Here is a 57,671-nt window from a genome sequence, read left to right as displayed (position 1 = left end):
TGTGATGGGGGGTTAGACCCCTCGCCTACGTTGCTTTTGAGGCTTTAAACCTACTAAGGAAATTTACCATTAAATAGGTTGATAATCAATCGTTTGATAATAAAAAATGAGGCTAATGAGAATGTTAAAACATTTCTATATTAATATAAAAATGATAGTGATTAATTTGGCAGTTTATACGGATATAAATTTGTACTATAGTTAGGATGTAGGAAATATGGCTGCAATCACATATCCGGATGGTTCTCTGTCAGAAGTCCAAAATTTTTGTACAGAATTAGCAAAGTCTGCTTAAAAATTTTGTGTAGCTGACGATTGTATATTGTGGCAATAATATTTATGATTTTTAATATTAATTTTTTGATAAACTATAGTAGGGGACAAGTGATAGGTGTTAAATCTACCTGTTTTCTCACAAGTCAATTCGGATTGCTATATATCTCTACAGTTACACAGCAAACAACTGTTTTGGTATAGTAAGATGCAATTTTCAGTTCTGCAAATATGCTATGCGAACACAAGATACAAAATCTCATACAGTGCAGAATAGGTAATTGGCAATGGTAGAAAGCAATTACCTATTTACTATTACCCATTACCGAGCAAACCAACCATATCGTAAGTTACAGCATATTTTGGGTAAATGAGGTACAAGCGTAAAACCCAAAACCATGTAGAGACGTTACATGTAACGTCTCTACAGTATTTCACTAATAGCGAAACTGCTGTATTAGCCGAACTTGATATTATGTAGCAATAGCCAAGACAGTTAGGACATGAGGAAATGAAAAAACTTTTAAGTCTGTAACCTGTCACCTGTCACCTGTCACCTGCTATAGAACTACAATCCTGAAAGCTTTTCTAACCTGTCCCCTATAGTTGCAGTTGCGCTAGGTGATGGTAAAGACCTGCGATCGCCATTAGTTCCTGATGCGTACCATGTTCAATTACCATCCCCTGGTCTAATACTATAATATGATCGGCATAGCGCACAGTCGAGAGGCGATGCGAGATAATAAAAGTAGTCCTCTCTTGGCTAATTTGGGCTAAATTCTGTTGAAAGCGGCGTTCTGATTCCGCATCTAAACCGCTAGTGGCTTCATCTAAGATTAATATTTTGGGATTTCTAATCAAAGCGCGGGCGATCGCAATTCGTTGTCTTTGTCCCCCAGATAGCATAAAACCGCCTTCTCCTACTTGGGTGTCGTAACCTAGAGGTAAGGCTTGGATGAAATCATGTGCGCCGACTAACTTGGCGGCGGCGATCGCTTGCACTAAACTTAATTCTTGATCATATAATGTAATATTATCTAAAATCGTCCCCGAAAACAGAAAACTTTCTTGTCCCACCAACCCTACCTGACTCCGTAAAGATTGGGGCGATACGCCAGACATATCATTTCCATCAATCAAAATCCTCCCTGTATCAGGATAGTACAAACCAGCTAATAAATTAGCTAAAGTACTTTTACCCGAACCACTTTGTCCAATAATGCCAATGGTTTGATGAGGTTTCACCCCAAACGACACATTTTGTAAGGCGTTGCGTTCTTGAAACGAGTGATAACGAAACGATACATTCTCAAATCTTACCTCACCCCGAATCGGCGGCATTACTAGTAAGGTGGTTTGCGAATTTCCCTCTGGGACAGATGCGTAAATATCATTGAGTCTTTCTACGGAAATTAAAACTTCTTGAAACTCATCCCATAACCCGACTAATGCTAAAACTGGCTGAGTAACATTCCCAGTCAACATATTAAACGCGATAAACTGTCCCAAGGACATCTTTCCACCCATCACCAAAGTAGCCCCAAACCATAAAACCAAGGTGCTACCCACATGATTAATTAAATTTCGCGTCACCTGTAAACGATGGGCTAACTTTTGTCCCCGCAACCGCGCTTTCAACATTTTGATGAAACGTTCTTCCCAATACTTTTGTAAAGGACGTTCGGCGGTGGTGGTTTTCAGCGTCGCTACCCCAGCTATGATTTCTACCATTGAAGAATGTTGTTTAGCTGATTCTTGGTAAATTTCTCTTGATGCTTGCTTGAGATGGGGACTAGCAACTATGGTTAAGAATACTACAGGAATAATCCAACTTAAAACTAAGAGGGTGAGTTGCCAACTGTAATATGTCATCAACCCCAGGTAAGTTACTACCATTAAAACATCTACCGCCGCCGCGATCGCCCGACGACTGATAAAAACTTGAATTTTGCGGTTCTCTTGTACAAGGCTAATGATATCTTCGACTTGGCGGGAGGCGAAAAACTGTAAGGGTAATTGCAATGTATAGTTAATAAAACCGCCAATCAAATTCAAGTCGATGCGGTTAGCAAAATAATCTAGTAAATGTTGATGCTGTGCTGTTAATACAGTCCGCCAAATACCCAAACACAAAAAGCTGAACGCAAATATATGCAAAGTTGGCAAGTTTTTGACAGGAACTACTTCGTCGAGAATGACCTGAGTAAATATCGGAGTCGCTAACCCAAAGGCTTGTACCAACAAGCAGGCGAGAATTATCTGCCTAATTAATGTGCGATAATGCCACAATGTTTGTCCATAGCGACCCAGAGAAAATTTTTCACTTTTGAGGGCTTGAAAACGTTCCGTCGGGTCTAATAGTAGGGCGTATCCTGTCCAACCCGTTTCAAATTGTGGACGTGATAACCATTTGCGCCCAACTGCTGGGTCAGAAATCAGGACGCGATCGCCTTTTACCTGCCACACTACTATATAATGGTTGCCTTGCCAATGGGCAATCCAGGGGTTATAATGCCACTCTAATTTATGCAAACTTCCCCGCACTGGTAGCACATCATAACCCAAACTTTGGGCAGCTACAGATAAACTCTCCAAAGATGCGCCAGTCCGGTCTACCTGTGCCAAATTTCTGAGACTATATAAACTTAAACGCTTACCCCAATATTGGCTAATCATTGCCAAACAAGCCGCACCACAATCGGAAGAACTCTGTTGTTGAATAAATGGGTAAGAATAGGAGAACTTTGATTTTTGGGGCTTTTCTCCTTGGGGAAGTTCGATATCTTCGATGTTGGATGTAGCTATGGTTGGTGTTTCTGGCGATCGCCAAGTTTCTAACTGGGGTAAAGCAATTTGTGGTTTACTATCAGTAGGCGCGATATCAACCTCATCAACTGGTGGTTGTGGTGGTTGATAATCATTAGTAAAGAAATTAGGGGCGATCGCTCTTGCTGCTTCCCAATTTTCCGGCGATAGTTGATAAACTAGCAGATTTGTCTGTGCTGTTCCGTCTGGTAATGTGGACTCAGGATAACCCCAACTATCACCCAGCGATGGGATAAAGCTACCCACTGATATAGATTGTACTTGACCATTCGCTAACCAAAAGCGCCCTTTTTCTGGTGGAGTTGCTGCCGATAATAATGAGCCAGCCGGGATATATTTAGCTGTTAAATAAGGTAGTAATTCTTTAAGTTTTTTACTCTTAATTCTGTGTAATTTACTATAGCTTTTTAAGAATATTAATGCTTGTCGTTCACGAGTTAGGTGCTGGAGATAATTTTTCAGTTGTGGGAGGCGTTGTAACCAGGGTTTTAAGTCAGCAATTGTGATAGATATAACACAGCCATCACTAGCTGCGATCGCTCGATATGCTAACGCTTGATGACAGAAGAAATGATCAGCCCCAAAAGTTTGTTCAGCCAACAGCAATTGAGTAGAAACTTCCCGCCCCAACTTTTGATTAAAACCTAACAAACGGACTCGACCTTGACAAACTAAATAAATAACATTATTACTATCTGTATCTGCTTCATCGATCACATAATTTGTCAGTTCATCACCTAGTTGAAACTCTCGAACTACCCAACTTTGACTAAACTCGGAAACTAGACTAGTATCCCCTGCAACTAACCTCACCAGATTGAGGATAGCCGCTTCTGGAGTGGAAGATAGCTGCTTACGAGAGTCTTGTTGCAGCCCTCCCTGAACTCTTAACGACGAAGAGGGGTTCATAGTTTAATTTCTGCTTATTGTGTAAACTTTTGGCGATATGCTAGGCGAATAGATGGCAGTTTCCCAGGCAAATCAATATAACATCAGCAACATAATTCATTGCTAACGCATCTTTTAAAAAGCCAGAATTGCTGTGAAAAGCTATTACCTTATCTTATCAATTTCTACAAACTCTTTAACCAGTATTCATGAACTTGATTTTAAGTTGCTGTTGATTATTCATGAGTACATTCACTTAAATGTAAAAAATGGATAATTCTAGAATACTCTCACTATGCCTTGTTAAATCAGCTTCAGTTTATAACAACAGACATTTTCTGAAAAAATCAGGAAAGTTAGTTTTGAATAGGCAAAAAGTTCTTGATGAACATAATTTTCTGAACTCTCCTAATGTTGACATGGTTTGAGAGAATATGAGTAATATTGCCACCCACAGACAGTAGTTTTGATTTGTATAAATCCCATTTTTTAAACTTACTCACATCTTCCTTTAGTTGATTAATCTCCCGGAAAAGAAAGCCAAAATTGTCAAATGTATTTTTGAAATTCAGGCATAATCCTACCCAAGAGAGAGATACTAAAACAAATATAAATGGTATTGTGTGTCTCAGGCTACAAATTTTGTGTGTTAAAACGCTAATAATAAATTCACTTTTGGCAAGATAGCTGTCACCCCTCACAAGCGGATTAAATCTCGGAAATATAGATAAATAAAGCCACAAAAGCGAAAATATTTTTTGCCAAAAACCGACCTTCTTAATTGCAGAGGTCGGTTTTTTCATGATTGACGCAGAAAATTTAAGGAATATTTTATATTTTCATCAAGGGAGTGGGGGGAGATGGGGAAGCAGAGGAGCAGAGGAGCAGGGGAGCAGAGGAGCAGAGGAGCAGAGGAGCAGAGGAGCAGGGGAGATAGTCTTTTACCTTTCCCCCTTCCCCCTTCCCCAGTCCCCAGTCCCCAGTCAACTGACTAAATAAATTGCCCAAATAGCCATAGCGCGGAGGTAGGTACTAGCGCGGAAAGTTCCGGCGGCTGTAATGGCTTCAGGTGTGCGGAATTGTAGACCATTATTGTAGATTTGTTCTACTACTGCTTGCGTCAACCTTAAACCCTCATCTTTCATCCCCATCTGTACCAAAAATGCGGCTAACCCAAAGTTAATTCCTGTCCATACTTCCAAGGGGTGAGTAGCTTTCGGGTTTTCTGGTGAACCGTCAGGACGCACTCCATTAGCCGCACCAAATTGACCATGGAAAAACTTGAGGAAGCAAGCATCATACACAGTTTGTAGGGCAGACATGGCGCGATCGCTTGGTACAATATCCGGTAAATCCAGCAAGCTGGCGTAGAATTGTCCACATAATTGATCTGCCATCACCACATCAGAACCGCTTTCACTATCTAGTCGATAGTATTTACCATTCCAAAGTTTCTCCTGATAAATAGGCAGAGATTGATTTAACCAAGTTTCATAGGTGGATTTTTGGGAAAGTAGATTTTCCTTGGTGGCTGCATCTTGATGATTTTGTAGTAAAATATCGCTAATGGCGATCGCTGCCTCCAACGCCGCCAACCACAAACCACCACAATAGGCGCTAACCCCTTGTAAACGCCAGTCATCAAAGGTTTGGTCAGGCGCACCAGAATTTTCAGGAATACCATCCCCATCCAAATCAAAGGTTTTCACATAATCAAGGGTTTGCACAATAGCACTCCAGCAGTCTGCTAGGAATTGCACATCATCAGCACCCGTGAGCAGATAATCTCGGTAAACTTGTAAGACAAAATCACAGCCTAAATCCTTCCACAAGTTACAATCTTGATAGCTGGTGTAATTAGTTTTCTCCCATACCTGTTCATTGGGTGCGCCTAAATCATGGGGTGTTGCACCTGCGGCTTTACGCACAGCGAGCGGACTTTCAGCCCCAATGGTATAGTAATAACCAATCACACGGGGAGTATCATCACTTTGGGGAATTGCCCTGGCAAAAGCGCGGATGACTGATTTTTCTAGTTCTGGGAACAGTTGCAACAACCCAAAAGAACCATACAACCGCACATCCAAACTTTCATACCAACGATAATCTAAACATTCCAACACCGCAAACTGCCCGATGGGGTCGTTGGGTGTGGCTGCACTCCACAAAGTTCCGCCACTGGTGAGGTCGTAAAGTTCATTAAATAGCGCCATCTTGAACCAGTCGGGCAAATCTTCGCGGTTGAGGATGGGTTCTTGCCAGCTTTCGATTTGTTGTTGCCAAGCTTTATACTGTTCTAGAGCTAGAGTTGCGATCGCCCAAGCATGATCACCAGTTTTACCAAAGAAATCTGTATATCTGCGATAGTAATTAATGCCTGCGGCAAATTCTGTCACGGGGAAGTCCCAACTCAGAACAAAGGGAATTTCCAGAGTTTCCCCTGGTGGGAGAGTGAAACGAACAGCGATCGCTGCTCCTAATTGTTCATCCTCTGCCGCCGCAGTAGTATCTATATAATTGGGTAACGAACCATCTACGGCAAAACTCTGCCATACCTCCTCACCCGTACCCACAGGATTCCATCTTGTATGATGAAACACTTCCACTTGCGGGTGCTTGACCGTAGCAATACACCAACTCCCCTCACCTTCCTGTAGAGGTTCACCTATACCAACCCGACCCAAAAAGCAACCGAGATGTTGGGGACTCTCATCCAAATAATTGTAATTTCCCTGACTTTCCCCCAAACGCGGCTGATACTCATAAACTGGACTGCCATCATCCCGCACCCGCACATCAGGCGACTTCAGCGCATTCGTAAACCAACCCACCATATTTTGCCAAGTCAGCATGATACTGATTGTAATAGGTGCATTAGTTGGGTTATGCGCTTGCCATGCAAACACCGCTACAGGGTAACTAGTCTCTTGATAATTGTCAGCCCAAATAGGAGAAAACTGTTCACAACTTAACTCTGCTTGAAAAACATTCTCATACACATACCAACTGCGCGGATATAAAGCATGATATGTGCCTGTTTCCTGCGTTTCAGTAGATGCCGGATACCATCGCCAACTTTTCAGACTCCCATCATCCGGCGCTTGGGTAGACAAAGCATAGGCTTGGGAAGATGCGCCATTTGACTCAAACACAATAAACTGGCAAGCCGGAAAATTCTGGAAAATATGCTCACCCCCGTCAATGTGCCACAGGTTGAAATCTCCCCGCGAAGAACGCCCAATACAACCTGCACCAAAGCCGCCTAATGGCATCCCATGCCAAGGGCCATCATCAATATTACTAGCGTAGCGTACAGTGTAAGGTTTATCCCAACCTAATCCAATAGGACGTTTCCAAGCCGAGGAAGGAATTTGCGGGGAGGATTGATTTGTCATTACCTGATGTCACAATTGTGCAGTTACGCTAAGGAAGCTTAACGCGATGTGTCAATTTTCTCAAGGGGAGTTAATCAGTTATCAGTGAACAGTTAACAGTGAACAGTGAACACAACCTGATAACTGATAACTGATAACTGTTAACTGACATACCCAGTCCCCAATAATGTCTGCAAATCAGGTACTTCTAAATCAGCTTGAGCCGTTGCTGGTAAACTAGCACCAGACCCTTGTTGACCTGTTCTGCGGTTTACCCACACTGTTGATATACCTAAAGATTTTGCGGGAACAATGTCATGATAAATACTAGCTGCAATATGTAATATTTGCTCTTGAGGTAGACCAATTCTCTCTATTGCCTGTCTAAAGTTGTTGAGCGAGGGTTTATAACTTTTTACTTGTTCTGCGGTGATTATTTCATCAAATTCTACCTGGAGATGTTTTGCAGAAAAGGCAAATAAATCATTATCTACATTGGAAATAATTACTAGTTTATACCTCTGTTTGAGCAATTTCAAGGCTGCTACTGTATCAGGGAATGGCTGCCAATATTGCAGGGAATTAGCCAAGGAATTTAACTCATCATTTGTTGGGTGAAATTTGAAGCGATCGCCAAATTTCTGCACCACTCCTCTCAACACTTCTCGATAAGTGATGTATTCTCCTTGTTCTAGTTCCGATTCAAATTCGGCAAAATTTTCTAAAATTTGTTCTTCAGCTAAATTAACATTATGAGCTTGCAATATGGGCTTAATTGATGTTATAATTCCTTCCTCCCAGTTAATTAAAGTGCCGTAACAATCAAAAGTTACAGCTTTATATTTGTTTAATTCCAGCACAAATTTTACTCCATAATTTTCTTAAATCAATTATCAGTTATCAGTCCTGACGGCGTATGTTGGCGGATAAATAATGGACAAAATACGCCTTCCACCAATTAGTGTATTGTTTCACTTTCCTATTTATGGCGGTTTTCAAGTCAGTGAGGTACAGAAAAAATAATTGAACGCAGATGAACGCAGATGTTGGCGCAGCCTTTGCTACGCAACGCTACCGCGAACCCGCAGGGTACGCAGATGAATCTGTATTTTATCCGGTTGCAATCCGCTATAACTACGGGCGGGTTTAGCCGACATATCTGTTTTCTCCATGAATTTCTCAATCAACCCGCCCCTACTTGCTGTTTACTGTTCACTGTTAAAGATAATAGGAATCCCTCAGCATCCTTATTTTCCGCTCTACAGATATCAATGTCTTTTATTATGCAATAATTTAACGCTACTACTGAAGCAATGCTACCAAAATCAAATTTAACCTAAATTTGTACAAAACTTAACTGATTCTTTGCTTGCATTATATGCCTTCATAAGAAGATTATAGGGTGTTTCAAATAAAGTACGGTAATTCAATCGGCTTTTAGATGTATTTATTCCATACAAGCCCAAACGTAGGCAAAGAAGAGTAAAACTATTTGTCGGCGTTAACGGACTGAACTTCACTTTTTTGTGTGGTGTATTTTCATTGAATTTGAGGAGAACAAATGCTTGAGGCGATCGCTGTTGCTTGGCTGTTGTTAGTTATTGGCGATTTTTTATCTACATTCCTTTATCACGTACCTGAACACGTTTTTGGTAGCCTCCATTTAAAAACGCACCACTCATGGAAGAAAAACTTTCGTCACTATGCAATTTTGACCCTGAATATCCAAGTTCTCTTGGATGGTATTTTGGGAGCTTTACCTTATTTAATAGTGGCAGTAATTCTCTGGTCTTTCTCTCCCATTGGCGTAATTGTTGGACTATTGTTAGGACAATTTCATGTATGGTGGAGACACGTCACAGCACTGGGTTGGCAAACGCCCCAATTTATCAATATTCTATGTCAAATTCTGTTTATCACCACACCTGAAAGACACTGGTTACACCATCAAAAAACCAGCTTAGGTTTTGGCGATATTTTCACATTCTTTGAGCAACCTGCACAAATTTGGTTACGCTGGTTAAGACTATTAAGAATACGTTTCCGTTACTCCCGTATTTAATTTATAGTTCGTAGTCAGGACTTTAGTCCTCACTACAAACCGCATCATTTACACAGTTGCGTACAAATTACCATTCTGAAAAAGGACTTTAGTCCTCACTACAAACCACATCATTTACACAGTTGTGTACAAATCACCATTCCTCAAAAGGATGCTTAACTAAATAACTATTAAAATATCTGGGATCTCCCGTAACTTCTGTACCAATCCAATCAGGTATTTCAATTTGCTGTGCTTCATCAGTAAGCTCAACTTCTGCTAAAATTAAACCTTGATTAGCACCTGCAAACTCATCTACTTCCCAAACAAAACCAGCCCATTCGATTTTATATCTAGTTTTTTCGATTAGAGGGCGATCGCACAAAGTATCGAGCATTTCTTGAGCATCTGCAAGCGGAATAGGATACTCAAACTCAGATCGGGAAAAATTAACTGTGGGGCCTTTAATTGTTAAGTAACCTTGATTACCTGCTATGCGGACACGTACAGTAGCCCCTTGTGAAGGAATGTATCCTTGACGATATAGGCTACCCTCGCCTAACTGTCGCCAACTATCCCCATCCACTAAAAATTTGCGCTCAATTTCTTTTGCCATTGTTGCTGTGTAGATATTCTACTTGCTGGGAATGCTACCATCCCAACAAACTTAGTTCAACTATCTATGTATAGGCCAGGACTTACGCAACTAGCACTTGGGGTAGGGTGCGTCAGATTGGGAAAATCCTTGAATCTGTACGAAATTATTGGGTCTGACGCACCTTACAGTTAGTCAGGACTTACGCAAGTGTCACAATTGGTGGTTGGTGCGTGACGCTACAAGTCTCATAACTACGTTCAAATATTATCGCCAGTCACACACCCTACAGAAAAATATGCTTGGGGTAGGGTGCGTCAGATGTGGAAAATCCTTGAATTTGTACAAAATTATTGGGTCTGACGCACCTTACAGTTAGTTTGATGATCACACTTGCGTAAGTTCTATAGGCAATAGATAAAGTAGGCGGATTCAGCAAAAACTTCCGCCTATCACAACAAACAACAACACTATGAACTAATCCATCATGACAGTTATTGGATGTGTTTTGAGAAATATTGTGCAAAAACATCATAAAAATTATGAATAAATTGCATAAGTAGCCTTGATAACCCTTAGTACGTGATTTGGCGATCAGCTACACTGGGCGCTTGCGCCATCGCCCTACTCGACTCATGCGATGACCGGAAACATTCCTATAAATATTGGATCTATTAATGTCAAGAAAACCAAAACATTAATTCACAGGAGTGAATAATGGAAGTTAATTACAAGCGGATAGTAAGTCCGATATTGATGGGTTTGGTAGTAGTGGGAGCAATGTCTTATAAACCTGTGGCTGCTTTTTCCTTAGCTGCTAGAGAGGATGTGAGATTAGCAAAATCCACACCTAAAATAGTGGCACAAAACCAAGGCGTTTATCGGAGCGATCGCTATAAATTTCGGTTTACCTACCCCCAAGATTTTGTTATAGATAGAAATATCACTACACCGTCAAACGGTGTTGGTGCGCCCTTAGCTACTATTGATATCTGGACTAAACAGCACGCCCAAAAAATTCGCGCTGGAGCCTATGAAGGCGGAACAGAATACCCACCCAATGTTAACGTCAGAGTTTACAACAATCCTAAAAACTTGCCGTTGCAGAATTGGGTTAAACAAAGTAACCAATTTAGCCAAACCCGTGATTTCAGAACTGCAAGAATTGCCGGAGGAACCGGGATTAAATTCCAATCTGATGGTTTATATGCTAATGAAAACGTTGTTTTTGTCAACCCTAGAGACTCGCGTATCATTGTTATTGCCTTCTCCAAAATTGGTGGCAGTCATGATGTAATTTATCGCCGAGCTTATCAACAAGTTATCAACTCATTCGCTTTTGTCAATAGGTAGAAATTTTATATATTGGTGTTGTTAACTGTGTTTGATTATATTTAGTAAATTATAAATAATTAAAGTTTGTAGTAAGGACTTTAGTCCTCTAAAAAGCGGTAATACCAAATACCCCAAGGGAGTATGCTTCGATAAGCAAAGCTAATACCAACTCAAAAAATCTTTGCAACGCATCTATGAACTGTAGGGGCGCAAATCTGTGCGTCCCTACCCTGGTATCTGTCGCATTCTTTTTTCAAATTGGTATAACAATTAGATAAATGAATGAGCAAAATAAATACTTAGCGCTTCATCATTACACTTTTATTTACTTATTAAATAACTAACTAAAACACAATGATTATACTGATGTAACTGTCGATAAAAGCCTTCTACATATTGGACTGGTTACTTGCTTAAGAATAAATTCCTTATGTAAAGCCATCTCAGTATAAGTTGTCTTGCTGCCATCTATTTTAATAGAAATACTTCCTCCACAACAGCTATTACTATTAAGACCTCTGGCAGGAAGTGTACTTAAATGTGTCGGCGTTGAACTAGGAAGATTAGTAGTACATCGTTCGGATAATTGAGTGCATAAAATATGAGCATTTGGAACTGAAGAAATAATACCCTCTACTATTTCTATGCGGGGATTACTAAAACGATTCCGATCAATCGAGAATATGATTAACTTTGGTTGAACAACCATACAAAATTGCTCAGTAAATATTTTAGGATCTGCACTTCCTGGTTTTCCACCATGATGAGGAAAAACAAGTATATCAGCACTCAAGTTATTTTGCTCCTGAATCAAATTGTCAAAACCGACATGATCAATATCTGCTGCTAGTATAGCCACTCTGTGAGAATCGTGAACTATACCGACAACGGCTGATATTGAATTGGATGTTAATCGCCTTCTTTGTAAATCTGTTCCTCCAGCACCACCTAAAATTAATTCAGGTGTTGGTGCAAGAATTTCTATTTCAACCGAACCAATGTTTAAACTTCCTGTTTTTGTTGTTGTCAATTCTGATGAAACTTGAGTCCCAGAACGTTTACGCGCATCTTGTAAAGCAATACGTACATCTGTCCAAACCTCACTTTTCTTAATTGCATCAGGGTTGATATGTACATTGTGAATTTTGATATCTTCATTTGCAAGTATGTCAATTATACCTGCAATATGATCTGCATCAGAATGGGAGATGAGAATATGTAAAATTTCTTTAATAGATAGATGTTCAAGAGTTTCTGCCAAAGTTCCCCCTGGTGGACAGTCAATCACCATGACATTATTTGCATCTTTGATTAACGCACAATTCCCATGTCCAACATCTAAAATAATCAGTTCAGGCGAGTCCATCATCTTCATTTAATTTAGGGGCTAATTCAAATTTTTCAAAATACAGATCATCCGATTTTTCTGCTCCTGTGTTTACGTGAGCAAATAAACGGATATCTGGTGCTAATGTAACTCTAATATCTTCTGGGATCAGAGAAGCAGGAAAACGAACAGCTATATGAGGATTCCAAGCGGGAACAAAAGCATCTACAACCACTTCACCAGATTCTTCATCAATATTAGTAATCCTAACTATCGTTCTCCGAGGTTTTCTAGTAGGCGGTATTTTACCAGAAAGCTCTAAAGTACAATCCTCTATTCCCTTAGCAATACTAGAAGCATCAGCTTTATCTCGACTCAGTAGTACAGGTATTTTATGCCTCCATTTTCTAATTGAAAATGATGTATCCATTTCTGTAAACTGAGTTATTAATAATGATGGAATTTTCAAATCATATAAATTTGCAACTAATTCTGCCCCATAAAAATTAGCAAATCCAGACTTCATCAATCGGTGATCACACACAGCATATTGACTATTTTCTCTAATCAGAGATACCAAATCAGTGACTTGGTGAAAACGTCTATTGTCTTCTAATAAATATGGTTCATATCCTGCTGCTTCTACTTCCCAAGCCGTTAACTCTGCTAGGTCTTTATCGTCATCAATTATTGCTATTGTCATGCTCATAAAAATGACTCTCTAATAATTGTTAGTTCTACAATAAATTCTGCTCCACCTAATTCACCCTTGGAAATCGCATTTACGCTGCCTCCTAAATCAGTTACAGAATCTCTCACAATTGTCAATCCTAAGCCAGTACCACCTTCCCTAGTGGTTTTACCAGGTAGCCAAATTTCGTCTATTTTTATATTATGGATTCCTGAACCGTTATCTAAAACCTTAATTATTAAATTACTTCCTTGAATTTCAGTTCTAATAATGACTTGACGTTCTTCTATGCGTCCACCTGCAATGTCAAAAGCATTTATAGCATTGGTTAGAAGATTTGCAATAATTGCTTCTAACAAAGCATCGCTTCCATAGATGTAAGGTTGTGTATCTACTTTTTCTTTGATAACTTGAATATTGTATTCATCAAAGAAACTTTGAAAAAGTTCAACGATATCATCAATAATTTTATGAACATTCACAGCACCTTCACGACGTTTTTCTCGTTTCAACAGGTGTAATGGAAAATTAGAAAAGCGTAGCAATGACTTACTTACTTGATACAGCTTTTTAACTGGATCTTCTAAATATTGTTCATATTTTTCTCCCAAAAACTCTTTAGCCTTTGTTTCTATTCTCCTAGCTATTTTTTCAATTGCAGTCACTGGTTTGCCAGATTCATGAGCAAAAACTGCTGCGGTTGTTCCTGCGGTAGCTAGACTTCGATAAAGTTGAAGGTCTTCACGTAATACTTTAGTTTGACGTTCTGTTACATTTTCATATTGCTGAACAGCTTTTAAGACTGTAGGACGAGATGCAGGAGGAACTTCTGTTTTAATAACTTCTTGAAGGTTAGCTTTAGCTTCTAAAATATCATCAGGAACTTGTTCTTTAACCCTTTGTCTTTCGGCTTCAGTAACTTTCAGCCTTTCTTTCGCCATCCATTCCAACACATCAGTTGCGAAACGTTTTAACTCTACAAACGCTTCATTTTCAATAAAACCAAGCCGATCCGTTTTCTGAAGTAACATATCGTCAGGGTCATTAACAATTACTTTACCAATAACTGTTGTTGTGGAAGGACGAACTTCGGGATTTCTTGCTCGTGAATAATTTAAGTTCAACCAATCATCGTCGGTATCTCCATAGGGTTTTACTCGCAAACCTCGGTGGTAGAGACGAACATTTCCTACTTGCTTAAGCCATTCTCTAACTTGTGCGATACTAATAGAAGCTTTCCTTGCTGAGAAACTTTGAGGATTTAGCAAGAATACCCACATTTCAAATTCTGTTGGGGGTGTTTTGTAAAGCTCTTGAGAAATATCACTATGTTTTGCCTGAAAAACTACGTTATTGCGCCAATCCAGTAATTTTGCTTCAGCCATTCCTACTTCATTTATACTAGCTAGCAAATGAAATTCGGCATCATCAAAGTAAGCGTTATTTACCTGCTTTTCAATTTCAGCAAATTCTGGAGCAATAAGTTTCAGGCGAAAACCTGTATGATGGTCAAATGGATCTCCTAGCAATAAAAGTTCCCTAGCTAGTCTTTGGATATCACGTTTATTAAAAATATTTTTAAGATTGCTGACAACAATATCAGTACCATGCAGTTGATTTGTGGTAGTTGTTTGAACATCAAAAGCAACATCCTCTACTATATCAACCTTTTGAAAATCATCCCAATTAATGGTTAAAGAATGTTCAACTCCAGGCTCATGTTTAGGTCTGGTTTTTAAGACGACTTGAGAACCCATCTGTAGAGCTGCTAACCTACCTAATCCTTTATTCCCTACAGGTAAGCGACCTAATTGAGTCACTTCACGGTTAGCTTTTTTTGAGCGACCTAGCACCAGCCATCCCTCGCTAATGGCATCTTTATCCATACCAACACCGTTATCTGATATAATAATTCTGCCACCAATGGTACTAGTTTCGATAAGTTCTACGGTGCATTCAGTAGCATCTGCATCATAAGAATTTTTAACCAATTCGATGATTCCTTGGTCTGGATTCGGAACGAGTTCTTCTCCCAGCCTTTGCAGAATTTTTGGTGAAAACTTAAAGTGCATCATTATTTAGCTACAATACTAATAATTTCTACTTAATTAACTTAATTCGCTGTGATTTATAGATAAAATCTAGTTTTGTCTATGGCTAATAATTAGCAACGATAAAGAGTTGACATAGTACAGTGAGGCATAAGGGTTATTTAGTTAAATTTTAAATCTTTCGCTTAAGCCTAGCAAACAAGACACTATAAGTATTAATATAGTCGCTGCATTTAAATCTGTGGGGGAAATAAACGCATTTTCCCCACATTCAGACATTCAGCAAAGCTCAATTCTATGGAAACTTGTTTATTGTAGCGCCTGGAGAATGCGATCGCTCATTTGTTTTCGACTCTCTGGAAACCCCGAACTAGGATAAGGCAAGCCGTTTTGAATTTCTGATTTTATCACCTTGTAGTATGGGTCTTGCTTGACCTTGGGTGTTTGAAACGCACTGAGTGTAGCCGGAATTACGTATCTAGGAATAGCTTTTTTACCAGCATCTTGACTCATCAAAATCCATTCTTGAGTTTGCGGTGCATTTATATAAGTAACAAAACTGGTAGCAGCTTTTTTACAAGCTTGATTGCAATCTTTTTGTAAAACAAAAGCATCAACAAATAGGAGAGGGCGCTTTCCTTGACCAAGTGGCGCGGAAGCTATTTTCACATCTGTATTGCTTACTCCCTGTTTCAATATAAAATTTAGCCTTTCTGAATATCCAAAAAACGCATCCACTTTACCTTCAGCGAAATCTTTGGCACTCAAATCAGCATTATTATGATAAGTGTCATCCAAACAGGGATTTTTCCCATTAGTAACACATTCTTGAGAGAAAGCCTTAAATGGTTGTATGACATCTGGAGCAAGATTAGGTGATATAGCTGAAGCAACTTTATCTGCACCATAGGTATCAGCCCAAGCATCTAGATAAAGAGCAGGTAAATTCCAACTTCCTCTCAAATCTCCCGCTACATTTGGTGTATTGGGATTAACCTGATTAAGAGTAGAAAGAAGTTCTGTAATTGATTTTGCTTCTACAACTGATTTATCGCGGGAAAAAATAAAGTGACTACAAAGCCAATGGGGAATACCATATATTTGGTTATTTACAGTTACAGCCTTTTGTCCTGCTGGATGCCAATCTGGTTGATTTTTAGGTACATTCCATGCTTGAATCACGTTTGCTTTGACAATATCACCCAATAATAAAGTATCTACTTCTACAAGGTCATAGCCATTATTTGCTGGAGAATCAGTTAACCATTTTTTTAAAGTATCTAGCTCATAAAAACCCTCTTCATTAGGGTCTATAGGCTTGAGAACTAAATCAACTGAAGGGTTGTTCTTCTCAAACTCTGTCTCTATTCTTGTAATTAGTTTGTTGTATTTATCGTCAGCAGCATCAGGAATATATGGAAATAATGCAACACGTAGGGTAGTTTTATTAGGATTTGTTTGGGCTTTTCCAGCCAAAGAAAACTGACCGAAATTTTGCAGAGAAACGAATACAGTTGTTGAGGCAAGTCCTAAAGCAAACCAAGCACCTTTCTGAAAAACTTTCATATCTTTATTGCAAGAATTGATGGAATAATGAGAAAGCTGCAATATATTATTCATCAATTCAGCATTTATAGCGGTAATTTATTATAAAACTACGCATACTTTGACTAAAGGCAACAATGCTACCATTAGTGCCATTTTTCACTGTCAAAAATTATTTTACCTCACTATCTTATCTTCCTCATCTCCCCAGTCCCCAGTCCCCAATCCCCAATCCCTAAAAACTTTGTAAAACCGTCTTAGCAACCATGCGAGTCTTTTTCAAATCTGCATCAGAAAGCTTTTCCCCAGCTTGCAAACGGGTTGCAGAAGTTTGTAAAACCGTGGCTGCATTCTGATCGCCGATTTGTAAAGCTGTTTTCGCAGCAGTTTGTAACATTGTCGCCGCACCAGAGCGATCGCCTTGTTGTAACTTAGTCTCAGCTAGTTGCGTTTGCCGATACTTAGCCAAGGTCAAAATATATTTGTGTACTTCCGCGTCAAAATCTGCTTGATAAGCCTGCATCACATTTGCATACACAGGCCAAACCTGTGACAGCAAACCTTCCTCATCCAAAGCAGGATTATCATAGCGGACTTGCACATTCCCGATGATCTGCTGTCCTTCGGGTAACTTCCCCAGATAAAGATTCAGCAAAACCACCCGTTGGGAATTTTTCATCACATCTCCCAAGCGGACAATAAAACTACCATCGGCTTCAGGTTCCACGGGTAACTCAATAATATCAGGGGCAACTTGGGCAATGGGACGAAGTTCTGCCAACCGGACATGAGGCGCAAGCGACAGCATCAGATAAGCATTAGTTAACCCCACCGATTGCACCCGCGTAAATAGGCGGTTAAATTGATGCACAGCTTGTTCTGGGCGCTCAATATGAGCTAGAGTTCCCCCACCAGCATCAGCAATTTTTTCTAATAAATCCTGATTCCAACCGTAACCAAACCCCAAAGTATTGATAGTGAGGTTAATTTTCGCCGCCTTCTTAGCAAATTCTAGACAGCGCCGATGATCATCAGGGCCAATTTCCCACTTCCAAACCTTGATACCATTTTCACCATGACCATCTGTTAACAGGAAGGCTTGGGACACAGCACCTCTTGTTCCCTTCATCAGTTCTGTAATTCCCTGGTGCAAACCCTCAGCAATAACTGTACCACCGCTAGCCCTCAATCGCTTTCTAATTTGGGTTTTGATAGTTTCCGGGTCTTCGACGACTTGATTGGGGATAATGACTGTCGCAGAACCCGCAAAAGCCACAACTGAAATGCGATCGCCACTTTGTAACCGATCTACTAAATTTTCTACAGCTGCAATCACCGTGTTCAACGGCTTACCGTGCATGGAACCACTTTGATCCAAAATCAAGCATAAATTGAGCGGTAAATTTTGCTCAAACTGCTCGGCGATCGCAGAAATAGAAATAGCTAATTGACGCTGGCTGTTTAATTGGTTGGCATCAATATTTGTATCACTTAAGGCTGAGAGTAATTGAACTTTCATTTAGGGGGGATATCTTGCAAGACGGTTTTGGAGACAATCCGAGTTTTCTTGCGATCGCTTTCCGATAAATCTTGCCCAGCTTGGAGTTGAGTCGCAGAGGTTTGTAAAACTGTCGCCGCACCTGTATCACCCATTTGTAGGGCAGTTTTCGCAGCAGTTTGTAACATAGTAGCCGCACCCGCGCGATCGCCCTGTTGTAATTTCGCCTCTGCTAGCTGAGTTTGCCGATACTTAGCCAAAGCCAAAATCGACTGCTGCACCCTGGGGTTAACTTCTGGTTGGTACACCTTGACAACATTGGCATAAACGGGGATGTTGGGAGTGAATAACCCCAGTTGATCCTGTGCTGGATTATCATAACGCACTTGCACATTGGCAATTGGTTGTTTACCTTCTGGCAACTGTCCCAGATAAATATTAGTCAAAATCACCCTTTCTACATCCTTCATCAAATCACCCAAGCGAACAGCAAAACGTCCATCAGTTTCTTGCTGCACAGGTAACTCAATTGTGTCTGGCGCAACTTGGGCAATAGGTTTGAGTTCCGCTAGGCGGATATTAGGCGCGAGGGACACCATTAAATAAGCATTAGTTAGACTTACCGCTTGAATGCGGCTGAACAGACGACCAAATTCACCCACAGCTTGTTCGGGTTTCTGGATATAAGACAAAGTTCCCAAACCAGCGTCCGCAATTTTTTCCAAAACATCTTGGTTCCAGTTGTCGCCGAATCCCAGAGTGTTCAACGTCAAGTTATAACCAGCCGCCAACTGAGCGAATTTCAAGCAGCGATTATTATCGCCATGTTCATTTTCCCCATCCGTCAGCAAGAAAGCTTGAGAAATCGTTTCCTTCTTACCCTTAGCTAACTCCTCAATACCCAAGCGCAAACCCTCATCAATCGCCGTTCCCCCATCAGCCGCCAGCCGACTAATTTGTTTTTTGATTTGTTCTGGGTCTTTAATCGGTTGATTGGGTACTAAGACCTTAGCACGATGATCGAAAGCTACCACACTCAGGCGATCGCCCGGCTTCAGTCGGTCAACCAAACGCATCGCCGCCTGTTTGACAGTCTCCAACGGTCGCCCATTCATCGAACCGCTATGGTCAAGAATCAAGCATAAATTAAGCGGCACACTGCGGTCTTGTGGTTCAGCACCAGCAGAAATCGAAATTGCCAACTGACGCTGACTACTAGGCTGTAGCGCGTCCACATTAGCATCATTCAGGACAGGCTGCAAATTAACTTTCATTCGTCAAACTTCCTATGGGGAATCTACACATTCACAAATAACTCCAAAGCGCTACAGCAGCACTACGGAAAACTTAATTAAAGCCAATTCATCAATATATTTCTATATTCCATAACCTTAGCCATACAGATGAGGACATTTTGAAACCTCAATTGTCAGCAATAACAATGTCTACCTTCTGCCTCCTGCCTCCTGCCTCCTGCCTCCTGCTATATACTCAGAATATCCTAGAGGCCATTTCTTGGCAGAAGCTAAGTCAGTGTTGATTAGCGAGAAAACCGCACATCAACCGAGCAAGCATCACGCTAGGATGTATTACAGTTAACGGCTTAATTTTAGGCGATCAGTTGCTATGGAAAACTCCCCCATCAAGGCTGTTCAAGCCCCTTACTACGGCGATAACTTCTACCGGACACCGCCGCCAGATTTACCCTCTCTCCTCCTCAAGGAACGAATAGTCTATCTGGGGATGCCACTGGTTCCTGCTGTTACGGAATTGATAGTTGCTCAATTGTTGTATTTACAGTCAGACGACCCCGAAAAACCAATTAAAATTTATATCAACTCCACCGGCACATCTGGTTATAGTGGCGACCCTATCGGCTTTGAAACCGAAGCCTTCGCCATCTACGACACCATGAAGTACATCAAGCCCCCAATTCACACCATTTGCATCGGTTCCGCGATGGGTATGGCTGCGATGTTACTCAGTGCTGGCACAAAAGGTTGTCGCGCTAGTTTACCCAACTCCTCAATTATCCTGCACCAACCCAAGAGCTACGCCCAAGGTCAAGCAACGGATATTCAAATTCGGGCGAAGGAAGTTCTGGTAAACAAAGCGTCAATGGTTGATATTATCTCCCGCACCACCGGACAGCCGCCAGAAAAAATCACCAAAGACATGGATCGTCTTTTCTACATGACTCCTTACCAAGCCAGAGATTACGGCTTAATTGATCGAGTCTTTGAAAAAGAAGAACTCGCCAATCCTCCCCTACCTGCAAGTGTGCTTTAAAGAGTCAATAGTCAATAGTCAACAGTCAACAGTCAACAGTCAACCGCTCAAAATCAAGGTTATGGACTATGGACTATGGACTATGGACTATGGACTATGGACTAATAACTAAATTACAAACGGAGTCAAAAAAATGCCTATAGGAGTTCCTAAAGTTCCGTACCGGATGCCAGGCGGACAGTTTACCGATTGGATTAGCATTTACGATCGCCTCTACCGGGAAAGAATTATTTTCTTGGGACGTGATGTTGATGATGAAATTGCTAACCAAATCATCGCCGTCATGCTGTATCTAGATTCAGAAGACCCAGGTAAAGACATTTACTTATACATCAACTCCCCTGGTGGGATGGTAACATCCGGCTTGGCGATTTATGACACAATGCAGCACATCAAATCAGATGTGGTCACAATTTGTGTAGGTTTAGCAGCTTCTATGGGTTCCTTCCTGTTGGCGGCTGGGACAAAAGGCAAACGCCTCGCCCTACCCCACTCCCGGATTATGATTCACCAACCCTCCGGTGGAACCCGTGGACAAGCCACCGACATCGAAATCGAAGCCAGAGAAATCTTACGAATTCGCCACCAACTCAACCAAATCTACGCTAACAACACAGGTCAAACCCTAGCCAAAATTGAAAAAGACATGGATCGCGACTTTTTCATGTCCGCACAAGAGGCGAAAGAATACGGTTTAATTGACCGTGTGATTGAGGAACGCCCGTAGGTGAGGGACTGGGGACTCAATCAGTGAACAGTTATCAGTTATCAGTTATCAGTTAACACAACCAGATAACTGATAACTGACACATCCAGTACCCAATCTTTAAAAAAACTGCCAAAAATGTACTATAAACTATAAGATTATTGTTTATTATTAGAAATTTCAGCATAGAGCCTACATAGTGGTGACTAGATACATGAGGATATCAATCAGTCATAAAGTCCTTATTTAACAAGGCTTTTAATTCTGTTCCCTGTCCCCTGTTCCCTGTTCCCTGCTATAGCTGATTGCTGAAGATTACATAAATTAAGTAGATCAAAATGGATCTCGGAGATTGCTACCGTTTATTAGGTTTAAGGTCGGGGGCTTCATTTGCTGATATCAAAGCGTCATACCGACGACTAGCGCAGCAATATCATCCTGATATCAACCCCGGTGATAAAAAAGCTCAAGATAAGTTTATTGCCTTAACTGAGGCTTATAGATTCCTGCTGACTGTCGTACCGCCGCAGGCGACTACCCAAAAGTCTCAGGAAAAGACTACAGTTAGCAGCGAAAATACTCAAACTACCCGTCAGGAAAAAGCCCCCACAGCAACCGCGACAACGGAAAAGCCCGCCGCCGCAAAACCGCCGAATATTGCCGAAATCGAACAAAGGTTGAAGTGGAAGACTTACGAACAACTGCAACGGTTTTTGCGTGAGCGAAGATTCCCGCAAGCGATCGCCTTAGCCGAGGCTTTGTCAGCACGTCTACCCAAGGATGCAGAAGTGCGACAATGGCAAGCGATCGCCTATCAAATTTGGGGACGCGCCCTAATCAATGAAAATCAACTCCTCAAAGCCAGAGTCTATCTCAAAAAAGCCTTAAAAACCGACCCCCATAACAAAGCCTTATGGGAAGAAGTACAACGCGACTTTCAAAAATTAGAGCAAATATTTTAATTGAGTCATTAGTCATTAGTCATTAGTCATTAGTTATTCTTCTCTACTGTTCCCCTCCTGGGAGGGGTTAGGGGTGGGTTGCTCCCCCTGCTCCCCCTGCTCCCCCATCCCTATCTTTCCGCGTGGATATAATCTACAAAGTAAAATTTAGGCACAAGCCATAATTTTAGCCAAGAATAAAGCCCTAATCCTAAGAGTGCTGTAATTAACAAGGGTAAACCTAACCGCAATCTTAAGGAATCGGGGAGAATGGCAACGGTGGAAATAATAATGACAAAATATCCTAAAAGGAACAGTTGTAGTCGCTGGATGTTTTTTAATGCTTGACGACAGCTACTGCAATGCTGTGTGTGTTGTTTGTAACGGTCTAGGACAACTTCATGGTTGTCGTTGACTGTCAAGTTTTCGGTTAGGTTAATTCCTACCTCCTGCCAAGGTAATTGACCGTGACAATATTGATCAAACCACTTGCGAAACTCAATGACTAGGCGATCGGCATTTGTTGGTAATTTATAAGCCGTTTTCCAACTTTGTTGTGATTGTTTTTGTTGCAGTAAGTGTTCTTGCTGAATCAGCAAAACCATATCTCCATCTAGAACTGCATTCCGGTTAGTGATGTGATCCCACCAACGAGGAATAAAACGGTTCAACCCTTTAGCAAAATCGCGGCTAAATTGAGCAACAATCCTTGATTTACCAGGAGCTACAGGAATACAGTAAGTAATTAGCCCTAGTCGTTTTTCAGGATTGCCAAAACTCATAGCATACTCTAGGCGACAAGGTGGTTCAAAAGTGATTGTGCTTTTGAATTGTCTGTCTATTTTTGCTTCAATTAAATTTGCAGTTGATTCCACAATCTTTAAAGGCACTGATCCTGCTTGTTCTCGCCTACCTTGCACTCCATGATGGGCAAAAGGAACATGGCTAGGATCGGCGACATTTTCTACTAAGGTTTGCCAGTCGTATGCTAAATCACGTACAAAAGAACTCCAAACAAAGCCTTTACTTGCATCTATTTGCGGTGATAAAGGTAAGGGCGTTTGATTAGCTAATTCTGGTGATTTGGCATCAGGCCAAACCCAAAGTAAGTCATTTTCTTGACGGACGGGGAAGGAAATTACGCAGAAATCATCCTGATTTTTGGTAACTATTTCTGCATTTTCAGCTTGAGGAATTCTTGTACAGATACCCTTAGCGTCAAATTCCCAGCCATGATAACTACACATCAAATTTCCTGTCTTATCCTCAATTCGCCCCTCACTTAAGGGTGCTAAACGGTGGGGACATTGATCTAAAAAGACCCGAAAAGTCTCTGAAGAGGGAGGCTTCCAGATAACCAAAGCCATTCCCAAAATAGTGACAGGGGTTGGTCGTTTGGGGTCTAAGTCTTCTATGGGTGAGACAGGATACCAATGCTGAAAAAAATTAAACTCAGGTTCCATTTGATCGTAGAATTAGGTGAATTTTAATAATTGACTATCCGCCAATTCTGATCATTACTCAAATTGGTAAAAAATGTTTGTGAGTTCCCTGTTGTAAAATTCCTCGCCCAATCAAACCGAGGACGAAAATATGACCAATTCAGCAATTAGTATTACCGTTAAATTATTTGCAGCGTATCAGGAAGCTTATGGAATACCAGAACTGGTTTTGCAATTTCCTAATGGTACACCAGTGAGTGCAGTGCGCGATCGCCTAATCACCGAACACCCAGAACTAGCCAAATGGCGCGACATCACCCGCTTCGGCGTTAACCTAATATTTGTCGAACCCGATACAGCCTTAAAAGATGGCGATGAAGTCGTGCTAATACCACCAGTTAGTGGTGGCTAGTCAATAGTCCATAGTCCATAGTCCATAGTCCATAATTTTTCTCCCTCATCTCCACATTCCCCTCCTGGGAGGGGCTAGGGGTGGGTTACTCCCTCATCTCCCCCAGTCCCCAGTCCCCACCCCCCAGTCCCCAATCCCCAATCATTTCACACTACCGCGAAAACGGATAAAACCGTAGGAATTAAGCGGTACACCAGAATCAGTTGCAAAAGGTAAATCGCCTAAATTCACAACCACAGTACCATTAGTATTAGCACCATTACAGTTAATGTTGGGGTAGATAGTTGTCGGGTCTACGCCAGGAGGAAAATAAACTCCCGCATCACCATCCACAACACCTGTCAGAGATACTTTAGTTCCGTTGTAGCTGAGAACTAGACCTCGGTCAGCCTTTGGGATACCGTCTGTGGCTTGGGGGGGGTTGCTGTTGAACGCCGTAGGGATAAAACTAACGTTATCAGGGATGCGATCGCAGATCAAAACATTCTTGGCGATCGCCTGACCAGCAGAGAGAAAATAGATCGTGTATTCTAGTTCATCCCCTGGTCGGACATTACCACCGTTAACGCCGCCAAAGAGAAAATTATTAGGATCAGGCCAGAATTGAGTGTCGGGTTGTTGTGGTGCAGGATTATCTAAGGTATTATCATCATAAGGGTTACTGGGTTCATTGAGATAAACACCCAAGTCATCGCCGGCGATCGTCGTGATACCGTTGTTCAATGCTGTGATGCGCTTCACCAGTAACAGGTTAGCTTTAGCACTGACCGCCACAACATCAAACCCAAAGTTAACAACCTGATTAGACCCGGACACAGTTACAGTAACATTATTAGGTGTTCCCAAGGTCAAGTTAGAGGGAATATCAGCATCGCTCGGATCGACTTGAACCTTATAACTACCATTGGCAATATTATTAAAAGCATAACCTCCAGTGGCGTTAGTTGTAGTACTGGCGATGACAGAATTATCGCTGGCGTTGAGCAGTCTAACTGTAATATTTGCTGGTAGCGTCGTTTCACCGGAATCAAAATCATCCTCACCATCGCTGTCTCGATACAAAGTACCAGAAATGGTGAAAGTTGATACTACGTTTGTCGTATCCGTACTGCTGTTATTCTTGTTATTACTATCAACCACTCCAGAAGGAGGGCTAACAGTAGCCGTATTAGTAATAATTCCAGTAGCATTAGCCGACACCGTAGCCGTCATCCTCAAAACTACACTTTGATTAGGTGCAAGGTTTAATCCTGTCCATTCTCCTGTATTACTGTTATAGGTTCCATCGTTAGTACTAAACTGCACATTTTGCAGTGACGCAGGCGGCGTATCCTGAACCGTCAAGCTGTTAACAGTGGTAGGGCCATTATTTTTGACAGTAATTGTATAAATAGTATTACTTCCTGGGTTGATGGTGGTTAAATCATCGGTTTTGGTGATTTCCAGGTCTGCGGTGGGAGTTACGTTTGTTTTATCCGTACTGCTGTTATTCTCGTTATTACTATCAACCACTCCAGAAGGAGGGCTAACAGTAGCCGTATTAGTAATAATTCCAGTAGCATTAGCCGACACCGTAGCCGTCATCCTCAAAACTACACTTTGATTAGGTGCAAGGTTTAATCCTGTCCATTCTCCTGTATTACTGTTATAGGTTCCATCGTTAGTACTAAACTGCACATTTTGCAGTGACGCAGGCGGCGTATCCTGAACCGTCAAGCTGTTAACAGTGGTAGGGCCATTATTTTTGACAGTAATTGTATAAGTGGTATTACTTCCTGGGGTGATATTGGTTAAATTATCAGTTTTGGTGATTTGCAGGTCTGTCGTTGGAATTGTATTGCGAAGAAAAACGCCGCCACCAGCTATTAAATCTAATCCACCATCAGTAGTGGAGTCGGTATCTTTAGGGAAGCCAATTAGATTTACTAAATCAGAGCTATCGGTAGTGGTGATATCTGGCGGGAACAGTGAATAACCATATATAGTCTGATTTGGACTAACACCAAGAGACTGATAACTAAAATAAATAGCACCGATTTTCTGTGAGGGAACGCTGTCTGTATATCTCAGGTTAGCTTCTCCTGGGTCTTTCCGCATCACTTCTGTTTGAATACTGGTGTTCGTTCCATTTCCCCAATTTGAGATTGTAGCGGTTTTCAAAGGGCCAAATGCAGTTGGGTTGCCAGCAGCATCAATTGCAGTAATAGCAGCAATTTTAAAGCCATCGTTAGCACCACGCTCAAGCACAAGGAAACCAATTCCATCCAAGTTTGCTGAAGGAGCTACTAAGCCACCTGTTTCTACAAAATCTACACGCTCAATGTTGTTATTGTTGGACTCAATATTATTTATAATACTGCCCTGATTGCCAAAAATATTGTCAGTACCTCTGTTGATGATATCAGAAAGTAGGGCTTGCTCCATTGTCGTGGCGGCGGAGGGTTTGACATTGAGATTACTGGGTAAGGAAAAGTTTGGGTCTCTCTCGTAGAATAGTAACTCCCGCTTCCCAGTTACCACACTATTATTAAGCCGATTGATGTTAATCCTGTTAACCAGTTTGATTAAATTAAATGTTTGACCTGATAAAATAAAAGAGGTGAGTCTCAGATCGTTAGTAGTACCTTGATTAAATTTGTGTTGGTTGATTTGGGAAGGATTTTTTACACCTTGAATACTATAATTACCACTTGTGTTACCACCGTTGTTGGTGTATGTAGCATTGAGTTGAGTAACGGCTGATTGTCCCAGCGCCTTCTGGCTGGTGAGCGTCCACATCAACAGTATTGGTGGTAGGGAAAGCAACAATTTTAAGGCTGGATAACAACGGGAAAGGGGCGACTTTTGCCTATTTCTATCACTCCCTAAACGCCCAGAAATTGGCTTGTTCTGAGACAGTAAATGCTTAAATAAACTTTTCATATCTCGCCCTTAGCCTCTCCCTGTGTTGCACTCTTCAACTGCTTAACTAAACCTGTGACTGTAGATTCTTTTGGCTGGCGTGGAACCGGCTTTTGTCTCCCGAAGCCCTCAAACAATTCATCCAGCTTGACAGTTAAACCCAAATAGGGGCCGCCAGCAGATCGCGTCCCGGAAAAATCTCGGTCATCGACTCTCCCAAACGCATAACCAGCAGATAGGCGTAGGTTAGGAGTTAAATAGTAACCAGTCTCCACTACAAAACCCGTTTCTGTATAACTAGACTGACTAATTACTCGCGCCTCACCAACCAAATCCCAACTATAACCCAGGCGATAAGTAGCACGTAATTGTCCTAAATTCACCGTACTTGTACCGACTAAATCACTGGCTAAATAAGAAGTGCTATTACGCAAGGCATATTTACCGTAAAATTCCCATTGCCAATTAGGAGCATAAATGGCTTCTAAAGCAAAAGTATGGTCTTGGGAACCTGTACCACTACCTAACAAAATGGTGTCGGGAATAGTTGCGGGATTTTCCCGATATTCATAACGCAACAAGGCGTTAAATTTATCGTTTTTGGGGTCACGGTAAGCCAAACCCACTTTCAAACTGACTGTATCACCCAACCCAGTCAATCTTTGATTGGCAGAGTTGGCTTGTTGATAACGCAGCAAACCTGTGAGTGCGGGGGAAATCTTCCCCACGGCGGCGGCGGAAATTACGGTGTTGGAACCAGAAGCAGAAGTGCGATATTCATAACGGGCGCTGGCTTGAAATTCCGGGTTATCAGAATATTCCAAGCCGATGCTGTAACTATCACCGCCATTAAATCCAATCGCTGAAGCACTTTGACCAACTGCAAAGGGTTGGGCGAATTGTTGACCTGCGGCTGTACGGTTGTAGAAGTTGCCAAAAACCCTTTCATAAGCCAGATTCAGCCGCAAACCACGAGCAATCATCCAACGGTTATTTAAACCGATCGCTCCTTGGGTCGTCAATTCGTTAGCACCACCAAGAATTGAGTAACGTGCGGTGAGGGTGGTATCAGAACCGAGTTTGTGTTCGCCGTTAATATTCAAGCTGGTGATGGAGTTACCAGCATTCTGACCACTGTTGTAATACTGTTGAGCCAGACTGATATTTACACCAGGAACAACTGCCCAATTTAGCCCGAAAACCGTGCGGTCGGGATACACTGTGTCTTTTTGGGAAGACAAGGTGAGTTCGTTTTGGGCTTGAAATGTCAGGTTGCTGGCGAGGGGATAGGTGAAACGACTACGTAATTGACTAGATGTGCTATTTAACGCATTATTGGGAATCCGGTCTTGGCGATCGCGATGAATCCAATCTACATCAACAGTGGCTTTCCCTAACCTTTGTTGAATCCCCGCCGAAATTGTTGTCAGGGAATTATCAACTTTACTACCAGGGGTGGCTTCGGAACGGGGGGAAAATAACTCTTCAAATGTATCTAGAGGTTGGGGTTGCACCCCAAAGTTATCTTCATGGTCGTATTGCAAGCGCAGATTTGTCGTTGGCGATACCTTCCCGCTCAATTGTGCGCCATAGCGAGTCTGACCGGGTGTAAAACTAATGGTGGCGTTATTGGCAAAGCCTGTGTCTGCATAGCGATAATAAGCACGACCTTGTAAACCTGCGAAAATCTGCCCTTGTGCTTCAAATCGATATGCTGCGCCACTTACCAGCCCCATCACGTCAGAATTATTCGTCGAATGGGCATATTCGGCAATTAATTCACTTTGGGAACCGAAAGAAAACCTCGCATCTGCACCATATAGTTCAAAATCCCGCACCCCTTGGTTTTCTCTGAGGTAAGTTGCAGCTAGCCAACTCTCTTGGTTGGCTGTGCGGGAGAAGTTGTATTGCAAACGACCTGCATAGATGTTGCTATCTGAGTTTTTGCTGTCATATTGATAAGTAGCAACGATGCGACGGACGAGGACTTGTCCATTTGCATCTACATCAGTACGCAAAACTGGCTCACGGAATAAGATAGTACCGCGATCGTAATCTATTTCATAGTCTGCGCCGCGATTGAGTGATTTCCGTTCCAGAACTGTACCAGGACGATTTAATTCTTCCAACTCAATAAACACGTTTTCACTACCCGCCACTACCAACCGCCGCGAGAGGAAATAATAGCCGCTTGTACCATCCGGCGCTATGGTATCTCGTTGAAAGGCTTCGACATTATTACCGTAAAACCCTGTTAATTGCAGGTTGCCAAAGTTGTAGTTAGCTTTAAAGCCGTGGAGTTGGCGAGTAACGGCGGTAAATTGTTGAGAAGAACGGGCAAATTCTTCGGTGTTGTAGTCGCCCCACATGGCATAATCAGGTGCTGCACCGGGAATACCAGTGGAACGCTCAAAACGCAGATATACGCTGTCAATGGAAGGGGTAACTACATCAACTTTGGAACTATCGCCGTAGACTGGATAGTTTTGTTCGTTAAATTGATATGACCTAAAAAGACGGTTGTCGCAGTTACAATCTTCGTTCAGGGGACGAGAACTATTATATGCACCCGTAAATAACCACTCACCGATCGCACCCGTGGCAAAGATGGCTGAGTTAAAATCTACCTGGGTGCTATTATCCCGGTTCGGTGGGAGGAAATTACGTAATTTATCGTAATAATTTGTCCCTCTCGCCCCCACACGCACATCAATTACCCCAGTCACCAAACTAGGACGGAGGGCTGTTTCAAATTGTACTTGAGTAAACGCTTCTAACTGGTTGGCGATCGCGCGGATGGTGACAATTTGTGCTTGTAGAGGCGATCGCAATTTGGCCGTAAATTGACCTTTTTTCGCCTCTACCTGAAACCCTGGTTGTTCCGGTTTCAAGTCCTGTCCTACCAACTCCCCAGCCGTAGGGATAAGAGTAACAACACCATCCTGATAAGAAGGATTACCCTTTTCATCCAACAGTTGACCGCGAATTGTCGCCGTGGAACGTCCATCCGCCGGAACACGAGATTCAACGGTTTCTATTGTTAATTTCTTAGCCGTTCCCCGCACCAGGACTTTTACAGTTACAGGTGCTTCCGTCCCCCCAACTATTTGGGCAGAAACGATATTTTCACCTTCTTTCAGGGATACACCATACCATGTCTGCGTTACTAAGTTAGTATCAGCATCAGTTTCGGTACGTCCAATTAAAGCAGCATCTACCAATACTCCATTTACTCGTAATTCTACTTGACTACCAGCCGGAAATTGTACAGATATTGTACTTGCTGGCACATCTAAAACACTGTCAGCAGTGGGAGTTACTATTTTTACCCCCGTGGCAGTAGTAGAAGTTTCTGGCGTTCCTCCATCACTCCCATCTGTTTGGGCGATTAATTTGCGTAAGCCTTTGGGTAATGCAACATCATCTGCTGGTGGGAATGGTTGAATAGCATTTGCTGATAGTTGCAAATCTTCTGCTTCTTTGGTTAGTTCAGTAGTTTGACTTAACCCCCTCTTCCCTACAAGCGAAGGGGGAATATTTAAAGCCTCTCTCCTTGTAGGGGAGAGGTTTGGAGAGGGGTTTTGTATTTCTTGCTGGGTTAATGCAGATGTTTGACCTAACCCCCTAACCCCCTTCCCTACAAGGGAAGGGGGAATATGTAGAGATGTTGTATCTAACGTCTTTATATCTGAGGAGTTTTCCTGAACCTCAGCATGAACTATGGCTGGATACAACACGAAGCTCAAAGCCCCAGCCATCGCTCCCATCAACTGCAAATTCAAAATACTTACAGGTTTCATGGCTTCACTACCTCCTCTGAGATGGGAGTTACTGCAAAGTTCATCCTCACCAAGCCGCCAGGTTGTAGGCGCACTAGACGAGATTGACTATTGCGTTCTTTAAATTTGTTGTTAGGAGCTAGTTTGTATCCAGGGACGCTGCTAAGGTCTAAGACTCCCGTGTGGCTTCCGGGTAAGGCGTTGGCTAAGGAAAACAAACCCTTGGGATCTGTGGTGATGCGGTTCCCATCTTGGAGGAAAATCACCGCGTTGGGAATCCCTGGTTCCCCTGGTTGCTGTTCACCATCAAAGTTTTTATCTTCAAATACTCGACCGATAATTGTGCCGCAATCTGCAACTATACCTGGGCGAATCTTCAGTAGATGGGTTGCTGGGCCGTCTTTGGTGCTAAATCCATTGTCAGCACGTTGGGCATTGACGATCGCACTATTACGACCACTACCACGTACCGCATCAGGAGTCAATTGAGCCGCATAGGCAATGTTAATTACTTTACCAGCAGGCAGAGTTGCATCAGTACGTAGAGTAATAGTGTTTCCATTACTTACGGCGGTGAAAGTCACTGGCTGTCCATCTATTTCACCGCGTACAGATTTAGGTATAAAGTTAAAACCGAAGGGTAAATTATCAGTAATTACTACATTATTTAAAGCTACTTCAGCTAAATTTCTGACTGTCAGACGATAGATAACCGTATCTCCAGGTTCAGCCGCAGCGCGATCGCCTGTTTTGATTATTTGCACCTGACTCGGCTGACACATATTCGTAGTGAACTCAAAAGCTAGTAAATCTAAACCCACTACTTCGGCGTTGGGAACTAAAACTACGGTACTTTCTAATCTGGTATCGCCAGTTAAACTAATTGGTTGACCATCTAAAGAAGTAGCAATATAACGAACAACATTATTATTAATAGTGCCGGTACTGTTAATAATTTCAATCCTGATCCGGCGCTGTCGATAAATCGAATTAGGCGGAGGATTGACAACCAAAATATAGACTCTACCTGGATCTGTTTGCCCCCTGTTGGGGTCAAGTAGGAAATTATAAACACCAGGAGAACTATTAGAAATGAAATAGGGGTTACTATTAGTAATATTTGGCCGCAAACCACCAGGAATATTATTATTAGGAACATCAGGTAATTCTGTCAGCGTTAAAGAAACTAATTGCCCTAATTCTGTTCCTGTTGGGTCGTTGGGGTTGGGTTCGTATATACCAACAGAAAAACCTGTATAGTCCGGTAAAAGCGACCCTCCACAGCCGAGAATCCTACCCAACGGGTCAACCAATGGCCCAGGTGTCACATTCAACTGGCTAGAACTGCTTCGATAATTGTTGTTACTATTAGGATCGCTATAAGTGTAGGCAGCTTGGTTAATTAAATCTACGGGTTGCTGAGACGCAACTGCATTGCTTGCTGGTTGCGATCGCGTTGGTGTAGCCATAGTAGTATGTAATACACTCCCCAGGAGAAATGTTGCGGTTAACCGTTGCAACCAGCGATTGATGGGGTTAATCTGCTTTTGTTTGTGAAAACGGCTCACTGATACTCGTCTCCCTGGAAGACTCTTTAATTTCTTAAATGGAATTTTTATACATGAAAATCTTGGCCAGTTGCGAAATTAAACGCCTGGAACGCAGTTGCGAACTCATGGAAATATTGACTTTAACAGCACTTTGTGCTTCAGGCGTTCAACATCGAAATTAGCGGACTTGGGTTTGATAAGTCGCCTTCAGGGTTGACTTAGCCGCCAGAGAGGGAATCAGTAAGCGAATGTTGGTATAAGCAGTGGCTGGCGCGGGTCTGAGTTCAACAGCGCCATTGGGGAGGGTAACTTTGACGGTGGGATTGTCTACAAAAGTACGTCCACCATCGATGCTGTAAGTAATTTTGCCATTATCAGGCACAGTGGCAGATTTGAGGATGTATCTCATCCCCCTGGGAATGGGTTGGTCTAGGTTGAGATTTTTGATGGGGCGATCGCTTTTATTTTCTGCATTCAATGTATAGCGTAATACGTCTCCAGGTGTAACAGTGGCTTGACCTTTCAACGCCACCCAAGTCTTAACTTGCTTACCTTGTTGATCCTGGGCAACAACTTGCTTTTCCACATCTAAACGTAATTGTACTGCCCCTTGGGGTTGGCGATTTTGCGCGATCGCCTGGGACTGCCAAACATGAGGAACCCCTGGAATTTGACTGAAAAATGGTATTGTAGCGACTAGTGCGATCGCTCCTAAACTGGCTAAAGAAACACCCTTCATAATTGATAACCTCAAAAATGTAGTAAATGTTGGTACTAACGCTGTAAAACTGACAAATGCTAGGTATAAATTGACTTTTCGCGGTATCTGGAAAACCTCTCTCCAAACCTCTCTCCTACAAGTCCAGAGGCTTTGATTTCTCCCCCTTCCCTACTAGGGAAGGGGGCTGGGGGGTTAGGTCTGGTGTTAACTTTTCCACATAACGTGAAAAGTCATAGGTATAAAATTGACTTTTCACGCTATCTGGAAAAACTTTCCCATGCCTTTGCTACACTCCCCCACAGGTAAGCCACGCTACCCAAACCTAGAATACAAGCTTGTCTTTCTCCCCCTTCCCTACTAGGGAAGGGGGCTGGGGGGTTAGGTCTGACGTTAATTCCACATCACGTGAAAAGTCACAGGTAGAACAAAGTAAATAATTCCCGACTTGTAGTAGAGGCGCAAAGCCGCCCCTACTAAAAGGATGAACAATGATTTTATACTTCCCCAATCAAGCCAGGAAATAACAGTCTTTCCTTGCCCTTTGCCAAAAATTATGACAAAGGACAAATGAACAACCTAATTCACTCGCCGTTGGAAAGTAAATGTTCTTTCCACATTCGGCCCAACCTTACCAGTGACGGTATTTACATACTTAGTCACATCACTATTTACCGTAGTTCCCGTTTGGTCAAGGCTGGGAGTCTTCGTCTCATCACCACTACCACTAAAGAAAGTAATAGTGGACGCACCAGAATCTTTAGCTGAACCTGCAATATTACTGGTATCAATCTGTCCATTATTATCGTTGTCTAATGCCCAATTATTGGGTGATATTGTCCCATCATCAGTAATTACAATCTTGTCAGCATCCAAGATCACATTGCCGCTTCCAGCTTGAGGAGTAGAAATATTTTTGTATCGAATTTGATACTCAATAATGTTTCCGGGAGCAGGTCTTTTCGGAGTTGAACTGAATGTGCCATCATTGCCCTGTACTACTGGCCCAGTTCCTTGTAATATGCGGGATTCTTTCACTAATCTCAGGTAGCCAGTGTACACACGATTAATTGTGGTATTCGTCTCAGGAGAACTATTTGGTGCAGTTCTAATGCTAGCTTCAATTGGTACTGGGAAGCCTCTATCGATATTAATATCTGTCGAGAGTGGAGTACCATCTGGTAAATCAACTTCCACACCATAGTTCAAATTTGTACCAGGGGCAACGTTAGGAATGGAAATTGCTGTAGTCCCCACCAAGTTGAAAGAGCCAGTGTTGTTATTATTGTCAAAAACATAGTTATAAATAGCTGACTGGCTACCATAGGTAATAGTCACCTTAGTACCATTTGGCAAATGACTGGGGTTACTTGGCGCTGTTGGAGATAGTGTGATAGTTCCAGCATTAGTACCACTGTTTCTAATTGTATTGGTGAAGGCAACCGGCGATGGGTCAAGTAGGGAACCAGGAGCTGTATTAGCCGGAACCAGTGCAGACTTGTTAGTAAAGTCATTGTTGTTATCAGTTGGGCCAATAGCATCTGGTGCATTTTGCGGCCCGTTTAATACTGCTACAGGTAATGCTACTTGCAGTTGAATCTGGTTTGCCTCACCGCCGATGCCTTCACCACTGTTGTTGTTCTCTGTGTCAACTCCTGTTTCTGGTGTTGTTGGGTTATTAATAAAACCAGAAGTAATATTATCACGCACCAAATCATTATTCTTGGGAAGACCAACTTGATCTGGATCTATCAACGCAGGAAGATTCATACTTCCTCTATTTCCATCAAAGTAGCTGGGATTTTCGTCTCCAGATTCGTCATAAACTAGGGTATCAGTACCAGATGTTTTACCATATACTTGGGCAATATTGGCAATAAATACAGGTGATGTACTAGCTGTCACCGCCAGTTGTATAGAGAAACCACTAGCTGTCTGACCAGGAGCAACAGCAGAAATTGAAGTTGGTATGTTGATGAAACCAACCCTGGTGACATTTGCGGGTATGCTATCTGGTGAGGAGAAGGTTTGCCAATTAGCTTGATCAATTGTAGTCCCCACTGGATCAGTTGTGTAAACTGCTTCCCAACCAGGAGGCGGAACTGGTACTGCGGCTAATCTTGTACCTGCCGGAATGGCATCGGAAATTAAAATTCTGGAGTCACGAGGATTACCATTAAGTTTAATGTCTGTACCAGTCAGAGGCGCAGGAGAAATTCCCCTTCCTGTAACGTCGTTGCTCTCCACTCGCAAACTCAAATTATAGGTGAGTTTGTCATCTGTAAGTGTACTAGCGTCAGAACCTGGGTCATCACTGGTGCGAGTTTTGAGAATAGTGGCTAAAGCGTAGGTTTTCAGTGATGTGCCAACTTGAATTTGCTGTGTGGCGCTGGCTTCCCGCACCCCGTTCACTGGCGCACCATCGACTTCATCAGGCGCATCATCTGGGTTATCTACAGTGTAAACGTCACCACCATCAGGATTCCGCAGTTGGTTTTGAGCGCCTCCAGGGGTGTTACCAAGGGTAACAGTAATTACATCGTTGTTTTGAGCGCCAACCTGTACGGTAACTGGGACACGTACTAAGACTGTACCCCCTGGTGCAACCGATGGTGTAATTGCCTCAGCGTCGGTGATGTTCTGCCATGAGTTACCACCATCAACACTGAATTGCAGCCTATTCGCTACACCACCATTGGGTATTGTACCAGCAACCGAACCTGGGCCTGTTGTTGAAGCTAAGTTAGGAATACGGAATTTGGTTGGGTCATTACCAACGTTGGTTAAGGTGTAGGTGTAGATTAATAAGTCGCCAACCGCAACACTTCCTCCATTATTATCGACAACACCAGAGGCAGTCACGGTAATACCAGCAACTTCTGCTACAGTTACGGTAACTGTGTTGGAGGTAGTATTTATCCTTGTTCCCGGATTATTCGGGTCTTCATAAGTACCAGTTGCTCTGTTTTCTATTGGTTTACCTGCGGCAGTTCCTTCAGCAAATACGGGGGCGGCAAATGGGAGAATACCGTTAGCTAGGAATGCTGCTGCTACTAATGCACGGTAAAGCTTAGGCTTTTTAGTCTTGGTAATTTGAGGACTAGATTTCATTTGGTGTAGTTGCTTTATAGATACAGGGTGATAAGTTGTGAGCAGAGTAAGTGCATACAAGCCTAAGTTTTCTACTCTCTTGTTGCACTTAACGATGAAAATCCTGGCTACAGGAAGATTCACCCTTAAGTTCCTGAGTAGAGAACTGACTTCTCACGGGCTGGAAGACCTCTCTCCAAACCTCTCTCCTACCAGGAGAGAGGCTTTGATTTTTCCCCCTTCCCTTCAAGGGAAGGGGGCTGGGGGGTTAGGTCTCGTGTTAACTTTTCCACATAACGTGAAAAGTCAGAGTAGAGAAGACTTAAGATTTGCGGTGTTACAAAGTTATCTTTGTGACAAATACAACTAACGCCAAAAGACATTGTATTTTTGGGAACACCTATTTGATGCAAACAGACTGATATTAACCAGTTACAGGTCAAACATATGTATTTTCAATGCTTTGATTAGTTATTTGTTATAAAGCGATCGCTCATCCATAGCAAAGTTAATTCAAAATAAACCAATAACAAAAGGGTCAAAATACTAGTATTACAACTTAAGGAAACGGTATTTTCCAGCATATTTACTTAAGTAATTTACTGATGCTCTTGTATTTTTTGTACTAAAAATTCAATCTATTCTAGTTAATTTCCCTAGATTGACATCAGCGAAAAACTGAGAAGCCGATTCTGTGAAAAAAGTTAAACCCGATAATTTTAGTCGGGTATGTTTGACTAGTGCATTTACCCGTGTTACTATCAAGCGCAGTTGACGGACAAACAGGGAAGGCTAGTTTTATGACTCAGGCAATATCCAAACTCACCCAAGCAAGCAATGCCACATTAAAAGCTTTGAAATGTAAAGAATGTGGCGCAGAATATGAACTTAAAGCCAGTCATGTGTGTGAATTTTGCTTTGGGCCGTTGGAAGTTAAGTATGACTACGATGCTTTGCGTCAGTCTGTGAGCCGTGAAAAAATTCAAGCTGGCCCTAACTCTATTTGGCGCTACCGTGCCTTCCTGCCCGTCGCAACTGACAATGTTATAGATGTGGGAACAGGTATGACTCCCCTGGTACGTTCCCATCGTCTCGCCCGTCGCCTGGGTCTAAACAAGCTTTACATTAAAAATGATGCGGTGAATATGCCCACCCTCAGCTTTAAGGATCGGGTGGTGTCCGTCGCCCTTTCTCGCGCTAGGGAGTTGGGATTCACTACAGTTTCCTGCGCTAGCACAGGTAACTTAGCCAATTCTACAGCTGCGATCGCCGCTCACGCCGGTTTAGATTGCTGCGTCTTCATCCCCGCCGATTTGGAAGCAGGGAAAGTATTAGGTAGCTTAATCTATAGTCCTACCCTCATGGCTGTGAAAGGCAACTACGACCAAGTAAATCGCCTCTGTTCGGAAGTAGCCAATACACATGGATGGGGTTTTGTCAATATTAACTTGCGCCCCTATTACTCGGAAGGTTCCAAAACTCTGGGTTATGAAGTAGCCGAACAACTAGGTTGGGAACTCCCAGATCATATAGTTGCACCTTTGGCTTCCGGTTCACTGTTCACCAAGATTTATAAAGGCTTCCAAGAGTTTGTGGAAGTTGGTTTAGTGGAAGGTAAGCAAGTCCGCTTCAGTGGCGCACAGGCTGAAGGCTGTTCTCCCATCGCTGAAGCATTTAAGGAAGACAGAGACTTTATTAAACCAGTTAAACCGAATACAATTGCTAAATCAATTGCGATCGGCAACCCAGCAGATGGTGTTTATGCAGTTGATATTGCCAAGAAAACAGGCGGTAATATTGAAGCAGTAACTGATGCAGAAATTATCGAAGGCATCAAGTTACTGGCAGAAACAGAAGGCATCTTTACCGAAACAGCTGGTGGTACAACCGTCGCTGTACTGAAAAAATTGGTAGAAGCTGGCAAGATAGATCCAGATGAAACTACCGTGGTTTACATCACTGGCAACGGTTTGAAAACCCAAGAAGCAGTACAAGGCTACGTTGGCGAACCTTTGACAATTGATGCCAAACTCGATAGTTTCGAGCGTGCATTAGAACGCTCTCGTACCCTTGATCGCCTAGAATGGCAACAAGTCCTAGTTTAGTCATTAGTCATTGGTCATTGGTCATTAGTTATCGGCCAGTGACAACTGACAACCGACAACTGACAACTGACAACTGACAACTAACAACTGACAAATAATTTATTAACTATGGCTGTAAAAGTTTTAGTTCCAACCGCACTGCAAAATTTCACAAACAATCAAGCTGCTTTAGAATCGAGTGGTGGTAATATTGCAGAACTCCTAGATTCTCTAGACAAAAGCTTTCCTGGTATTAAATCGCGGTTGTGCGATGAGAAAGGACAGCCACGGCGCTTTTTGAATTTATACGTCAACAGCGAAGATATCCGTTTTCTAGATGGGACAGCTACATCCTTGAAAGATGGTGATGAAGTGAGTATTGTCCCTGCGGTTGCTGGTGGTTGATACTGCAAAGTTTAGGTTTATCGACTGTTTGAAGTTATAAGTCAACTAGGTTATGCGTACTTTTTCCCCTAATTATGGGGGAGAAAGTTATAATTGTATTTAGTTAACCCTGAGTAAGTTGTTGTTGCCAATAGTTATTGTTCTCAATTGTGAGGATAATTCTTTTATAGGATTCATTTTCTAACTCAATAGTTAAGTAGTTAGTATCTCGATTTACATACCAAAATTCTTTACCACTTTCAGTATAATAGGTTCCGGCTTTGATTATCCCTGGAATCATACTACCCGGTGTGCGTAGTTCCTTCCAGCTACTTTGAGGTTTAGCTGCAGTTACTTGTTTGATATGTGCTAACGGTATTAACCAAAGTTTTTGGAAACGCACAGCCAATAGTTGCTCTTTCCAAGTAAATTCTATTTGTAATTGGTCGTTAACTATATTCAACTGCATTATTATTCTGTGGCTATATTTTATTTCTACTGTTGCCTAAAAATCTAAATAGTCAATATATATCTTAATATACGCTTTCTGTGTTCTTTGTACTTCTGCAATTAAATAAATAATTCTTAACCACAGAGTCACAAAGGCTGACAGAGGTACATATACTATGAAAATAAAATACAAGTTTTATATAGGAATCCGATTTGGTGTCTGAAAAAATATCAGTATATGTAGGGTGTGTTAGGCGTAAGCTGTAACGCACCTAAAGCATCAGGCTAGGTGCGTTACTATCAAAATAAAATACAAGTTTTATAGTTTAAGTAAATAAATTAGTCTAAAAATGATAAGTAGTAATTTAGAACAGTTTGCCAGTGATAATTATTCCGGTATTTGTCCAGAAGCAATGGACTACATGATTAAAGCTAATCAAGGTAGTGCGCCAGCTTATGGAAATGATGAATGGACTCAAAAATCTACAGATTATTTTCGAGAGTTATTTGAAATTGATTGTGAGGTATTTTTCACTTTTAACGGTACAGCCGCTAATTCATTATCACTAGCGGCACTTTGTCAGTCATATCATAGCGTTATCTGTCACGAAACAGCGCATATAGAAACTGATGAATGTGGCGCACCAGAATTTGCTTCTAATGGTTCTAAGCTGTTACTGGCGAAAGGAGAAAAGGGAAAGTTAACACCTGAAGCTATAGAATCTGTTATTACTAAACGGGCTGATATTCATTATCCCAAGCCCAAGGTTATTAGTATTACACAAGCAACTGAATTAGGTACTTTGTATTCTGTACAAGAACTTTTAGGTATTAAAGAAATTGCCCAAAAATATAAATTAAAAATTCACATGGACGGCGCACGTTTTGCGAATGCAGTTGCAACTATGAATAAAAGTCCTGCGGAAATTAGCTGGAAAAGTGGAGTAGATGTGTTGTGTTTCTGCGGGACAAAAAATGGGATGGCTTTGGGGGAAGCAATTATTTTCTTTAATAAAGCCTTAGCGGAAGATTTTGATTACCGTTGCAAACAAGCAGGACAATTAGCCTCAAAAATGCGATTTATTTCTGCGCCTTGGTTGGGTTTGTTAGAAACTGGTGCATGGTTAAAAAATGCCCATCATGCTAATCAATGTGCTGCATATTTAGAGAATGAATTGTTAAATATAGATGGTGCAGAAATTATGTTTCCTCGTGAAGCTAATGGAGTGTTTGTGAAATTACCGGAGCGAGTGATTCAATATTTAAAGGATAAAAATTGGCAGTTTTATACTTTTATTGGGGTGGGTGGTGTACGTTTTATGTGTTCTTGGAACACCAGCAAGGAGAGAATTGATCAGTTGATTGAGGATATTAGGGCAGGGTTTTTTCTAGAGGCTAGAGGTTAGAGTAAGTAACGGTGGAAAATCAATCAAAATACAGCAGTTTCGCTATTCGTGAAATACTGTAGAGACGTTACATGTAACGTCTCTACATGGTTTTGGGTTTTACGCTTGTACCTCATTTACCCAAAATATGCTGTATGTTAAGAAATGTAAAATTATTACAATTCAGTTCGTAGTAAGGACTTTAGTCCTTCTTTGAGGACTAAAGTCCTTACTACAAACCTTGATTTATTTATTCTGTTTTACTTATGATGCAGAGGAAAGTTGGTGGAGACTTCCCTGTGTAGAGTCCACCTAAATTAATCATACAAACCCAAAAGCAAAATACTTTCCAGTATGTACCCTGTACCCTATTCCCTATTGCCTATCTTAGAGTTATGCTAATTTTTATTAAGATTTAAGAATTGGGCGAGAACACGATGAATCTGGAATTGTCTGCCTCGGTTAAATATTGGCTAAATTTCTTTCACCCCTTGATTATGTGGGTGTTATTAGCACTCTCACTTTACGCAGCTTATCTGGGGCTACAGGTACAGCGTACCAGAAATGCTCAAGGCGAAGAAAAGAAAGAATTGATTAAGGGTAGATATAATGTCAGACACCACCAAATAGGTTCGATACTTTTAGCCTTGATGGTTACTGGGTCAATTGGTGGGATGGCTGTTACCTATATTAATAACGGTAAGCTATTTGTGGGGCCGCACCTCCTAGCCGGACTAGGTATGACAGGTTTAATTTCGTTCTCTGCGGCTTTATCTCCTTATATGCAGAAAGGGGCAAATTGGGCGAGAGTAAGCCATATTTTAATCAACTTTGTGATGTTAGGGCTTTTTACTTGGCAAGCCATCACTGGTGTGCAAATTGTCCAAAGGATACTTTCTCAGGCTTAGTCATTAGTCCAGAGTCCAGAGTCCATAGTCCATAGTCCATAGTCATTAGTTTTGGACTGTTGACTGTTGACTATTGACTGTTGACTGTTGACTGTTGACTATTGACTAAAGCCGCAAGCTTGGTGAAAGTCTTCTTGGACTTTGCGGGTGAGGCGGCGGGAAACTTGGCGGACGATTTGGTTAAGTAAGCGATCGCCTGTAGACTGAATTAAAGATTTCGGCAAACGCTGGATAAATCGCGGGAAGTGGAGACAGACTGTTAAATCTAATTCCCATTCGACTCTTGTGATGATGGTTTCGGCGAAATCTTCTTTTAACTCAAGTGCAGCGCGATAATCTACATCATACCCTGGTGGTTGATAGTCGGGAATGGGAATGGTGCGGATACGATAAACTCCCTCATCTGGAGGTAAGAGTTCTAAACCAATCTTCGGTTCTACTTCATAACCAAAAGCACCAAATCGACCAATGGTTAAAGCATAACCATTTTCACCCAAGGGTTGCACCTTCATCGGTTCAGCACAGCGTGTAAACCAGCCAGCATGACCATTGAGATACTCAGCAACTGTTGCTGCTGAGGCATTCATTTCCATAGAGTCACTATAGCGACCGTAAAATTTGCTTGGCTTACCAACATTTAATCCTGTGTCTGCTGCGTCCTCAGTTTCTGGAGAATTGGGAACGACAGGCACAGTTTTTTCTGCTATATCCAGAGATTGATATTCGCCGTTTGTTGAAACCATCAATGCGTTCCCCTCTAATTTGGCGTTTGTCTATAATTAAATAATTCCCAGGCTATGCGCCTTCTTTAGCACTAGTCTCTTATTTTGCCGGAAATCTTATTAATCTGTCATGAACTTCATGGAATCACTACAATATACTGAGCAGTCAAATATTAAATAATCAGGATAGCGTGAATCATGAAAGCATTTGTAGCCGGGGCAACAGGTGAAACAGGTCGCCGTATCGTGCAAGAGTTGATAGCGCGGAATATTCCTGTACGTGCTTTAGTTAGAGATGAACAAAAAGCTAGAGCTATATTACCTCCTGAAGTAGAGTTAGTTGTGGGTGATGTATTAAATCCCGCCAGCCTAACTGCGGCTTTGGGAGATAGTACTGTAGTACTGTGTGCGACTGGGGCAAAACCGAGTTTTGACCTGACAGGGCCTTATAAAGTAGATTTTGAAGGCACTAAAAATTTAGTAGATGTAGCAAAAGCCAAGGGAATTGAGAATTTTGTTTTAGTTACCTCTTTGTGCGTGTCGCAATTTTTCCATCCGTTGAACTTGTTTTGGTTAATTCTGGTATGGAAGAAACAAGCGGAAGAGTATTTACAAAAAAGTGGTCTTACTTATACGATAGTCCGTCCAGGTGGCTTAAAAAATGAGGATAACTCAGATGCGATCGTTATGCAAAGTGCTGATACATTATTTGACGGTAGCATTCCCCGGCAGAAAGTAGCCAAAGTATGTGTAGAATCTTTGTTTGAGCCAAGCGCCAGCAATAAAATAGTGGAGATTGTTGCGAAACCAGAGGCTAGTATCAAAACCTTTACAGAGTTATTTCAGCAGTGTTAGTCAATAGTCAATAGTCAATAGTCAATAGTCAATAGTCAATAGTCAACTGTCAACTGTCAACTGATAACTGTCAACTGATAACTGATAACTGACATTTACCGAAATTGACAAGTCTATTTTTGTTGTTAGATTAGAGAGCGAATTTACAAGGAGTGAAAATCTGAAAGGTTTTGAACTCAAGGGCGTAGAAAAACTAATTGGCCCGATAGCTGCACTTCTCGGCTTTGTGTACCTGTTTCAATGGTATATCTTTGGAGAATTGCGATCGCCCTCTGACCCCACCTTTGGCAATAATTTACCACCTTTGGTAATGAAAGGGGGCGATCCCTACATCCGTGCTTTAATGCGAACAATTTCCGCCAGTGAAGCTAATGGCAACCGTCCTTACTCACTGTTATATGGTGGGAAGCAGGTAAACGACCTGAGCAAGCATCCTGAAATTTGTGTTACTATCGTCACAGGGCCAAACACAGGTAATTGTTCGACTGCGGCTGGACGATATCAAATTATCAATACTACTTGGTTTCAAATTGCTCCTCGTTACCATCCAAAACCATCGCCCATGATGTTTTGGTCTAGTTATAGTTTTGAACCAGAATATCAAGATTTAGTCGTTTACCGTTGGTTAAATGATTCACGAGCTTGGGGTGTGGATATTTCCCAACTATTGCGCCAAGGCAAAATTAATGATGTTTTGCGGCGACTCTCCCCCACTTGGACAAGTTTAGGTTATGGCATAGAGACAAATTCTATTAGTAGTTCTCTGCCAAGAATTTATCAGAAAATGTTACAAGAAGAATTAACATCAGCTAACAATTCTGCATCAACAACTGTTACCCCAACTCCTACGCCTAAGAGTCGAGCTAGAGAATAATTGAATAGCGAAAATTCTCCTGAAACTTACTCATAGGTATTTAGCCGGGCTTGATATGATGCCAGTTAGATGCGCCTATAAATTCCCGCCACCACTTGCTAAAACGGGAGTAACATCGGCAAAGCAGGGCTGATCCTACGAAATCTTAAGGTTGTATGAATTAGCCGCAGAGGTAGCTTCACTTTGTGATGAAATTCACCAGATGAATCAGTCGTTTAATACTGAAATTGAACAGGCTAAAACTCCATTAGATCAGGTAGGTGTGCAATTCTGCCCAACACCAACACCCAAGCGGAATTGATGCTTGCGGAGTCAATGCGATCGCTTGTCGCATCCCTGGCTATTCCCCACACCCAATCGAAGGTTAGTAATTATGTCAGTTTAAAGGCACTTTATACAGCCAAGAATCAAGGCAGAAATCAAGCCGTATCATATTAATTATGCTTAACAAATTTGGTTTCATGAAAAAAATATTTAACATTCTGCACAAATTCTAATGTATTCTCAAAATGAATATTATGTGCAGCATTACTGATAATATTGAGTTTCGCTCTTGAAGATACATGAACCATTTCTCTATTGATTTTTATAAACTTATCATCATGCTCACCAACTAGCAATAATAGCGGAACTAGATTATCTTTTAACTTTTCCCATAGAGAAGGTTGGCTTCCAGTCCCCATGAATCGTAATGATTTCACTAGCTCAAGAGGCTGATTTTGTAACCTACTTTCCAACATATCTGCAAACTCTTGATGATATTTGATATTGCCGAAAATCGTTTGACTATACCAATTGAGCAAAAATTCAGCAAAATCTAATTTAGCTAAACTTCTTGCTAATTTTTTACTTATTTGAGCATCACGTTTAACTCTTTCTAATCGTTCTGCTTCTGTAGGTAAACCTGGAGAAGCAGATTCTAATACTACTTGATAAAATCTTTCAGGGAAATGCAAAGTTAGATATAATGCTAATCTTCCACCCATTGAATAACCAACTAAAAAACATTTAGCAATTTGCAATTCATCTAATAAATTAATTAAGCCTTGAGCAGTATTTTCCATCGAATAATATTCATCTCCACCTAATACTTGAGTCTTTCCATGTCCAGGTAAGTCAAGTGTTAGATAGGAAAAATCATCACCTAGTAATTTTATTGCCTCATCAAATTCATTTATATTACCCATGAAGCCATGAAGGAGGAGAATCACGGGTTTATAAGAATTTATAATTAATGAATAGTTAAAATGATAATTTTTTATAATCGTCATATTTTATATACAGCCAATTTAGTCTGAGTGGAATACATAACAGTCGGGCAATATTCCCAGACTATTAAATTTGTATTCCATTTTTCCGTAAAATTATCATAAACAATTGTATTACTCCTACGCAAATATTGAGATAAATCTGTAGATTATGCGGAAAATTATTTTGTTTATTGCTTCTAGCCTTGATGGATACATTGCCAGGAAATCAGGAGATATAGATTGGCTATTTACTGATCAAGACTATGGTTACACAGAGTTCTATGCTCAAGTTGACACTGTAATTATGGGTAATAAGACATATCAACAAGTTTTAAGTTTTGGTGAATATCCTTATCAGGATAAAGAGGTTTTTATATTTTCTAGAACCCAATCAGGGACAACAGATAATAATGCCAAATTTGTCAATAGTGATTGGCTCAATTTTATCAAAACACTGCGTCAATCTCATGGGCGTGATATTTGGTTAGTTGGTGGCGCACAATTGATTCATTTCTTTCTACAAGAAGGTTTTATAGATGAGTTAATTCTTTCAATACATCCCATTATTTTAGGTAGTGGGATTCCATTGATTGTTAACGATCCAAGTTTGGAAATAAACCTTGATTTGAAAAAGGTGAAAACTTTTGATACTGGATTAGTGCAAATGTTATATAGTTTTAATTAAATTCAGATACTGCACTTTATTCATAATAATATGGTGGGCATTGCCCACCCTACTAAATAATCATTTTAGCCGTTTACTAGTTAGTAAAAATTAAAAGTAAAAAACTTTAGCTTTTTTATCCGTTTTGGGATATCCAGGTTATGACGGTTATTTAATAATTAAGGCAAAAACCTATCTAAAGCAGCTTTGAGTTGTTCAATTTCTACTTCTATGTTGCCTTCTTTTGAGGCTCTAGCAATACACTCTGTTAAATGTTCATCGAGAACGATTCTTGCTACTTTATCTAATGCACCTCGTACCGCAGCAATTTGTAATAACACGTCTGGACAAGGGCTACCTTGTTGCACCATTGTTTTAATACCGCGAATGTGTCCTTCTATACGCGATAAGCGATTGACAATTCGCCGTAGAGATTCTTCGCTGTGAACGTGAGGATGAAGCGACTCGGCTTTTTCGTGACTGTGATTTGTCAGGTCTTGTTCTACATCATGATTGTGGGGTTCTTCGGCTTTGTCAGATACAGACAAGGATTGTTGAACTAATCTATTTGATCCATTCATGGGTGAATATAGCACTGATATTATTCAGATCGTAGCCTAATTGGTCAGTTGACAGTTGACAGTTGACAGTTAACAGTTGTTAATCTCCCTTGTCTATCTTGTCTCCCCCCTCTCTCACCATTCCCTATGGGACGCTACGCGAACGGAAAGCAAGCTACATCTACTGGTTGGTGAGCGTAGTCGAACCACATCTCCCCACTCTTTGGTGAAACCCGAACCTTGAGAGTAGAAATCTCTAGAATAGCTATTAGGTGAATTATTCAATTAATTTTAATTACAGGTCACTGCTTTATGGTTCAAGCACAAAGCTGAGGTCAGTACGTATGGATAATTATCCAAATTTGCCAAAATAACTGTAAGTGGATTTGTCACCATTGGGCAACAATTAGGCTTCTAGATTAGGTTGTAAATATGAAATTTGCCAAATTACCACGCTCTATATACCAACTTGGTACTCATGTATTAGCAATATTTATAGGAGTTGTGTTAACGGTTAGTAGTCTGTGGGTGTTACCTTCGCAAGCAGAATCTGCACCTGAGCCTAGTAATATAGAGTCTGCACCAGAATTAATTGCTCAGAAACAGTCAGCTGCGGCTGCGGCTATAGGTAATAGTAGTTTTGTGACAGCAGCAGTTAATCGTGTTGGTTCAGCAGTGGTCAGAATTGATACAGAACGTACAATTACGCGGCGTGTAGATCCATTTATGGAAGACCCATTTTTCCGGCGTTTTTTTGGTGAGGGTTTTCAAGGACAGTTGCCAGCAGAACAATTGCGTGGTTTAGGTTCTGGGTTCATCATAGATAAAAGTGGTTTAATTTTAACAAATGCCCATGTGGTGGATAAAGCCGATCGCGTGACTGTACGTTTGAAAGATGGGCGGAGTTTTGATGGTAAGGTACAAGGGATTGATGAGGTGACAGATTTGGCGGTGGTGAAAATCAACGCTGGTAATAGTCTCCCTGTTGCAACCCTTGGTTCTTCTAATTCTGTGCAGGTAGGAGATTGGGCGATCGCAGTTGGTAATCCTTTGGGTTTCGATAATACTGTGACTTTGGGTATTGTCAGCACCCTCAAGCGTTCTAGCGCCCAAGTTGGTATCACTGACAAGCGTTTAGACTTTATTCAAACCGACGCAGCCATTAACCCTGGTAACTCTGGTGGGCCTTTGTTGAATGACAAGGGTGAGGTGATTGGAATTAACACCGCCATTCGTGCGGATGCGATGGGTATTGGCTTTGCTATTCCTATTGATAAAGCTAAAGCGATCGCCCTACAATTGGAACGAGATGGTAAAGTCGCTCACCCCTATCTAGGCGTGCAGATGGCAACTTTAACACCAGAATTAGCTCAACAAAATAACACTGACCCCAACTCTGCTTTCGCCATTCCTGAAGTTAACGGTGTGTTGGTGATTCGAGTAGTACCAAACTCACCTGCTGCTAGTGCTGGTATCCGGCGCGGTGATGTAATTCTGCAAGTAGATGGTCAAGCAATTACTACTGCGGAACAGTTACAGAATGTGGTGGAAAACAGCCGCCTGGGTCAAGCTTTGCAGGTGAGAGTACAACGGGGTAATCAAACACAACAGTTATCTGTACGCACGGCTGAGTTGCAAAATGCTGCGTGATAATTCGTAATACTTCGACTACGCTCAGTACAAGTTCGTAATTCGTAATTCGTAATTCGTAATGATTATGAATTACGGATTTTTTATTTATACGAAAGCAACAGATTGAATTTTAAGCCATAGAAATTCCCAACTTCTCTTGGGGTTCAGAAATACTATCCTAAGAGGATGTTTGGAAAGTCGAAATATATACTAATGACCCCTCTCCAAACCTCTCCCCGACGCGGGGAGAGGCTTTAAAACCCCCATTCCCTTGTAGGGAAGGGGGGCAGGGGGGTTAGGTCTTTGAGATTTTGAGGTCAGCAATAATACTTTTCAAACATCCTCTAATGTTCAGTCATTCTCCCATCTCTAGAGACTTCGGAAATTCAACTTGCTGAGGTATCTTCTCTCTAATAGGAAGTTCAACTTCTTCACTATTTGAATCTTCTTTATTCCTGCCATATTCAGGTTTCTTTGGAGTTAATTCAACAATTGATGGCTTGTTTATAACCAAAAACCTTGTTGTTTTAGCAAGAGCGTTATTTGGTTCAATTTCCAAGACTCTATCAAAACAAAATATAGCATCTTTATATCTCTTCATCAGGCAATATGTAGCACCTTTGTTATACCAAAGATCAGCCACATTAGGATTGATTTTAATTGCTTGACTATAACAGTCTATTGCTTCTTCATAGCAACGTAATTGCTCTAAAGATATACCTTTGTAAACCCATGCAGGAATAAAGCCGGGTTGAATATCAATAGATTTTTGAAAAAACTCCTGTGCTTCTGTGTATTTTTTTTCTTCTAATAGAGCAACACCTTTGTCAAAACAACTTTTGTATTCGTCTATCTTAGTCATAATTCAGTCAATTTCCCCAAAAATAATTTAAGTAGCTCAATTTGGTTAATATCACGCTTAATTAATTTTTTACTGAATTGGCTTAACACCAGTCACAATACTTATAAGTAAGAAAGCAAAGAGGAATAAGCAGTATAAAAAATGTAATAATAGGCAAACTAGATAAGTATAGTTATCTTTAATAATTTTAAGCTAATTTAGTTGTAATAATAATTTTGTGTTTATGACTTTTCAACCCAATGATGAATTAATTAATCCCGAAATCAATAGATTAGTGCAACTCCTCAGCACAAGTACAGATGAAGACACAATACGTCAAGTGGCTGAGAGCTTGGGGAACATCGGTTCTGGCAATCAACAAGCCATTAACGCATTAGTACAGATACTTACTATTAGTAAAGATAAATACACAATATTTAATGCGGCTGCGAGCTTGGGTAACATCGGTTCTGGCAATCAACAAGCCATTAACGCATTAGTACAACTCCTCAGCATAAGTGAAGATGAATACACAATACGTCAAGCGGCTGCGAGCTTGGGTAACATCGGTTCTGGCAATCAACAAGCCATTAACGCATTAGTACAACTCCTCAGCATAAGTAAAGATGAATACACAATACGTCAAGCGGCTAAGAGCTTGGGGAAAATTGGTTCTGGCAACCAACAAGCCATTGACGCAATAGTACAACTCTTCAACACAAGTAAAGATGAATACAAAATAAGTCAAGCGGCTGAGAGCTTGGGTACAATTAACCCTGGCAATCAACAAGCCATTAACGCATTAATACAACTCCTCAGCACAAGTAAAAATGAAAACACACTACGTCAAGCGGCTGAGAGCTTAGGGAACATCGGTTCTGGCAATCAACAAGCCATTAACGCATTAGTAAAACTCTTCAGCACAAGTAAAAATGAAAACACACTACGTCAAGCGGCTGAGAGCTTAGGGAACATCGGTTCTGGCAATCAACAAGCCATTAACGCATTAGTAAAACTCCTCAGCACAAGTAAAGATGAAAACACAGTAAGTCAAGCGGCTGAGAGCTTGGGGACAATTGACCCTGGCAATCAACAAGCCATTAACACAATAGTAAAACTCTTCAGCACAAGTAAAAATGAAAACACAATACGTCAAGCGGCTGAGAGCTTAGGGAACATCGGTTCTGGCAATCAACAAGCCATTAACGCATTAGTACAACTCTTCAGCACAAGTAAAAATGAAAACACAATACGTCAAGCGGCTGAGAGCTTAGGGAACATCGGTTCTGGCAATCAACAAGCCATTAACGCATTAGTACAACTCCTCGGCACAAGTCAAGTTGAATACACAGTACGTCAAGTGGCTGAGAGCTTGGGGACAATTAACCCTGGCAATCAACAAGCTATTGACGCATTAGTACAACTCCTTAGCACAAGTCAAGTTGAATACACAATAAGTAAAGCGGCTGAGAGCTTGGGGAAAATCGGTTCTGGCAATCAACAAGCCATTAACGCATTAGTAAAACTCCTCAGCATAAGTAAAAATGAAGACAAAATATATCAAGCGGCTGAGAGCTTGGGGACAATTGACCCTGGCAATCAACGGGCGATTAACGCATTTGTACAACTCCTCAGTACAAGTCAAGATGGATACACAATCATTAAAGCGGCTGAGAGCTTGGGGAAAATCGGTTCTGGCAATCAACAAGCCATTAACGCATTACTACAACTCCTCAGCACAAGCAATTCTATTTCTATTCGCAAGCACACCGCCGGAATTTTTAAGAAAATTAGTTTCGGCAATCTGAACGTGATTAAAGAATTAAAAACACTTCGTCATACTACTCAGTCAGAATATACTCGCTACTTAGTAGAGGATATTTTGAATGAAATTGATTCTGTTCCTAATAAAAACACTCAAAGCCAAGATGATTTAATGTTATTTCTCCAATCTGTACGAGTTAAAGGAACAGTAGATGAATATTTTTCAGTTAATAATTATCAAAAAACTCGATTCTGCTATGACCGGATAATTGCTTGTTTAGATAAGCTGCAAGAAGGTCATGATATTCTTACAAGGCGTTCATTAATGAACTCCTATTTAGAGTTATATAAACGTATTGTTTCTTTTGCTATTAGCAATAGAGATTTTCAGACAGCATTTTATTATACAGAACTTTTTAGAAATCGCTATTTAGTAGAGCGAATATCCCTACAGGATATGGCTTTACCAAAAACAATCCCATCAGAACTAGCTCAACAAATAAACCAGGCAAAGCACACCGAACGCCTGAAATTGCAAGAATACACCAACGGTATTAATCTAAATTTAGATAAAAATAAACTAGATGGACTAAGTGAAAGGTGGGTTGAATCTAAACAGGCATTAGAAAAGTTGTACGCTCAAGTCGCTATTAACGAACCAGAGTTTATTGCCAAGACCAAGATTTGCCCCATAACCTACACAGAAGTTAAAGATTTATTGCCTACAGATAGTGCTATCGTAGAGTTCTTTTTTAGTGATAAACAATTACTAATAATCTTGCTTCTGCCTGGAGAAGAATCCCCAATTATTCCCGAATCTCTAAGATTACCTCTAAATCAATTAGGACTGGAAACATTAGCGCAAGATTGGGTATCCGATATTACTGAAAACAAAAAAGGAAATAAAACAGACTTTAATACAAAAACTACACAAATCAGCTTTATTATTAACGCTATTTCTGATATTCTTAAGATTCAAGATGTAATCAGATATATTCCCTCACATATTAAACATCTGATTATTATTCCGCATCAATATTTACACTTATTTCCTATTCATGCTCTGTGGATAAATGACAGCCAGCGCATTATCGACCGCTTTTCAGTCAGCTATTTCCCAAATACTCAAGTGTGGAAAATTTGCCATAATCGTCAACGGGTACGGGAATCATTGATTAGTATAGAAAATCCCACACAGGATAAAGATTTAATTTTTGTTAAAGCAGAAGTAGCTGGTATCAGTCAGCGTCAACAATTTGTACAACAGCAAATTTTAGTAGGAAAACAAGCATCAAAAGCACAAATTTTACATTTAGCAGGAAGTAACCACTGTTTCCATTTTTCCGGTCATGCTGAGTATAATTTTAAGAATCCTCTCGATTCCTACCTCATGCTTGGAGAAGATGACAAAGACAATCTCAGTCTAAATACTATCTTTACTGATTTACAAATGCCTCATGCAGATTTAGTCACTCTCTCAGCTTGTTGTACAGGGCTTGTAGATGCCTTTGCACCGACTGAAGAATATTTAGGTTTGCCTACAGGCTTTTTGTTAGCTGGTGCAAAGGCTGTAATTGGCAGTCTGTGGAAAGTAAACTCTATTGCTACAGCTTTTCTCTTGGATGAGTTTTACAGGCAGTTAGAAACGATAAATAATAAAGCAGTTGCCTTGCAGAATGCCCAAAATTGGCTGCGGAGTTGTACTGCTGAAAAACTCAGGGAACGAGCAAATAGCTGGAACTTGAGTACACTAGAACCAAAGGAGCAGATTCTTTTAGAATGGTCACTTGACAATTTACAGCATATTCCTTTTGAAAATCCTTATTATTGGGCAGCATTTATCTTAACAGGATGTTAAAACATGAATAACAATAATTTCACAGATGCAGATACCCTAATGTGTAAAGCTTTTAAGGAAATCGTAGCTTTACCCGCTTCTGAAATAGAGCAAAAGTTAGGTAGCGAAGCTCGTGTTTCTATTGCCAACTATTTAAATAATCTCCCCTCTCAAGATTTCCAAAACCCGAATGTAATGGCAAATCATATTTCAGTATTTTGTCTATCACCTGAAAATAAAAATTTACGAGATTGGTGGCGTGAAATATACTACAGACTGAACAAAGATGGCATTAATAAAATTGTTAAAAAATCCCTTGATCCTGGCGAAGAAGCAGATGATGAACCAGAAACTCAGAACCTTATCAGTAACGAAGGTCGAGATATTTGTTCATATCTAGAACGTTGGGCGCAGGAAGTAAAAAATCAGGATGATCAAAGTCAGGATAATCAAGGAAATAAAGATGGCTCAAATTCAAAATAACCCGATAGTTAAAGTCGAATCTCCGACGCTGCATCTATATTATTATAGGCTGCGTCATGGCATTAATGAGCCTGCAAACATAACACAAGACCGACGCAACAAATTTCAGGATAATTTAAATAAAATAACTTCTCACTTGAGAAGCAGCACAGGTAAAAAAGGCTCTGATATAGTTAAATTAATTCCTACTGAGAAAGAACATGATGGAACTATTCTGGACTTTTCCTCTGTTCCTTCCGAATGCCGCAAGCTAAACAATGACCGACTGTACTTTGAAACTGGTATTATTCATAGTCGTCTTGCAGCTCGTCGCTTTAATGATACCTACATTCTCCGTTTAATTAGATATGTTCCTTCAGCACAGGGAGAGCAATCCATTGATTTCTTTGATAATCTGTGCGATCATATTAGCGAACTTGATGTGGAAATTGGACAAACAGTAATTTTTGCTGGCATTTTCAGAAATCAATCTCAATCAACAGATGCGATCGCCGCAGAATGTTTAAGTAATTTTTACAATAAAAACATTTCTCCAGACGAATTAATTATTGATAAATTTCTAAGTTCTCCTTTTTATATTTATCCTCAAAAGGTATCAGTTAAGACAATTGATCAATATGCAGTTGAATCAGAAAAATTAACCTGTGTTTTGCTTTATCAAAATGAGCAGGTAGAAAAAGAAGCTGATAAAATTTACAACATATTGCAAAATTTATTACTGAGCTATCATAAGATTATTTATTTCTACTCTCAAAGCTTGATATTAAAAAATATCCTTCATCAACAATACAGAGTTATTGAATCTCTAACAGAGGATTATGCTCAAAAAAAATGGGATAAACTTTCTCTTTCCCAGCTTCCTCAACAATCTCTAGATTACTATAAACGTCTTTCTTTTCTTGAAGACCAAGCTAGATTACTGGAAATTCATCAAAGTAATTATAGGATATGTCTTGAAGAAATTGAGCAGAAAATTGGACAAAAAGTTCCTAAATTTTTTAGTGATTTCAATTTTAAAATTGACCAAAATATTAAACAAATTAAATCTGAAATTGGTTTTCTTACTCCTGGGATTGGACTTTATGAGAAACTAATGCTTAGTGTCCAAACCCAAGTAAGTATTAACGAAGATACAATTCGGGATAAACAAGATAAACTAGGGCAAGTTTTTACAGGTTTAGGTACAGCCATTGCCGTTGGTCAGATAGTTTCTCAACCCGTAACAAATACATTATCTATATACCTAGATAAAGGAAAAAATCAACCTTCATTAGTTAGCCTATGGTTAGGCGCATTCCTGACTATTACCGTAAGCCTTTTAATTGGCTATGGCATCAGTATTAAAATTTATCAATGGTTTACAAAAGATAAATCTTAACAGTTTTTTCTATCATGACTTAAAGGAGTAAGAACGCTAAGGAAATGCTCAGACTGTTTAATTAGGTTGAGTTACTTACCTCTCCCTTTTGTTATCCGAACTCAGGTTAGATAAAATATGACTGTATTAATTACGAACTACGAACTACGAATTACTAATGTTATACAGAAGATTTGGACGCACAGAATTACAGATACCGGTGTTCTCCTGCGGCGGTATGAGATATCAATATAAATGGCAAGATGTGAGTGATGCGGATATTCCTGCTGATAATCAGGCAAATCTAGAAGCTACTATTAATCGAGCTATTGAGGTTGGTATTAATCATATTGAAACTGCTCGTGGTTATGGTAGTTCGGAAATGCAGTTGGGGAAAATACTGCCTAAGTTTCCCCGCGAAAAGTTGATTGTCCAAACTAAAGTTTCGCCTGTGGCGGATGCGAAAGAGTTCCGTAAAACATTTGATCAATCATTAAGTTATCTTCAATTGGAATATGTAGACCTACTAGGACTACATGGTATTAATAATGCCGAGTTATTAGAATATAGTATCCGTCCAGGCGGTTGTTTAGATGTAGCGCGACAGTTGCAGGCAGAGGGTAAAGTCCGATTTGTTGGCTTTTCTACTCATGGGCCTACGGATGTAATTGTGCAGACAATTAATACCAACGAGTTTGATTATGTAAACCTGCACTGGTACTACATTAATCAATGGAATTGGTCAGCCATTGAAGCGGCTACTCGTCATGATATGGGTGTGTTTATTATCAGCCCTACAGATAAGGGAGGTAAGCTTTATAGTCCACCTAAAAAATTAGTAGATTTATGCAAACCTTTAAGTCCGATGGTGTTTAATGATTTGTTTTGCTTGAGTCATTCCCAAGTACACACCTTGAGTGTAGGCGCAGCCAAACCCCAAGATTTTGATGAACACTTGAAAACATTAGACTTGATAGACCGAGCATCCGAGATTTTACCACCAATTTTAGGTAGGTTGGAAGAAGCTGCGATCGCCACCTTGGGCGAAGATTGGGTAAAAACTTGGCAAACCAATTTACCTAAATTAGAAGAAACCCCTGGACAAGTAAATATCCGTGTGATTTTATGGTTGCTAAATCTAGCTACTGCTTACGATTTAGTAGACTACGCCAAGATGCGGTACAACTTGCTAGGGAATGCTAATCACTGGTTCCCCGGTAACAAAGCCGACAAACTCCACGAATTAGATTTAACACAGTGCTTAAGCTACAGTCCCCACGCCGAGAAAATCCCCCAATTTTTAGCCAAGGCGCATCAACTGTTGGCGGGGGAAGAGTTGCGGCGTTTATCTCAGAGTTAACATACTCAGGACTCACGCAAGTGTCACAATTGGAGGTTGGTGCGTGACGCTACAAGTCTCATGACTACGTTCAAATATTATCGCCAGTCACACACCCTACAGAAAAAATATGCCAGTTGCGTAACTCCTAATACCTAAGGAGGATGACAGTTACTTCTGACTCAATCTTGGGAACCCTATAAATACTGTTCAGTTCGGGACTTACTCACATAGGTTATGTGTAGGCGGTAAGTAGTTACAACTTCCGCTATCAACCTCAGCCGCAGCTTTACAGGTGGGTGTGAGTAGTCCCTGAACTGTTTCAGTATTTTGCAAGATTGTGAGGTTTAATTTGTGGATAAGTCAATTATTCAGTTGGTTGATGAATTACCTAGTGATAATATTACCGTTAAAGTTTTACAAGCTCTAGATTATGTAGCCCCTGGTCAATGGCAAAATCTAGTAGGTTTCGATAATACGATCCGTGCCATTACCGGAGAAACCGATGCTAACGTTATCCAAAGAATCCGCGATCGCGCTACCTCTTTGTATCACGATCCTCAACAAGGCTACCAAACTGCCATTAAACTTTACCAAACCATCGATAAAGCCGACACAGCAATTGCCACTGCGGCTTTAGCCAATAAAGTAGGTGAAAAAATTGGCTTTCTCTCATTTTTAAGCAATATTACACCTAAAGCCGACCTCTCTCAAAGCATTGATTTACTATTAAAAATAGCCGTCGAAATTATCGTTTTTTGCAAACTCAACGGTATTCCCCAACCAAACCCCCAAGAGTTTGCCAATTCTTTGGCTAACAACTATCAAGATGCTTCCTTAATTAGAATGGTAGCCCTAGTCTGTCTAGATGGCATTTTGCCATTAGGCCCCGACTTCCTAAGTAAAATTCAGTTAATTATTAGTGGTGCTGACTCCAACGCCATCACACAAAATCCTGTTTTCCAAGCCATCAACAACTCCCTCCCAGGAAATAACCCCACCGATAAACTTGGCTTTATTAATCAGGGCTTTAACTCTGTCCAAGGTTGGATGAATAATTTAGTCAGCAAGACAGGTATCACCCCACAATCAATTTTTAGTCATCTGGGTAATTTTATTCAACTTGCTGATGATAATTTAGATTTCGTAGCTGCATTCCTAGACCAAAGCACCAATTACTTTGAGCATACAGGTATTCAAACAGTAGCCCGTAAATTAATTTTGCAAGCACATACTTTAGTCAAGCAAGAAATTCAAACACAACCAACGAAACCTCTGCAAAATAATATCACTCAATATAAAGTCAGTGAGAAAGTAGAGGTTTGGGATGAAGAAGAGGAAGATTGGTATGAAGCTTCAATTGAAAAAGTTCAAGATGATCAATTCTTTGTCCATTACATCGGCTACGGTTCATCCTATAACGAATGGGTTGGTGAAGATGACATTCGTACTGGTGACTATGCTGCAACCGATGATAACGGATATGCAGTGGGTAAAAAGGTAAAATGTTGGAGTGAAGATGAGGAAACTTGGTACACTGCCACAATTGAGAAAATTCAAGGACATCAATACTTTATTCATTACGTCGGTTACGAATCATCCTATGATGAATGGGTGAATGCCGATGATATTTGTTAAGAAGGTTATGAAGCCAAATAAATAATGTAGAGACGTTGCATGCAACGTCTCTACATTAAATAAAAAAGCGCCCCCGCAAGAGGGCGCTTTTTTATTCAGCTAAATGTTTCGGAATTAACCGTTGATAGCAGGAGCGCTCTGTGCAACAGGAGCAACTTCAGAAGCCGCTAAGTCTAAGGGGAAGTTGTGAGCGTTACGCTCGTGCATTACTTCCATACCCAAGTTAGCGCGGTTGATGATGTCAGCCCAGGTGTTGATCACACGACCTTGTGAGTCGATGATGGACTGGTTGAAGTTGAAACCGTTCAGGTTGAACGCCATTGTGCTGACACCCAACGCGGTAAACCAGATACCGATGACAGGCCATGCAGC

At 40.9% G+C, this 57,671-nt stretch carries 41 protein-coding genes and 1 pseudogene; 20 read left to right on the top strand and 22 right to left on the bottom strand.

Annotated elements, in window-relative coordinates; all coding sequences use genetic code 11:
• Positions 1-873: 873 nt before the first annotated feature.
• The 3 genes from H6G83_RS01575 to H6G83_RS01565 all read right to left on the bottom strand — a co-directional run bounded on the left by H6G83_RS01575 (position 874) and on the right by H6G83_RS01565 (position 8,221).
• Positions 874-4,008: a cysteine peptidase family C39 domain-containing protein gene (locus H6G83_RS01575; protein WP_190465961.1), complete on the bottom strand. Its 3,135-nt coding sequence runs from the start codon at positions 4,006-4,008 to the stop codon at positions 874-876.
• A 962-nt stretch (positions 4,009-4,970) separates the two neighbouring features.
• Entirely contained in the window at positions 4,971-7,382 is a 2,412-nt protein-coding gene (locus H6G83_RS01570) for a GH116 family glycosyl hydrolase (protein ID WP_190465960.1), read from the bottom strand.
• A 140-nt stretch (positions 7,383-7,522) separates the two neighbouring features.
• Positions 7,523-8,221, bottom strand: coding sequence for a haloacid dehalogenase type II (locus H6G83_RS01565; protein ID WP_190465958.1), 699 nt, complete (start codon positions 8,219-8,221; stop codon positions 7,523-7,525).
• Between the two features lie 701 nt (positions 8,222-8,922).
• Between H6G83_RS01565 and H6G83_RS01560 the strand changes: the two genes are divergently transcribed.
• Positions 8,923-9,423, top strand: coding sequence for a sterol desaturase family protein (locus tag H6G83_RS01560; protein WP_190465956.1), 501 nt, complete (start codon positions 8,923-8,925; stop codon positions 9,421-9,423).
• A 133-nt stretch (positions 9,424-9,556) separates the two neighbouring features.
• Here H6G83_RS01560 and H6G83_RS01555 read toward each other — a convergent pair whose 3' ends face one another.
• A complete protein-coding gene (locus tag H6G83_RS01555) occupies positions 9,557-10,018 on the bottom strand; it encodes a CYTH domain-containing protein (protein ID WP_190465954.1) in 462 nt (153 codons plus the stop codon).
• Positions 10,019-10,714: 696 nt separating this feature from the next.
• Between H6G83_RS01555 and H6G83_RS01550 the strand changes: the two genes are divergently transcribed.
• The gene (locus tag H6G83_RS01550) at positions 10,715-11,350 is read left to right on the top strand and encodes a hypothetical protein (protein ID WP_190465952.1); all 636 of its coding nucleotides are present in this window, start codon (positions 10,715-10,717) and stop codon (positions 11,348-11,350) included.
• Positions 11,351-11,690: 340 nt separating this feature from the next.
• Here H6G83_RS01550 and H6G83_RS01545 read toward each other — a convergent pair whose 3' ends face one another.
• The 6 genes from H6G83_RS01545 to H6G83_RS01520 form a co-directional block, all read right to left on the bottom strand.
• Positions 11,691-12,701, bottom strand: coding sequence for a ComEC/Rec2 family competence protein (locus tag H6G83_RS01545; RefSeq protein ID WP_206758975.1), 1,011 nt, complete (start codon positions 12,699-12,701; stop codon positions 11,691-11,693).
• Complete coding sequence (locus tag H6G83_RS01540) at positions 12,685-13,368, bottom strand: hypothetical protein (protein ID WP_190465948.1); 684 nt, start codon at positions 13,366-13,368, stop codon at positions 12,685-12,687. Before H6G83_RS01540 ends, H6G83_RS01545 begins: the two co-directional genes overlap by 17 nt.
• Positions 13,365-15,422, bottom strand: a complete 2,058-nt coding sequence (locus H6G83_RS01535) for a sensor histidine kinase (protein WP_190465946.1) — start codon at positions 15,420-15,422, stop codon at positions 13,365-13,367. Before H6G83_RS01535 ends, H6G83_RS01540 begins: the two co-directional genes overlap by 4 nt.
• A 288-nt stretch (positions 15,423-15,710) precedes the next feature.
• Positions 15,711-16,967, bottom strand: coding sequence for an extracellular solute-binding protein (locus tag H6G83_RS01530; RefSeq protein ID WP_190465944.1), 1,257 nt, complete (start codon positions 16,965-16,967; stop codon positions 15,711-15,713).
• A gap of 214 nt (positions 16,968-17,181) precedes the next feature.
• Complete coding sequence (locus H6G83_RS01525) at positions 17,182-18,465, bottom strand: vWA domain-containing protein (protein WP_190465943.1); 1,284 nt, start codon at positions 18,463-18,465, stop codon at positions 17,182-17,184.
• Complete coding sequence (locus H6G83_RS01520; RefSeq protein ID WP_190465941.1) at positions 18,462-19,718, bottom strand: vWA domain-containing protein; 1,257 nt, start codon at positions 19,716-19,718, stop codon at positions 18,462-18,464. Before H6G83_RS01520 ends, H6G83_RS01525 begins: the two co-directional genes overlap by 4 nt.
• Before the next feature lie 352 nt (positions 19,719-20,070).
• Between H6G83_RS01520 and H6G83_RS01515 the strand changes: the two genes are divergently transcribed.
• From H6G83_RS01515 to H6G83_RS01505, 3 genes are all read left to right on the top strand, one after another.
• Positions 20,071-20,733 carry an ATP-dependent Clp protease proteolytic subunit gene (locus H6G83_RS01515; protein WP_190465939.1) on the top strand — a complete coding sequence of 221 codons (663 nt, stop codon included), beginning with the start codon at positions 20,071-20,073 and terminating at the stop codon, positions 20,731-20,733.
• 133 nt (positions 20,734-20,866) lie between these two features.
• The gene (locus H6G83_RS01510; RefSeq protein WP_190465937.1) at positions 20,867-21,460 is read left to right on the top strand and encodes an ATP-dependent Clp protease proteolytic subunit; all 594 of its coding nucleotides are present in this window, start codon (positions 20,867-20,869) and stop codon (positions 21,458-21,460) included.
• A 317-nt stretch (positions 21,461-21,777) separates the two neighbouring features.
• The gene (locus tag H6G83_RS01505) at positions 21,778-22,401 is read left to right on the top strand and encodes a J domain-containing protein (protein WP_190465935.1); all 624 of its coding nucleotides are present in this window, start codon (positions 21,778-21,780) and stop codon (positions 22,399-22,401) included.
• A 110-nt stretch (positions 22,402-22,511) separates the two neighbouring features.
• Here H6G83_RS01505 and H6G83_RS01500 read toward each other — a convergent pair whose 3' ends face one another.
• On the bottom strand, positions 22,512-23,843 hold the full coding sequence (locus tag H6G83_RS01500) for an aromatic ring-hydroxylating dioxygenase subunit alpha (RefSeq protein ID WP_190465933.1): 1,332 nt from the start codon (positions 23,841-23,843) through the stop codon (positions 22,512-22,514).
• A 130-nt stretch (positions 23,844-23,973) separates the two neighbouring features.
• Here H6G83_RS01500 and H6G83_RS01495 point away from each other — a divergent pair, with 130 nt between their 5' ends.
• Entirely contained in the window at positions 23,974-24,234 is a 261-nt protein-coding gene (locus H6G83_RS01495; protein ID WP_190465931.1) for a MoaD/ThiS family protein, read from the top strand.
• A 141-nt stretch (positions 24,235-24,375) separates the two neighbouring features.
• Here H6G83_RS01495 and H6G83_RS01490 read toward each other — a convergent pair whose 3' ends face one another.
• From H6G83_RS01490 to H6G83_RS01470, 5 genes are all read right to left on the bottom strand, one after another.
• Complete coding sequence (locus H6G83_RS01490; RefSeq protein ID WP_190465930.1) at positions 24,376-27,156, bottom strand: SdrD B-like domain-containing protein; 2,781 nt, start codon at positions 27,154-27,156, stop codon at positions 24,376-24,378.
• The gene (locus H6G83_RS01485) at positions 27,153-30,935 is read right to left on the bottom strand and encodes a TonB-dependent receptor (RefSeq protein ID WP_190465928.1); all 3,783 of its coding nucleotides are present in this window, start codon (positions 30,933-30,935) and stop codon (positions 27,153-27,155) included. The genes H6G83_RS01490 and H6G83_RS01485 overlap by 4 nt, the downstream gene beginning before the upstream one ends.
• Complete coding sequence (locus H6G83_RS01480; RefSeq protein ID WP_190466454.1) at positions 30,932-32,383, bottom strand: isopeptide-forming domain-containing fimbrial protein; 1,452 nt, start codon at positions 32,381-32,383, stop codon at positions 30,932-30,934. The genes H6G83_RS01485 and H6G83_RS01480 overlap by 4 nt, the downstream gene beginning before the upstream one ends.
• A 259-nt stretch (positions 32,384-32,642) precedes the next feature.
• On the bottom strand, positions 32,643-33,203 hold the full coding sequence (locus H6G83_RS01475) for a DUF11 domain-containing protein (RefSeq protein ID WP_190465926.1): 561 nt from the start codon (positions 33,201-33,203) through the stop codon (positions 32,643-32,645).
• A 558-nt stretch (positions 33,204-33,761) separates the two neighbouring features.
• Positions 33,762-36,293, bottom strand: coding sequence for a DUF7925 domain-containing protein (locus H6G83_RS01470; RefSeq protein WP_190465924.1), 2,532 nt, complete (start codon positions 36,291-36,293; stop codon positions 33,762-33,764).
• 779 nt (positions 36,294-37,072) lie between these two features.
• Between H6G83_RS01470 and thrC the strand changes: the two genes are divergently transcribed.
• Both thrC and H6G83_RS01460 read left to right on the top strand, forming a co-directional pair.
• Positions 37,073-38,377 (top strand): threonine synthase, encoded by a 1,305-nt coding sequence (gene thrC / locus H6G83_RS01465; protein WP_190465922.1) that lies wholly within the window; start codon positions 37,073-37,075, stop codon positions 38,375-38,377.
• A gap of 108 nt (positions 38,378-38,485) precedes the next feature.
• Positions 38,486-38,761 carry a MoaD/ThiS family protein gene (locus H6G83_RS01460; RefSeq protein WP_190465920.1) on the top strand — a complete coding sequence of 92 codons (276 nt, stop codon included), beginning with the start codon at positions 38,486-38,488 and terminating at the stop codon, positions 38,759-38,761.
• A 103-nt stretch (positions 38,762-38,864) separates the two neighbouring features.
• Here the strand turns inward: H6G83_RS01460 and H6G83_RS01455 are convergent, their stop codons facing one another.
• Positions 38,865-39,209, bottom strand: a complete 345-nt coding sequence (locus H6G83_RS01455) for a hypothetical protein (protein WP_190465918.1) — start codon at positions 39,207-39,209, stop codon at positions 38,865-38,867.
• A 334-nt stretch (positions 39,210-39,543) separates the two neighbouring features.
• Between H6G83_RS01455 and H6G83_RS01450 the strand changes: the two genes are divergently transcribed.
• Both H6G83_RS01450 and H6G83_RS01445 read left to right on the top strand, forming a co-directional pair.
• Positions 39,544-40,596, top strand: a complete 1,053-nt coding sequence (locus tag H6G83_RS01450; RefSeq protein WP_190466451.1) for a threonine aldolase family protein — start codon at positions 39,544-39,546, stop codon at positions 40,594-40,596.
• A gap of 416 nt (positions 40,597-41,012) precedes the next feature.
• Positions 41,013-41,483: a DUF4079 domain-containing protein gene (locus H6G83_RS01445; RefSeq protein WP_190465916.1), complete on the top strand. Its 471-nt coding sequence runs from the start codon at positions 41,013-41,015 to the stop codon at positions 41,481-41,483.
• Between the two features lie 98 nt (positions 41,484-41,581).
• Here H6G83_RS01445 and H6G83_RS01440 read toward each other — a convergent pair whose 3' ends face one another.
• Positions 41,582-42,226, bottom strand: a complete 645-nt coding sequence (locus tag H6G83_RS01440; protein ID WP_190465914.1) for a DUF1997 domain-containing protein — start codon at positions 42,224-42,226, stop codon at positions 41,582-41,584.
• 177 nt (positions 42,227-42,403) lie between these two features.
• Here H6G83_RS01440 and H6G83_RS01435 point away from each other — a divergent pair, with 177 nt between their 5' ends.
• From H6G83_RS01435 to H6G83_RS01425, 3 genes are all read left to right on the top strand, one after another.
• Positions 42,404-43,060 carry an SDR family oxidoreductase gene (locus H6G83_RS01435; protein ID WP_190465911.1) on the top strand — a complete coding sequence of 219 codons (657 nt, stop codon included), beginning with the start codon at positions 42,404-42,406 and terminating at the stop codon, positions 43,058-43,060.
• 196 nt (positions 43,061-43,256) lie between these two features.
• The gene (locus H6G83_RS01430; RefSeq protein WP_313934948.1) at positions 43,257-43,934 is read left to right on the top strand and encodes a glycoside hydrolase family 24 protein; all 678 of its coding nucleotides are present in this window, start codon (positions 43,257-43,259) and stop codon (positions 43,932-43,934) included.
• 300 nt (positions 43,935-44,234) lie between these two features.
• Positions 44,235-44,372 (top strand): nucleotidyl cyclase domain-containing protein, encoded by a 138-nt coding sequence (locus H6G83_RS01425; protein ID WP_190465907.1) that lies wholly within the window; start codon positions 44,235-44,237, stop codon positions 44,370-44,372.
• Here the strand turns inward: H6G83_RS01425 and menH are convergent.
• The gene (gene menH, locus H6G83_RS01420; protein WP_190465905.1) at positions 44,369-45,205 is read right to left on the bottom strand and encodes a 2-succinyl-6-hydroxy-2,4-cyclohexadiene-1-carboxylate synthase; all 837 of its coding nucleotides are present in this window, start codon (positions 45,203-45,205) and stop codon (positions 44,369-44,371) included. The genes H6G83_RS01425 and menH overlap by 4 nt on opposite strands.
• Positions 45,206-45,353: 148 nt before the next feature.
• Between menH and H6G83_RS01415 the strand changes: the two genes are divergently transcribed.
• Positions 45,354-45,869 carry a dihydrofolate reductase family protein gene (locus tag H6G83_RS01415; protein WP_190465903.1) on the top strand — a complete coding sequence of 172 codons (516 nt, stop codon included), beginning with the start codon at positions 45,354-45,356 and terminating at the stop codon, positions 45,867-45,869.
• A 158-nt stretch (positions 45,870-46,027) separates the two neighbouring features.
• Here the strand turns inward: H6G83_RS01415 and H6G83_RS01410 are convergent, their stop codons facing one another.
• Entirely contained in the window at positions 46,028-46,429 is a 402-nt protein-coding gene (locus H6G83_RS01410; RefSeq protein WP_190465901.1) for a metal-sensing transcriptional repressor, read from the bottom strand.
• Between the two features lie 411 nt (positions 46,430-46,840).
• Here H6G83_RS01410 and H6G83_RS01405 point away from each other — a divergent pair, with 411 nt between their 5' ends.
• On the top strand, positions 46,841-48,058 hold the full coding sequence (locus H6G83_RS01405) for an HhoA/HhoB/HtrA family serine endopeptidase (protein ID WP_190465899.1): 1,218 nt from the start codon (positions 46,841-46,843) through the stop codon (positions 48,056-48,058).
• Positions 48,059-48,395: 337 nt separating this feature from the next.
• Here H6G83_RS01405 and H6G83_RS01400 read toward each other — a convergent pair whose 3' ends face one another.
• The gene (locus H6G83_RS01400; protein WP_199328280.1) at positions 48,396-48,902 is read right to left on the bottom strand and encodes a tetratricopeptide repeat protein; all 507 of its coding nucleotides are present in this window, start codon (positions 48,900-48,902) and stop codon (positions 48,396-48,398) included.
• A gap of 223 nt (positions 48,903-49,125) precedes the next feature.
• On the opposite strand from H6G83_RS01400, the gene H6G83_RS01395 reads away from it, so the two are divergent.
• The 5 genes from H6G83_RS01395 (at position 49,126) to H6G83_RS01375 (ending at position 57,299) form a co-directional block, all read left to right on the top strand.
• On the top strand, positions 49,126-52,503 hold the full coding sequence (locus tag H6G83_RS01395; RefSeq protein WP_190465897.1) for a HEAT repeat domain-containing protein: 3,378 nt from the start codon (positions 49,126-49,128) through the stop codon (positions 52,501-52,503).
• 3 nt (positions 52,504-52,506) lie between these two features.
• A complete protein-coding gene (locus H6G83_RS01390; RefSeq protein WP_190465895.1) occupies positions 52,507-52,965 on the top strand; it encodes a hypothetical protein in 459 nt (152 codons plus the stop codon).
• Positions 52,946-54,343: a hypothetical protein gene (locus H6G83_RS01385; RefSeq protein WP_190465893.1), complete on the top strand. Its 1,398-nt coding sequence runs from the start codon at positions 52,946-52,948 to the stop codon at positions 54,341-54,343. The genes H6G83_RS01390 and H6G83_RS01385 overlap by 20 nt, the downstream gene beginning before the upstream one ends.
• 157 nt (positions 54,344-54,500) lie before the next feature.
• On the top strand, positions 54,501-55,682 hold the full coding sequence (locus tag H6G83_RS01380) for an aldo/keto reductase (protein WP_190465892.1): 1,182 nt from the start codon (positions 54,501-54,503) through the stop codon (positions 55,680-55,682).
• A gap of 333 nt (positions 55,683-56,015) precedes the next feature.
• The gene (locus tag H6G83_RS01375; protein ID WP_190465890.1) at positions 56,016-57,299 is read left to right on the top strand and encodes a Tudor-knot domain-containing protein; all 1,284 of its coding nucleotides are present in this window, start codon (positions 56,016-56,018) and stop codon (positions 57,297-57,299) included.
• Between the two features lie 114 nt (positions 57,300-57,413).
• Here H6G83_RS01375 and H6G83_RS01370 read toward each other — a convergent pair.
• Positions 57,414-57,671, bottom strand: a pseudogene (locus H6G83_RS01370) (photosystem II q(b) protein); the annotation flags it as partial.

Origin of the sequence: Anabaena azotica FACHB-119, assembly GCF_014697625.1 — a bacterium.
Lineage (GTDB): Bacteria > Cyanobacteriota > Cyanobacteriia > Cyanobacteriales > Nostocaceae > Trichormus > Trichormus azoticus_A.
Note: the sequence above shows the minus strand (reverse complement) of the source record. Positions and strands in the feature narration are given on the sequence as shown.

Coding starts and splice junctions, on each gene's coding strand:
- H6G83_RS01550 (WP_190465952.1), top strand. CDS start 10,715: ATGGAAGTTAATTACAAGCGGATAGTAAGTCCGATATTGATGGGTTTG.
- H6G83_RS01560 (WP_190465956.1), top strand. CDS start 8,923: ATGCTTGAGGCGATCGCTGTTGCTTGGCTGTTGTTAGTTATTGGCGAT.
- H6G83_RS01485 (WP_190465928.1), bottom strand. CDS start 30,935: ATGAAACCTGTAAGTATTTTGAATTTGCAGTTGATGGGAGCGATGGCT.
- H6G83_RS01455 (WP_190465918.1), bottom strand. CDS start 39,209: ATGCAGTTGAATATAGTTAACGACCAATTACAAATAGAATTTACTTGG.
- H6G83_RS01405 (WP_190465899.1), top strand. CDS start 46,841: ATGAAATTTGCCAAATTACCACGCTCTATATACCAACTTGGTACTCAT.
- H6G83_RS01445 (WP_190465916.1), top strand. CDS start 41,013: ATGAATCTGGAATTGTCTGCCTCGGTTAAATATTGGCTAAATTTCTTT.
- H6G83_RS01480 (WP_190466454.1), bottom strand. CDS start 32,383: ATGGCTACACCAACGCGATCGCAACCAGCAAGCAATGCAGTTGCGTCT.
- H6G83_RS01380 (WP_190465892.1), top strand. CDS start 54,501: ATGTTATACAGAAGATTTGGACGCACAGAATTACAGATACCGGTGTTC.
- H6G83_RS01570 (WP_190465960.1), bottom strand. CDS start 7,382: ATGACAAATCAATCCTCCCCGCAAATTCCTTCCTCGGCTTGGAAACGT.
- H6G83_RS01500 (WP_190465933.1), bottom strand. CDS start 23,843: ATGGAACCTGAGTTTAATTTTTTTCAGCATTGGTATCCTGTCTCACCC.
- H6G83_RS01490 (WP_190465930.1), bottom strand. CDS start 27,156: ATGAAAAGTTTATTTAAGCATTTACTGTCTCAGAACAAGCCAATTTCT.
- H6G83_RS01525 (WP_190465943.1), bottom strand. CDS start 18,465: ATGAAAGTTCAATTACTCTCAGCCTTAAGTGATACAAATATTGATGCC.
- H6G83_RS01440 (WP_190465914.1), bottom strand. CDS start 42,226: ATGGTTTCAACAAACGGCGAATATCAATCTCTGGATATAGCAGAAAAA.
- H6G83_RS01400 (WP_199328280.1), bottom strand. CDS start 48,902: ATGACTAAGATAGACGAATACAAAAGTTGTTTTGACAAAGGTGTTGCT.
- H6G83_RS01515 (WP_190465939.1), top strand. CDS start 20,071: ATGGAAAACTCCCCCATCAAGGCTGTTCAAGCCCCTTACTACGGCGAT.
- H6G83_RS01495 (WP_190465931.1), top strand. CDS start 23,974: ATGACCAATTCAGCAATTAGTATTACCGTTAAATTATTTGCAGCGTAT.
- menH (WP_190465905.1), bottom strand. CDS start 45,205: ATGACGATTATAAAAAATTATCATTTTAACTATTCATTAATTATAAAT.
- H6G83_RS01425 (WP_190465907.1), top strand. CDS start 44,235: ATGCTTGCGGAGTCAATGCGATCGCTTGTCGCATCCCTGGCTATTCCC.
- H6G83_RS01555 (WP_190465954.1), bottom strand. CDS start 10,018: ATGGCAAAAGAAATTGAGCGCAAATTTTTAGTGGATGGGGATAGTTGG.
- H6G83_RS01540 (WP_190465948.1), bottom strand. CDS start 13,368: ATGAGCATGACAATAGCAATAATTGATGACGATAAAGACCTAGCAGAG.
- H6G83_RS01475 (WP_190465926.1), bottom strand. CDS start 33,203: ATGAAGGGTGTTTCTTTAGCCAGTTTAGGAGCGATCGCACTAGTCGCT.
- H6G83_RS01520 (WP_190465941.1), bottom strand. CDS start 19,718: ATGAAAGTTAATTTGCAGCCTGTCCTGAATGATGCTAATGTGGACGCG.
- H6G83_RS01545 (WP_206758975.1), bottom strand. CDS start 12,701: ATGATGGACTCGCCTGAACTGATTATTTTAGATGTTGGACATGGGAAT.
- H6G83_RS01385 (WP_190465893.1), top strand. CDS start 52,946: ATGGCTCAAATTCAAAATAACCCGATAGTTAAAGTCGAATCTCCGACG.
- H6G83_RS01395 (WP_190465897.1), top strand. CDS start 49,126: ATGACTTTTCAACCCAATGATGAATTAATTAATCCCGAAATCAATAGA.
- H6G83_RS01390 (WP_190465895.1), top strand. CDS start 52,507: ATGAATAACAATAATTTCACAGATGCAGATACCCTAATGTGTAAAGCT.
- H6G83_RS01410 (WP_190465901.1), bottom strand. CDS start 46,429: ATGAATGGATCAAATAGATTAGTTCAACAATCCTTGTCTGTATCTGAC.
- H6G83_RS01460 (WP_190465920.1), top strand. CDS start 38,486: ATGGCTGTAAAAGTTTTAGTTCCAACCGCACTGCAAAATTTCACAAAC.
- H6G83_RS01530 (WP_190465944.1), bottom strand. CDS start 16,967: ATGAAAGTTTTTCAGAAAGGTGCTTGGTTTGCTTTAGGACTTGCCTCA.
- H6G83_RS01575 (WP_190465961.1), bottom strand. CDS start 4,008: ATGAACCCCTCTTCGTCGTTAAGAGTTCAGGGAGGGCTGCAACAAGAC.
- H6G83_RS01535 (WP_190465946.1), bottom strand. CDS start 15,422: ATGCACTTTAAGTTTTCACCAAAAATTCTGCAAAGGCTGGGAGAAGAA.
- H6G83_RS01510 (WP_190465937.1), top strand. CDS start 20,867: ATGCCTATAGGAGTTCCTAAAGTTCCGTACCGGATGCCAGGCGGACAG.
- H6G83_RS01415 (WP_190465903.1), top strand. CDS start 45,354: ATGCGGAAAATTATTTTGTTTATTGCTTCTAGCCTTGATGGATACATT.
- H6G83_RS01470 (WP_190465924.1), bottom strand. CDS start 36,293: ATGAAATCTAGTCCTCAAATTACCAAGACTAAAAAGCCTAAGCTTTAC.
- H6G83_RS01435 (WP_190465911.1), top strand. CDS start 42,404: ATGAAAGCATTTGTAGCCGGGGCAACAGGTGAAACAGGTCGCCGTATC.
- H6G83_RS01505 (WP_190465935.1), top strand. CDS start 21,778: ATGGATCTCGGAGATTGCTACCGTTTATTAGGTTTAAGGTCGGGGGCT.
- thrC (WP_190465922.1), top strand. CDS start 37,073: ATGACTCAGGCAATATCCAAACTCACCCAAGCAAGCAATGCCACATTA.